The sequence below is a fragment of the Desulfocicer niacini genome (genome assembly GCF_054657595.1).
This window is the reverse complement of sequence record NZ_BAAHYK010000014.1, coordinates 57,672-115,342: the sequence shown is the minus strand read 5'-3', so window position 1 is coordinate 115,342 and position 57,671 is coordinate 57,672. Positions and strand designations below refer to the sequence as shown.

The following is a 57,671-nucleotide window of genomic DNA, read 5'->3' as shown; positions in this document are numbered from 1 at the left end:
AATATGCCGCCGCCCCCCCCCCGACGGGCAATGGCCCCGGACCGGAACTGTAGACAGCTCGATTGTCCGGTTCCTATTGACCATCGGGGGGGCGGCTCTGCCGAGGTTGCCTTGAAGGCTGCCTTTTCATATAACGGTCATATCCTGGAGGACACAACGAAAATAGGGTCGTAGACGCGGAGCCAAATGGCATTATGCCGCCCCTCCCCCGACGGGCAATGGTCCCGGACTGGAACTGTAGACAGCTCGATTGTCCGGTTCCTATTGACCGTCGGGGGAGGGGCTCTGCTGAGGTTGCCTTGAAGGCTGCCTTTTCACATAAAAAATACATGGCTGTAACCACCAGCCACAACGAATAATGAAAAAGTAGTTGCGGTTAGAACCCAGTACCCAGTACCCGCTTTTTCATATATAAAACTTTTAAATAAAAGGAAAAAAACATGGAAGAAATTCAAACGATAAAACCTTCCCGCCTGAAGGGCATTCTGTCCGCATTTGGACCGGCATGGCTCATCAGTGCTGTGGCAGCCGGTCCCGGCACCACATTAAGCGTTGCAAAGGCCGGTGGAACATACGGCTACAGTTTTTTGTGGGTCATTATTCTAAGTGTTGTGCTGGCCTTTGTCTGTCAGTACATGGCCGCGAAAACCGCATTGATCGGGGGCAAAGGCATCGTCTCCATTGTTGAAGAAAAATGGGGAAAGGCTCTTGCCTGGTTCGTGGCCGTGGATGCCCTGGTCGTCATCTGGCTATGCAACGTGATTTTATTAAAAATTCTGGTGGCGGTGACGGAATTTGTCACCGGATTTACCACGCCTTTATGGGGACTTTTTTTTGTGGCTGTTTTCTATGGACTTGTGGCCATGGGCGGCTATAAACCCATAGAAAGGATCTGTAAGGTGGTTGTTTCCCTGCTGGTCATCTGTTTTATTGCCACCCTTTTCATTGCAAAACCGGATCTGGGGGCAATCATGGGTGGGCTCGTTCCGGATTTGACAAATTTCGGTGCAGCGGAGATCATGATGATGACAGCCATCATGGGCGGTTCCATCCATGTAACCATCCTTTCCATGCAGACCTATACGGTGCATGAAAGGGGATGGACAACTAGGGATTTGTCGCTTGCCCTCACCGACACGGCGGTGTCCCTTCTGGGGGCCTTTGGTCTTTATTGCACAGCCATTTATCTCACCGGAGCAAGTGTGCTCAACCCTGCCGGAATTCAGGTATCAAACCTTTTTGAAATGGCTGATGCCATCAAGCCCGTTCTGGGTAACTATGCCCATGGATTTTTCTGTCTGGGTATCTGGTGTGCCGTTTTTTCAACCATCATGCCCACTTTTATCGCGGCATCCTATGTGGTTGGAGACAAGATGAAATGGGAGTTTAAGCCGGGCGAAACAAAATACAAAGGAATTATTCTTGCCGGATGCCTCATTGCGTTGCCAGGGGCTTTTCTGCCGGGAAAACCGGTCAATCTTTTGATGCTCATGCTGGCCCTATCATTTGTGGGCACCCCGCTCTTTGTGGGCATATTCATGAAACTGCTCAACGACAAAGGCTGGGCCCAAGAGCATAAAAACGGGTGGTTGCTAAACATCGGAGGTGCCACGGCACTGCTGGTCACCCTGTTTCTTGGCGTGAAATGGGTAACCAAGATCCTTTAGGAATTGCTCTGAAATAACATGCCTGCTTCAAATGAAGGGCGGTGCCTCTCTATTTTTAATAGATAGAAATCCATTCGGACACATTCATTTAACAGAACGGGGTCAGGCCTGGCCAATGGGTGTAATTTATTCGGATCCATGCAACAACAGCATTTTTCCAGAAATAATACCCATAAACCAAGCCTGACCCCACTGATTCCACAATTATGATGGCCGCCTGTCGTGTAACATACCGTGGAATGGACGGCGTATATTAGAAGAGGAGATTGGGCAGCCACATAACCACACCGGGATACAGCAGAATAAAAACAACCACAGCCAATTGTATGAGCACAAAAGGCAAAATAGAGCGATAAATGTCTGCCATTGATACCTCAGGCGGTGCAACCCCTTTCATGTAAAACAGGGTAAATCCAAAGGGCGGCGTCAGATAATCCATCTGCACCTGAGTCATGAAGAGCACACCAAACCACACCGGATCATACCCGAGCTCCACAATAATGGGAAGAAATACCGGAACCGTGATCATCACCTGGGTGATTTCGTCCAGAAAAAAACCAAGAACTATCAATACCACAAGGATAAAGCCGAAAATCAGGGCCGGGTTCTCAAAACCCAGCAAAAGGTCGGAGATCAGATCCTGCCCACCTGTGCGGAAAAAGATACTGGTGAAACAGGCAGCTCCGAAAAGTATCCACATGACCATGCCGGTGATTCCCATGGACCTGACAGCGGCCTCACTGAGCATTTCCCAATTAAGCCGGCGGTTTATCAAAGCACTTATGATAGCACCGGCAACACCCACAGCTGCAGCCTCGGTGGGCGAGGCAACCCCGGCAAAAATGGTACCAAGAACCGCAGCAACCACGCCAATGGGAAGAATCAGCCCCTTGGCAAGGATAATCAGTTCCTTAAGGGACACTCGTTGATCCTTGGGCAGGGCCGGTGCATACTCGGGTTGCAGATAACTTCGTATGGCAATGTAAGCCAGAAATGAAGCCACAAGGATCAAACCGGGGACAACACCACCGGCAAAGAGTTTACCAATGGATACCCTTGCCACCATTCCGTAAACAATCAGCGAAATACTTGGCGGAATTAAAAGCCCCAGTGCTCCGCCAGCCAGTATGGGGCCAATGGCAATGCTCTTGTGATATCCCTGCTTAAGCATAATGGGCAGGGCGATGATACCCATGGTGACCACTGCAGTGGTACTTACTCCGGACATGGCCGCAATAATGGCACAAATCAGTACGGTACCCATGGATAATCCGCCACGAACCGGTCCCAGGGCCTGGTACATAAATGCGTAGAGGTCTTCAGCAACACCGGATTTTTCCAGTAAACATGCCATCAAAATAAAAAGGGGCATGGCAATGAGAACCATGCTGGACATCATGCCAAAAACATTGGTGGCGACAAAGGGAAGCGTCTGGGCTCCAAAAAAGAAAAAAGCCGTGATAATAGCACTGCTGGACAAGGTAAATGCCATGGGAAATCCGGTGATCAGACCAAACAACAGACCGCCCACAAGGGTCAGCACAGGTAGTAATTCCGTCATGATAGTTCCTTCCCTGTAAACGCCATGTTAAGAGTTCTGATGTATTTGGCCAGGCCCTGGAGAAGCATCAAGAAAGCGGCCAGGGGGACGCATAGTTTCACCGGCCACAAGGGAGATGCCCAGGGTGAAGGAGAAACTGTCTGCTTCAACTCAAAGGCGCGCACACCGATGTGTAAACCATGCCAGAACAGCAGACCGATGAACATAAAGAAAAGAGGATAGGTAAAGCTGTCGATAATAGCCCGACCTCTTGGTGAAAAAAGGTTATAAACAATATCTATTTTCACATGTTCATCGTGCAGAAGTACATAAGCTCCGGCTATTACGGCATAGGCACCGAAAAGATGGAGTGCCAGTTCGTGGCACCAGATGGTAGGCGCGTTAAACGCAAACCTCATAATGACATCATACAGCAGAAAAAAGGCAAGCAAGAAGACAAAAACACTTATCAATCTTCCGCTCCATTCGCTGATAGAATCTATTATGCTCAAAATTCGTCTCATTGTATTTTCCCTTTTACTTTTTTTCCTTTAATTAAGGCATGAAAGACACGCCACCTCCCCATGGAGGCGGCGTTTTTTCCAGAAGAATTATTTTTTTTCCCAATATCCTTTTTCGATGGCCCATTTTTGCGTAATATCAAAAATTTCTTTAAAGGCTGGGTCTTTCAAATATTTTTCAGGGACAACTTCACTGGCGGTCTCTGACAGTATCCGGGCATCTTCTTCTGACCATTCAATAATTTCGATACCTTTGGCCTTAACTACTTTCCATGCTGCTTCAATTTTTAATTCAGCCTGGAACTTGTTTCTTGCAGATCCGATTTCGCAGGCAGCTTCCAAAATGGCTTTAAGATCATCAGGCAAAGAATTCCAGGTATCAAGATTGACGATAAAGGCATCCGTGGCAGGACCTACAGCTGTGGGATTTTTTACCCAGTATTTTGTAACTTCATGGAAACCCATGTCCACCATGTCTGCTGCATGGGAAAAAGTGATGGCATCAACGCCGCCGGTGGAGAGCATGGTATAAATTTCGTCTGCAGGAGTCCAGATGGTTCCTGCGCCCAGTTTTGCCAGCTGAAGTGCGATCAACTCAGAAGATCTGAACTTCAAACCTTTGATATCTTTGACACCCATAATGGGTTTTTTGGAAATCATCAGGTTGTCCAGGGTCCAGTATACGTTCCCCACGAGATGCACACCATGTTTGGCGTATTCTTCACGCAAAATCTTCATGATACGCCCGCCTTCGTACTCCTCATATAAGTAGCGCATTTCGGCGATGGTCTTGGGTGCGGCCATGCAATCGCCATGGGTAAAGGCGATGGGAAGCTGTCCGGGGAAATATCCCGGCCAGATAAAGGTCGCCTGCATAACGCCCATACCAACAGCATCCAATTGTTCAGCCACAGGAACGATGGCCCCTGGCGCGCTGGGTTTCATGAGAATACGGCCGTTGGACATCCGTTTTACATAATCGGACATGTATGCGATGGTATCCCAGCTGATGCCGGAAGGCAGCCAGGACGAGGGTTGCCATCTGTAGGTCTTGGAAAATGCCGGCATGGAGGAAGCCATTATCAAAAAAGCGCCAATGAACGCGACCATTATACCACGGGTGAATTTACCTTGAACTTTCATTTAATTCTCCTTGCAGAAAAACGTTTAAATTTAAATATCCGTAATTGCAATTATACCTGTAACCTGCCTTCACCTCCTTTTTTTGAAATTGACCACAACATCAAGTTATACACAAACGAAAAGGAACAATATCGCCATTAACTCAATAACATTTTCTACATAAATCCCTTAAAGGGCGAACGTACCATGGTGGTGTGTACATAGTTTATCATCGTAAAAAAATCAAACACAGGAAGTCCCACCGCAGCCTGAACCGCATGTGCATAGGGAGGCAAATCACTGCATTCCAGCAGGATACTGCCGATATCGGGATTTTTACTTATCAGGTCCCGAGCAACACCAACTACTTCTTCCTGGATTTTATCGGAATCAAGGGTCCCTTTTTCCTTTAAAACGGCATTTTTGAATTCCGGCTGATTTTCCATACCGGCGATAGCAAGAGGAAGGTCCTTGGGAACACCTGTGGATGTAAAATGTTTGGTTTGAAGGCAAGTGGCATCAGCTGTGATCAGCCCTATTTTTTTGCCGGTTATCTGATACATGAAGGGAAGTTGTAAAAGCGTGGATAAAAAAACTGGTATTTCAAGATCTTGGGCTACTTCCTTCTGAAAAAGTGCCATAAAGCCACATGCGCCGGTAATGGCATGCACCCCGCTGTTATACAACCTTTTGGCGGCATCAATAAATGGCGTAACCAGCTCCGGGTCCCGTTGATTGAGCAGTCGGTCAATGGAAGCCCCCTCTACTTTCTCATAGCGGACAGGAAATGGAAACGTACTGGCATTACCTACATTCCCGGGAACACAGGGATAGGATGCGTCCAGTATTAAAATACCAATGGATTCTCCATACCATGCCTGCTCAGGCCTGGAAACAGAAAATATCGTCATAAGACCTCCTTAAATTGCATGAATCCTATTCATGTTTACCAAAAGAATACTTATAATAGAATGTAATGTCAACACTAATATACGTACAGAAATATTAGTGTTGACATTTCCATATAAACGCTACAGTTACAAGCATGGCAGTGCTTGATAATGACATGGGTCAACCATCATTAATGCTGAAACAGGGGGGGTGGGCGTATGTTATTGAAAAATAAGCCCCTGCAATTGAGGAATGGGTTTGGCAGGTGTAAACTACTTTTAGCGAATGGTTATTTCAGGCTTGGTCACAGCTTTCAGCATCTGTCACTCTTGACAGGGTGCAAGCCTGTTGCCCACCCATTATGATGTCTGGCAGATGGTGTAATCAAAGCCCCTTGTCGGCTTTGGTTACTCCATCGGGCACCTTTGGGTGGAATCAGACTTGCGTTATTGGGGCCTGGTTAGAACGTGGCCCACTTTTGTTTATCTTCTGCCATGAAATCAGCCATTTTCAATTTTTCATTTATTTGTTATATCATATTTTAAAATCCCACATGGCGTAATCACCGGGAAAAAAGCGACTACCCAAAAAATCATTAATCGTGGGACAAAGATTGGAATCATAACGGAGACAGGTAAAAATATGAAACGAATTTCCGTTTTAATTTATTTTCTTATTAGTTCTATTCTCTTGTCCAGTCCCGTTTTTTGTAAACAAATCAAGTTGTCCGTTGGATTAACGGTTGCTCCTTATGTGATTAAAGCTCAAAAGCCAGAAGAAAAAATATCGGGCTTTGAAGTGGATATTGTGCGAGAAGCCTTCGCATTGAAAGGATATGAAGTTAAATTCATCCTGCAGCCCCTCAAAAGAACAAAATTATCCTTTAACGAAAAAAAAGTCGATGGCGTTCTCACCATTAAAGGACATTATCCCCAGGTCAAAGGGGCATTTCTGTCCGAGGATTACATTACCTACCATAATTTTGCTGTAACACTTGCCGGAGAAAACATAAAAATTAATTCCATCCATGATCTGGCTGACAAAAAAATCATTGCCTTTCAACAGGCCCAATTTGCATTGGGCAAAGAATTCAAAACCATGGCACATCAGAATCCCGATTATAGAGAAATGGCAAGTCAGGAAAATCAGATCGGAATGTTTTTCTACAAACGAACACAGGTGATCATTATAGATGATCGCATCTTTACTTATTATAAAATCAAACGCAAACATTTCTCCGCACATCAGGCCATCATATTCCATAATATTTTTGAACCGAGTTCATACAAAATTGCTTTCCGGAAACAGGACATGAGAGACGCATTTAATCAAGGCTTAAAGACAATCAGGTCATCGGGGCGATACGACGGCATCATTAAATCCTACATTGAAGATCCACCGCCTGTTGAAAACAGAAATGATTCTGTTGATGGAAATTAAAACCATGACCATTAAAAAACCTGCAGGCATCACCTTGCTGGTGGTATCCATGTGCTTTAGTGTCTTTTTTTTGTCTTACAGTCAATACATAAAGCAGTGGACTGTCCAGGAGATGGCCAAACATGCTGAAATTATAAAAGAAGATGTTTGGGAAACCAATTATGAGGGGGCAAGGCCATATCTTACCCTGGTTGCAAACCGGGAGAACTATTCAAAAATAGAACTCAGGCATGCAGATGCAACGCTGCTGACCATTGAGGGCCCCCGCTTAAACGCCATTGATTCAATCTTAAATCAGCTCGGACTTTTTCCTGAAACAAAACTTATCAATGATATCCAATACGATGGTCAAAACATCGGAACCTTGACAGGGTATCACCGAAATATGTCTTTTTATGTTCATTTTTTCGCATTCACACTTTTCCTGCTCATATATATTATCATCAGAATGGTTTTGGATATCACCAGGCGGAAAATCACGGAGGTTGAGCTCAAAAAACGTGATGTCAAATATAATAAAATGCTTGCCAATATTGCAGATGTGCTCTTAATCATTGATCGGAATGGCATTACTCAATATGAAAGTGAAAATATAACCAGACATTTTGGATGGAAACCGGAAGAACGTGTGGGCACCAGCATATGGGACACGATTCATCCCGATGATTTAAAATTCTCACAGAACACCTTTGAACGGCTGCTCAATACACCCAACGAACCTATTACGGCGGCGCTGCGCGTCAAATGCAGGAACGGCCAATTCAAATGGATTCAATTTACAGGGATAAATTTATTCCATGATCCTGATATCAAGGGAATTTTAGGAAATTACCATGATATCTCTGAAAAAAGAGACACAGAAAATGAAATCAGACTTAAAAATAGAATACAAAGCGCTCAACTCAGATTAATCAATGGGGCTCACGGACTTTCAACAACGGCACTTTTACAGAAATTTCTTGACGAAGCAGAGATACTCACGCAAAGCACAATTGGATTTTATCATTTCTTGAACGAAGACGAAAAATTTATCTCCCTTCAAGCATGGTCCACAAACACCATGAAGACTGACTGCATTGCTAAACTCCCCCAGCACTACCCTGTTGATCAAGCCGGTATCTGGTGTGAGTGCGTTCAAAAAAGAAAAACGGTAATTCACAATGACTACAATAATCTCAAAGACAAAAAGGGGCTTCCTGATGGCCATGTGCCTGTGATTCGTGAACTTGTGGTGCCCATTTTCAGGGACAATCAAATTGTGGCGGTTCTTGGGGTGGGCAACAAACCGGTTGATTATACCCGGGTGGACGCACAGACCATTGAAATCCTAGCAGAACTGGCATGGGAAACGGTTGTTAGAAAGAAAACCGAGGACAAAATCAATACAAGTGAGGAGAAATTTCGCCTGGCGTTTTTAACGAGTCCGGATTCAATTACCTTGAGCAGAGTCGAGGATGGTATATTTCTGGAAATCAATGAAGGATTTTTACAAATGCTGGGTTACTCAAGGGAGGACGTGATCGGTAAATCCTCTTTGGAACTTAATATATGGAAAAACAAGGAAGACAGGGACCGTTTGACGTCCATGTTGAAAAAAGACGGTATTGTTGAAAATCTTGAAGTTGAATTTCTAAGCAAATCAGGAACGGTGATATTGGGGCTGATCTCAGCAAGGGTGCTTAGAATTGAAAATGAAAATTGTCTGCTTTCCATAACCCGGGATATCACCGAACAAAGAAAACTTGAACTCCAATACCGGCAAGCCCGGAAAATGGAAAGTATCGGTACCCTGGCCGGTGGCATTGCCCATGATTTTAACAACATCCTTTTTCCCATCCTTGGGCATTCAGAAATGCTTTTAAAAGATTTACCTGCGGATGATTCCAATCGAAAAAGCATAGATGCCATACACACAAGTGCCCTGAGGGCCAGGGACCTCGTAGGTCAAATACTTACCTTTTCCCGGCAGCAGAACGATGAAATAAAATTGATGCTGATTCAGCCGGTTTTAAAAGAATCATTGAAAATGCTCAGGGCCACCATACCAGCCACCATAGAAATCAAACAGCATATCGCAACCGATTGTGGCCCTGTCAAGGCGGATCCCACTCAAATTCACCAGATGATAATCAATCTTGCAACCAATGCATTTCATGCCATGGAAGAAAAAGGAGGCATTCTTACCGTTGAATTAATTCCCCTGCTCCTTGATAAAAAGGACCTGATAATCCCTTTGACTAAGCCGGGTCAATATGTCCTTTTATCTGTAAAGGATACGGGAGACGGCATCCCGGACAATATCGCAGAAAAAATATTTGAGCCGTTTTATACAACGAAAGTAAAAGGGAAGGGAACCGGGCTGGGGCTGTCCGTGGTTCACGGCATTGTAAAAAAATTTGGCGGTGCCATTGAGTTACACACTCAACCGGGTTCGGGTTCTGAATTCAAAATATATCTGCCCATGGAATCAATGAATTATTATTCCCCCCCCGGCATCATCGGAACCCATACCAAAGGGCACTGAGCGCATTTTACTTGTGGATGATGATGAAAGCGTCGTTAAAATAGAAAGCCACATGCTTGAACGTCTGGGATACAAGGTGACCAGCACAACAGACAGCATTGAAGCCCTTGAATTTTTTAAAAAGGGTTATGATGATTTTGACCTGGTGATTTCAGATCTGGACATGCCCAAAATGGCCGGAGATAAACTGGCCCGTAAATTATTATCAATCAAACCGGATACCCCCATCCTGTTATGTACGGGATTCAGCAATACATTGACACCCCAAACCTTATTGGAAATCGAAATAAAAGGATTACTCAACAAACCTATTATTCTGAAAGATCTTGCCCAAAAAATACGCGAAATTCTGGACTAATTGATGAAAAAACAAAAGCCTGCAATTATGATGGCTGATTGATGCTGCCATGACATGGAAACATCGACCAGCATCACTTTCTCGTCAACAGGGTAATAAACTTGTGATTGGCCTTGGGAAAGGGATAAGCATCAATTTCACCCGGGGTGATCCAGCGATGGTCCACCGGCCCGGTGAGAGACACCTGTCCTGACACATACCGGCACAGGTACACATCCATTTCAATTTTAAAATGGGTATAGGCATGCTTTACACGGGTAAGATGGGAAATCACCGCCACCTCCAGTCCGGTTTCTTCCTTAATTTCCCGGATACAGGCCGCCGGTGCCGTTTCGTTGTTTTCCACCTTGCCGCCGGGAAATTCCCACAACCCTCCCAGTAAGCCTTCGGATTGTCTCCGGGTGATCAGCAGCCTGTCATCTTTTTCCACAACCCCCACAGCAATGTGATGGGTGGGCACCGGCTTGGTTTTATTGCGTCGGGGATAATTCACGACGGCATCCTTTTTCAGAGCAAGACAGTAAGGGTTCAGGGGACAGGCAAGGCATCCGGGCATTCCCGGGGTGCACACCAATGCCCCGAGTTCCATCATGGCCTGGTTGAACATAGCTGGCTGGGTTTGTTCCAGCAGCCTGTCCGCCACTGCCTGAAACGCTTTATGGGACGGCCCGTGGTTCACCGGGGTCTTCAGGGTGTAAAGCCGTGACAGAACCCGCTTAACATTACCATCCACAACGGCCAGGGGCACACCAAAGGCAATGCTCAGCACCGCCGCTGCAATGTAGTCCCCCACCCCGGGCAGGGATTTGAAATTTTTTTTATCCCCGGGGATCTTCCCATCAAACTGATCCACCACAACCCCGGCTGCTTTATGAAGGTTCCGGGCCCGGGCATAATATCCCAGCCCCTCCCACAGTTTGAGCACCTGTTCCTGGTCTGAGCTGGCCAGAGATGCCAATGTGGGAAACCGCGTCATAAATCGGTGATAATAGGGAATCACCGTGGTCACCTGGGTCTGCTGCAGCATCACCTCGGACACCCAGATGGCATAGGGATCATTGGTTTTCCGCCAGGGAAGCCGTCGCTGGTTATCCTGGTACCAGATCATCAGATTCTTCTGAATTTCAATCCGTGTACGTTCATGCACTTTCACCGCAAAGATTCCGGTGAGATCATCATAAGTCATAGCGATTCAGGGGTATCCCATGGGTTAAATTTATGGGATCTTCAATGTCTGTATTCATTCAGCAATTCTCTCCAAAAACGTAAATATTCGTGTTGGTAATGTAAATATTCGGACAGTGCCCCACATTCGCCTGTTTGGGACTGCGTAGCATACGAATTGAATGCTATGTGAGAACTCCAAAACAGGTGAGATGGAGTGCTGGCCGAATATTTACCCAGAAACAGTTTGTGTGGGACTTAATAAATTTTACCTTAAAAAACAAGTTCTTGACAAAAGTGTGGGGCATGTTTTAATACTCCAGGCATTTCCAGCATAGATCCGCTTTTCGGATCCTGACGGGGGAAGGCATGCCTGCACTGCATAGATATTAAATGAAGCATATTCTTTTTCAACATAAAAAACAAGGAGGCTTGGTCACAGGATCGGCCATAAAAATATGTCAACCTACATTAAATTAATACTCACCGCCATTTTCTGGGGAGGCACCTTTATTGCGGGCCGATCCATTGCCCCGGATGTCAACCCGGTAAACGCCGCTTTTCTGCGCTTCAGCATTGCCTCCATTTTTCTGGTGATTTTCACAAAAAATATTGAGGGGGCCCTGCCCCGGATTTCAAAAAAACAGGTGTTGCCCATTTTCCTGCTGGGTGCTACCGGGGTTTTCGCCTATAATATTCTTTTTTTTGAAGGGCTGCATCACATCCATGCCGGACGCGCCGCGCTGATTATTGCCATGAACCCCATTGTGATCAGCGTGTTATCTGCGCTGATTTTCAGGGAAAGGCTTAATTTAATAAGAGGCATTGGAATTCTTCTGTCGGTGACCGGAGCCCTTGTGGTCATTTCTAACGGGCAGCTCACCCATGTCATGGGCTATGATATCGGCAGAGGAGAATTATTTATCTGCGGATGCGTGGCCAGCTGGGTGGCCTATTCCCTCATCGGAAAAACGGTGATGGGGGCTTTATCCCCTCTTGTTTCCGTTTGTTATTCGTCCATGGCAGGAACCCTCCTTCTGGCCGTTCCATTTGTATTCAACGGTCAGTTCCATGAAATCATGGCCTATAGCCTGCCGGACTGGGGCAGCCTGTTTTATCTGGGATTTTTTGGAACAGTGCTGGGCTTTTTCTGGTACTATGAAGGCATAAACACCATCGGCCCCATGAAAGCCAGCGTGTTCATCAATCTGGTACCGGTCAGTGCCATTACCCTTTCTTATTTTATTCTGGATGAACCCATTACCCCCTCTCTGTTTGCAGGGGGAATACTGGTTATTTCAGGGGTATATGCCACCAACGCATCCGACATGATCAAAAACAGCCTGACACGACTTTCCCACTGTCTGAAATAATTTCCGGGCTTGGTCACAACCTCGGCCATTTTGGGCTTGGTTTATTGGCATTATCGTTGCATTTGGCACTTGCACAGGCTGTGAAATGATTACGCCAATAACACAAGCCTGACCCCGTTGATCCATTGACGTTCAGCCCAAAGAAACCGATGATGGGTTAAAGGCCATGGGTGCCATCTTACCCCATAATTTCTTTGTCACATTGACGTGAATCCATGGAACGTGCTATGAGAAACAGCATAAGCACCAAATGTGGTCATACTCACTGACAACGGTGGATATTATGATAGTACCCTATCATGGGCCTGATGGTGACGTCACCCGCCATCCAAATGGATGAAAGCCGTTAAAATCGGGTCTGATTCATGACAGTTCCGCATACAAAAAGGGTTGATTCGAAAAATGGACAACAAGACGATCCTCATCGCCGACACCCATCCATCAAATCTTCAATTTCTCAAAACCTGTTTTGATTCTGCAGAGTACCAGGTACTACAGGCATCAAATGGAAGCCAGGCCCTTGAAAAGGCAATACACGTGCCGGATGTAATACTTCTTAACCCCATGCTGCCGGAAATCAATGGCGTTGAGGTATGTCAGCGCTTGAAATGCCTTGACAGCACAATGGATATTCCGATTATTGTTATGCCCGACTCCCCGGAGGATGCGGTCCTTATCCAATGTTTTGAAGCAGGGGCAGTTGATTATATTTTAAAGCCCTTCCAGAAACAGACCCTCCTGCAACGGGTGCGCATTCGTCTGGGTTTAACAACAGCGAATGACCGTTACAGGCGGATTGTGGAAAAGGCATCCGATGTCATTTACTGTACTGATGCGGCAGGCCGCATCAACTATGTCAATCCCTTTACAGAGCAACTGCTTGGCTTTTCCAAAGACGAAATCATCGGCAGGAAATACCTTGAATTCATTCGTCCTGATTTTACAGTAAAAGTAAAAACATTCCACCAGCATCAAATAAAAGAGAAGGTGGAAAAACTGTACACCGAAATTCCAGTGATGAGCAAACGCCGAAAGCATATATGGCTGGCACAGCAATCGCAGTTGTTAATGCGCGGGGATGAGGTCATCGGATTCCAGGCCATTTCAAGGGATATAACCCAGACAAGACAGCTGGAAAAAAATCTCAAAAGCCTTGCCAATGAGCTGGAAGTAACCAACCGGCAATTGATCCAGGCAAATGATCAGGCAAGTGAGATGGCGGCAAAGGCCCAATTTGCCAATATTGAAGAAAATGAACGACTGGACACCCTGCGTCAAGAGATGAAGGCATCCGTTGCAAATCTAGAGGAGCTGATGTCGCAACTGGCAGACACTCCCCTTTCAGATCCCCAGCGCCAATACATCCAAAGCATTCGTTCCGCTTGTGATCATCTGACAGACGTAATTCATGATAAAATGGGAGAACTCCTGGAATGACAACAACTGAAATAAATCCTGTTTTTGAATTTTATTATGTTGCCCGACAACCGGTTTTCAATAATTCAGGGGAGATCTGGGGACATGAACTGCTGTATCACAGTGGTTCAAATGACCAGGTGAATCACATTACCAACGAAAACATTGCATCCCTGTGCGTGGCAACCTCCGGTTTCAGCATGTCTCAATTCTACCAGGAAGCATCACGAAAAATCTGCATGCATTTCACAGAATCACTTCTTCTTGATGGGTCCCCCCAAGGGCTTCCTGCCCCCATTACAGTGATTGAAATACCGGGGGAGATCATGCCTTCCCCCCGGCTGATTAAAATGCTGGCCTCCTTTAAAGAGGAGGGATACACCCTTGCCATGGACGCGTACTCGGGGACAGCCCCTCAAAAACAACTGCTGGACGCTGTTGATATCGTTAAAATTGACATATCCACCAGATCCATGCAGGAAATTGAACATATTTTCTCAGTGCTCAAGGAAAAGAAGATCTTAAAACTGGCAAACAAGGTTGAAAACAGAAGTGATTTAAAACAATTGAGATCACTGGGATGTGATCTGTATCAAGGTCCATTTTTTGCTAAGCCGGTAAAGTTACGTGGACGCAAATTAAAACCAACGGAAATCTCAAAATTTCGTATTCTGCAGGCATTTGAGAATCCCAACCTTGAACTTGAGACCATACAGGAAATAATCAAAGCAGATCCCAGTATCACTTACCAGCTGCTGAAACTTTTAAATTCTGTGGTATATGGCTTTTCCGTCAGAATTGAGTCGGTGAAGCGTGCCGTTAACCTCATCGGGCTGAAACAGCTGACATACTGGTTACGCATGGTGGTGATGTCAGACCTGTCTGTAAAAAGCCAGACGCCGGAGCTTTATACCCTGGGGCTTACCCGAGGCCGATTTCTGGAAGAACTGGCCATGAAAGGGGAAATTAAATCAACCAATCCGGAGACCCTGTTCCTGTTTGGCATGTTGTCTTTGATAGAACCCATGCTGGAGATGCCCATGAAAATGGTGCTGGAGGAACTGCCCCTTTCCGATGAAATCAAAAATGGGTATGTGGACAACCGCTCCATCTACTCAAAATACCTGAAGCTTTCCATTGCCATTGAAAATTTTGATCTCCAGGGCATTGATAAGATATGTCTTGAGCTGGGAATGAATAAAAAAGCGGTTGCCACGGCATCAAGCAGGTCCATTGCCTGGGCCAATAAAATGGCCCAGGCAATGGAATAACAACCGTTCCGATTCAAAAAGGCGCATTCCCATTCAAATAAGAGCCGCTGTTTTTTGTATCAGCAGCGCATAATCAGCCTTTATGTCCTGGGGACGTTTTTCCTTTGCCGCTTCTTCAAGATGCTGGCTTAAAGAGGCAAAATCATCCAGCCCCATGTTCAAAAAATTGCCTTTCAAGGTGTGGGCTGCAGATGCAATGTCATCAAAACGGTTGTCTTGAAGATACGTGTACAGATGGTCCAGCCCTTCCTGCACCGAGGTTTTTGCAGACTCAAAAAGATCTTCCACATCCTCCGCGGACAAACCATATTCATCGATAAGGTGCTGTTTAACCGAATCTTGAAGGAACATGCTTTTTTCTCCTGTTTGTTGTGTACCGGAAGAGGTAATAGGCATTAAGAGGCTCCCCCATACGCGCAGAGAACCTTTTTTATCGTCTCAATCTTAAAGGGTTTTGACAGGCAATCGTTCATACCTGCATCAAAACATATTTGCCGATCCTGTTCAATGGCATGGGCTGTCAAAGCCACGATCGGGGTCTTTATACCCAGTTTCCGGATATGGTGTGTTGCTTCTATGCCATCCATTTCCGGCATCTGCAGGTCCATAAAGATCATATCCCAATCCTGTTTTCTTGTCTGTAACTTTAAAATTACATCTTTTCCGTTTCCTGCAATGGCTATGGTTTCTATGCCAAGTGTTGTCAAAGTTTTCTTGAGCAACTGCTGATTGAAAAGATTATCTTCAACAATAAAAACAGACAAATTGGAAAAATCCATCACAGGTTCATTGGACGATTCCTGTTGCTGGAAAGAGATAGTTTTTGGCGAATGTGCGACAATCTCAAAGGATAAGGTAAACGAAAAGGCACTGCCATGGTCCGGGGTGTTGGAAACCTCAATATCTTTGCCCCCCATCAATTGCACCAGGCGACTGGAAATGGACAATCCCAGACCGGTTTCGCTGAATCGTCGGGCATAAAAAAAGTCCGATCAACATTGCTTTTCTGTTTATTGAAATTTCCATGGGCCTCCGATAGGTTGAATCTATGGGGTTTGGTTACCTATTCAAGCAAGCACTCTTTATATTGATCTGCCACCGCTTGAAAGTCTTCTTGCCTGCGTTCAAAACAGTCCACAAGAAGGGGATCAAAATGTTTCCCTTTTTCCGACAGTATAATATCACAGGCTTTTTCATGGGAAAGTGCTGTTTTATAACAGCGCTGGCTGTTCAGGGCATCATAAACATCTGCAAGGCCCACAATCCGGGCACTGAGGGGAATATTTTCACCCGACAGTCCCTGGGGATAGCCAGCGCCATCATATCGTTCATGGTGGTAAAGAACAATATCCCTTGCCACCCGTAATTGCTCTGCACCGGTGTTCTGATAAATGTCATCCAGTAATTGTCCACCAATGCGGGTGTGATTCTTCATTATGGAGAATTCTTCGTCCGTCAGCTGGCCGGGTTTATTTAAAACGGCATCGGGTATGGCCACTTTGCCGATATCATGCAGGCTGGAAAGGGTCTGAAGAAGTGAAATATATTGTGGATTGATTTCACCATGGTGTTCCATGTACTCCACGGCTAAAATCTTGGTAAAATATTGAACCCGCTCCAGATGAAACCCGGTCTCTTTACTGCGATAATCGGCAAGCTTTGCCATGGAGAGAATCAACAAATCCTGACTTTGCAACCTCAGGATTCGCTGGGCTGCCTGAATCCGGGTCTTAAGTTCCTCGGGATGAAACGGTTTGGTTAAATAATCGTCTGCACCAGCTGCCAGGGCTTGAACAATACTTTTTTTATCATTGGAACTGCTCAAAACAATAATATAGGTATAGCAAAGATCCAGCCTTCTGGCGGCTTTAATAAATTCCAGTCCATCCATGATGGGCATTTGCAGATCCGTGATGACAAGGTCCGGTGAATGGGATTCCAATATTTTTAAACCGGCCATACCGTTATCTGCGCTGTGAACACGATAGTTCCATGCAGAAACTTTCTTGGCCAGAAGTTGTCGATCAAAATCAGCATCATCAATAATCAAAATGGAATTGAGTTCAGATAACTCCATACGCTGCAACCTTATAAGCAATCATCAAATTTTCAAACGTTGTATTGACAAGAATGGGATCAGACCTGGGTTATTGAAGATTTCGTTTTTATAAGCCTCCAATAGCATAAGCCGGGCCCATTGCCCATCGGGGGGCGGCATGATAGCATTTTCAATATTCGTTGTGTCCGACAGAAAATGCCCGTTTATATGAAAAAACAGATTCATGGAATCATGCTTCAATGCCTTGTATAAGAGAAGCAGAGCAGGAAACCCCCAGAATCCGCATCTGACGGTGGATGGTTTCCGGATGGAACGGCTTAATGATATACTCATCACATCCGGAAAGAAGACTCTGAGAAAAGGTTTCTCTATCTCCCATGGCAGTGACCATCACAATTTTCATGGGTGAGGGTCCATCCCCCAGGGTATCCTCCTGTTCCATTTCACGGATCCGGGCAAGCACCTGCATCCCGGACATCTTTGGCATGTCCACGTCCAATGTCATGAGCGCGTACAAAAACCCCTTTGATTTTGCCTGGAAGATTTTGTCCATGGCCTGAATACCATCTTCTGCTTCATCACACTGGCCATAACGACTCATGATTTTTTTCATTTTGGCACGACTGACCAGCTCATCATCAACAATCAGAATTCTCAATATGCCCCTCTCTTTGGTAAAGGTATAATTTTAAACACCGGGCTTCTTTGCACAGGCATTGAAAGGCCAGTTTAGATTTACTGTGATTTTTTTCAGCACTGCTATTTTCAAGTGCTCCGGCAGCCGCTGCCAAAGGAATAGCCCTCAGATTGCCAGCCCCCCCTTTTATGGCATGGGCTTGGCAACAAATAATACCAAAGTTTTTATGGTCCATTGCCCCTTCAATCTTGTCAATCTGCCGCTCCAGCTGATCCATGAACTGTTGAATCACCGTATCCAGAAGTCCCCGGTCTCCATCAAATTCCTCAAGGACCTGCTCCAGGCATATGGGGGTCGACACAGCATCACTGATTGTATCAAAAGGGGATACCGGAATATTTTCTTCCGCCAATGGCTCCTGCTCCGGTAATGATAAGAGAGCATCGCTGGGATGCTTGAGCCATTTATCAACGATTTTCAATAGCGTCATTCTGTTAACCGGCTTGGTTATTAAATCCACCATACCGGTATTACGACACTTTTCCAGGGTATGATTATCTGCACTGGCCGTCAGGGCAATCACCGGTACCCGGCTGTTTCTTCCTTTGTGATCTTTTAAAATCTTAGTTGTCTGATACCCGTCCATCCCAGCCATGTTGATATCCATGAGAATCAAATCAAAGGTCTGATTATCACAGCACTCTATGGCTTTTATACCTGTATCCACTGTCACAACCCCATGCCCTGCAGATTCCAATTGACGACGGGCCAGGGCAAGATTTGATACGTAATCATCCACCACCAGAATGGAACCCTTGGGTTGCAGAGCCAGCATGTTTTTTAAACTTGAGGGCGTGTCAGGCAAATCTTCGGCCATGGGCACACGGCTCTTTTTAAATGGGATGTCAAACCAGAATCGACATCCCATGTCTTCATTGTTTTCAACCTGAATCCGCCCCCCCATGAGGATCACCAGTTGCCTTGCAATGGTGATTCCAAGGCCTGTACCGCCAAAAACACGTGAGGTCCCGTTGTCTGCCTGGACAAAGGGTGAAAAAATGACATCCAACTTTTCCGGGGGAATGCCGATGCCACTGTCCTTGACGGAAAACGAGACCCACACAGTATCTTGTTTTCCCGGTTTACAGGTCACATCAAGGTAGATGCAACCCTTTGGAGTGAATTTGAGTGCATTATTCATTAAGTTAAGCAGGATCTGGCGTAAATGAAAGGGGTCGCCATCCACCCACCGGGGCAAGCTTTCGTCCACGGTATAAATCAGTTCAAGGCTTTTTTTGCGTGCTGTTACTATTTCACTTTTCACCAGTCCATCCAGAAATTCCATGAGATCAAAGGGGCGCGCCATCATTTTTACCTGCCCGGAGCTAATCCGGGTATGATCCAGCAGCTGATCCACAAGCTTTGATAGGTGTTCACCGGATTGGTGAATAAAACCGGCATATTTGACGGATTCCTCCGGAGCGGAATTGTTCTGAATCAATTCTGCAAACCCCAGAATGCTGTTAAGCGGAGTGCGAATTTCATGGGAAATATTGGCCATGAAAACACTTTTCAAACGATCGGAGGTCTCTGCCCGGCACTTTTGTTTTTCCAGTTCCGCTGTTCTGGTGGCCACAAGGGCCTCAAGGTGCTCCTGGTGATGTGCCAGTTTTTTATTGGTCCGGCTCAAACGACGGTTGAAATGAAGGTAGGTCAAGGAAAAAGGCAGGCTCAGTAATAAAAAATATCCGCTGTGGAGAAACATCCGAAGATAAACCTTCCCAACAAGGGCATTGACAAAACTGATGTCCATGTCGGCGCATGCCAGATAGGTTCTTCCCCCCGGCGTTTTCTGGGGAAGAGCCACAGATCGAAAGGCCCCCCATTGGTCATCATAACTGACATAGGCCGACGTCAAGGTGTCAAATGCACCCACAAACTCTTCAGGAATATCGGAATAGGGATAATAATACCAGTTCTGTCTTTCTTTATATTCTGCTTTGGTGACCGTTGGTGCAGCAAAAAAAAACAAATCCCCTTGGCGAATAACCGTATACAGATAAGTAAATCCGGAATCCTGAGCATAACTTGATATAATTTGCTGGTTGTGAAGTATCTCGTCCAGGGCAATGGCATCAGCTGAGGTTGCCCGGTCATGGAAGTCGGGAGACAGCATATATTTAAGTCCTCGGGCCGCCAGCAGGAGCTGGCGATCAATATCGGCAATGAGGGTCTTTTTTTCTTCATTACCGGTGTACAGGGCAAATACGGCAACCCCCATCAGGTAAATCAGCAGACAGACGGTAAAAACAGCCGTTCTTTTAATATGAAACCACATTTTTAAGAGTCTCCCACACACTTGGCAGTTTGTTGTGGACTGCCGAGGCCTGACCTCCCGGCACAGGACGACATTGGGACCGGGGCGAAAGGCGCATATAAATGGCGGTACCTGTGTCATTGTGATGCATCTCACATGCACTGCGTCTGATCATAAAAATCCCGCGACCCGATTCCGAAGTACGTGCACTTTTATCACAGGGAGGCGGAAGCCTTGACACATCAAAGCCAACGCCCTGATCTTCAATGGTGAGATGAAAATCATTGCCCCATCGATAATGAATCTCAATGCCTTTATCCGGATCTTTTTTATTGCCGTGTTTCCAGGCGTTGACGATGGCCTCTTCCACACAGATCCGCAGACGCATGGAATTGGTAAAATCCCTGCGCCGCCAGTGTTTTAACTGCAAATCAAGGAATTGATCTATCTTGTCCTGAAGATCTTCCAAATCCCGGGGATACCATTTCTCCACTGTAATTTCCCCTTGATCTTCAATCTCCAGACCGATGACGGTGATATCATCGGGGTTCTGTTTCTTTTCTTCCCCTTTGATGTCAAGGCCGGAAAGTGCGGATGCCACGGCAATCATTTCTTCCACAATGTGTTCCACCGGGTCAGACAAATCAAGCCCTTTTTCCGTCTGGGCCCGGGACAAAATCCCAAGGGGAGTCAGTGTAGCGATTGCCTCTTCGCGGCCCTCTTCTCCAATGCCCATTTCCGTCAGACCATCTGTGAAAACAATCAGTTTGTCTGATGCCTGCAAATTGATCTCACCACAGCCAAAAGTCCGACCAGGTGCAAAACCCAGGGGCATGTTCATTCCCCGGCGATCCGGGACCTCGGGCACATCCATGGCCTGTCCATTTCGTATCAAAAGAAATCTGGGATGCCCACACAGAGTATATTGCAACGACAGTGATTCATGGTCCAGACAAAGGGCCGCTGCCGTGCAGAAACTGTCCGGATCTATGAATCCACATTGCCCCAGCTGTTCATTGAGTCGACCCATGGCCTTTCCCACATCAACGAACTTTGCATCACACAAAATAGCCTGATGCAGCAGATCGGTTATAATAGAACGAAGGATGCAGCCCACCTGATGGCCCGATTGATCCTTAAGGGTGATCAAGGTTTTAAACGAAGCCTTATCCTGATGTGTTTTCATGGTTCGAATGAAAAAATGATCTCCCCCTTCGGCCTGACAGGGAAGGTAGAAGGCTGTGGAAAAAAGATTCAGGCCTTTTTTTAATGATGTGTACCGGGGAAAGGGTCCGTTAATTGCCGATAATAACCCCTTGGAGGTTTTAATATCAAGCTGCTGTTCATCCAGCAGGCGTTTTAAATCCCGAATATCCGTGAAACATTCCAGAAACAGTTCTTTTCCCTTGTGCTGTATTCGGGAAACACTTTTCAGTATGGGAATAGAACTGCCTTCACTGGTCAGCAAAAACCGTTCCGAATTATCCATTTCCTGTCCAAGGTTAATGAGCGGACACTCCCCTTCGGCCTGGGGACATATGAATTCATGGCAGATTTTCCCAATAATTTGATCCTGATCCAGACCAACCAATTTTGCCGCATAGGGATTCACATCCAGAATCCGACAATCCTCCGGATCAATTATAACCAGCCCGGCTTTAAGGGAGTCCATCACATCTGTTAAAAAGCGTTCACTTTGTTGAAGTCTCTGTTGTGCATGGTAAAGAGCTGTAATCTCTTCAACAATAAACTGAACCCCGGTAATCTTCAAATCTGCTTTTCTCAGGGCCGTCATATGGGTTCTAAAATAAAAGGTCTTCCCCCGGGACACGGTGTAAGAGCGCATCTTTGGTACAATTTCTTTCCCCTCCAGACAGGCAGCAAGATCTTTGGCCAAGCCGCTTTTGATAAACGCTTTCCGTGTTAACATGTTGATGGGTCTGGATAGATCAAAGCCCAGGCGGACAATTATTCTCTCCATTTTGGGATTAAACTGGCTCAGATAACCGGATGTATTAACGGTGAAAATACCAAGGGGGGCTTTGTCCACTAGCTGACGATATTTTTCTTCGGTTTTGTGCTTATCCTGCTCTGCCTGTATCCGCGCCATGGTGGAGGCGAAATATTCGGCACTTCTCCGCAGAAGCTTTATATCACCATCCTGCCACCGTTTATCAGGGGTGACAGATTCCATGCCCAAACATCCAAGGGTATCCCGAACTTTAATTATAGGAACAATCACGGCTGATGAGCTGCAGGGATGATGAAAGCCCCCCCCGTCACCCTGCTTCTGTGTTTTGGGGATGTCGGAATTAAAAAAAAACAGTTTTTGGGATGACAGCGAACGGGCCATGTCAAGCGGCATATCAACGGGATGCTCCACATCTGGTGCCCATGCGTGGGCCTCCCATTGATAATGCCATTGTGATAACAGATAATACTGCAAATCCTTTCCCTGCTGCAGAACAAAACAGCGATCGGCCTGACAGAAGGTTCCCAAAAGCCTCAGCACAGTGTTAAACTGATGGTGATAATTTTCACTGTCAGCCTGAAGCAAATGGGTGGAAACCTTGGACAGCATCATCTGGGTTGCTAGGTGGCCGGAAAGGGCCTTTGCCTGATCTCGATTATTTGCCTTTTTCAATGGAAAAGATCTCATCTAATTTCATATCCATCAACAGACTGTATATATCCGGGGCAACATTGATAAACCGAATACATGCATCATCAAGCACAAGATTCTTGTAAAGCAGTAAAAATTTACCCACACCCGCAGAACCGATATAGGAGACCTTTGCAAAATCTATGATCACCTCCTGTATCTGTTCAAGGTTCAATGCATTTAAATATTTTTTAATTCTTCGGCACCCGTCTGGTTTATGCTGCCTGTAATTTCAATGTGGATTTTTTTCTCATCTCTGCGACTCTGTACTTTCATTGTTGTTTCCTCACATGTATTTCTTCCCCCAGACGCATGGTTTTTTTTATGGTGTGGGCCGGGGCGGCTATTTCATCAAATTGATCATAATCATCCACAGTGTGTTGTTGTCTTATGGATCGTTGCTTCAATTCTTTTTTTTGACCATGCACCAATTGAGCCAGGGTTTTCACCATGGCCAGCATAATTTCGGCCTGACTGGCCAGCTCCTCTGATGCGGCAGCCGTCTCTTCGGAATTGGCAGCCACCGCCTGGGTGGCCTGGTCAACATTCAAGGTGGCCTGACTGATCTGATCAATGCCCTGGGACTGCTGTCTGCTGGCTTCGGTGATGGCAGATGTCTGCTCGCCCATGACGGTGGCCGATTCCACTATCCCTTCAAAATCCACGCTCATACTTCGAAGGGATTCAGCACCGGTGACAATCTGTGCCCGCATGCCCTCCAGCAGTTCCTGGGTTCCATTGGCCGCCTCCGAGGCCCGCAGTGCAAGATTGCGTACTTCTTCGGCAACCACGGCAAAACCGGCCCCGGCTTCTCCGGCCCGGGCCGCTTCCACCGCGGCATTCAATGCAAGCAGGTTGGTCTGAAAAGCGATTTCATCAATGGTTTTGGTCACTGTTCCGATTTTAGAACTGTCATTCTCAATGGAGGCCATATTTCCAGACAATTTTTTCAAGGCCTTCAACGATTGGGCAGTCTTGGCTATGTTTTCATTCATCAGATTGGAGGCATCCCGGGTCAATTCGGTGGTTTCCTTGGCAGTGGCACTGATTTGTTCAATACTTGCTGAGGTTTCCTCCTGGGTGGCTGCTTGTTCACTGGATGTTTCAGCCAGGGATTGAGATGCACTGGCGATCTGATTGGCGGCGGAGGCCACCTCTTCTGCCCCGTTACGCAGGGATTCTGCCACCGTATTAATGGTCCGGGTAATGGAAAGCACAAAAACAAGTACAATGATGCAGGCAGCAATGGTGGCCATGCCGGTTGTCAGAATAATCCAGTTCCGGATCTGAATCACCGGTGCCAGGAATTCCTCTGTGTTCTGGGTGGCACCAATGGACCATCCGGTGAGGGGCACAGGGGCATAACCGCAGACCTTTTTTGTTCCCTTGAAAACATAATCTGTCACACCGGTTTTGCCGGCCAGCATGGCATCGGTGATGTTTTTCATGCCTTCAAGATCAGCCAGGTTCAGGGTTAACAGATTCTCCGGAACAGGATGGGCAATGAGCGAACCGCTTTCATTAACCATCCATCCATAACCGGTTTTACCCAGTCGGGTACCACTGATTTTTTCCACCAGAAAATCGGTTTTCATGATCATGGCCACCATGCCGATCATGGCTGCACTGGAGGATTTTACCTCGGCGGCAATTGAAGCCACCGGACCATTGGTTTTTTTGGACAGCACCACATCTCCCACGCTGCCCCCTTTTTGAGTCACTTCTTTAAAATACCGACGTTGTGACAAATCAATTCCCACGTACCCGCCACCGGTATTGTCCGCTACGACTTTTCCATGGTCGTCGGTGACAAGAATCGCCTCATATTCATCGGTCCACATCTTATTCATTCGATTAAAATTGGCCATTACTTCGGACAATTCCTTGGTGGCCTGCTCTTTTTCACCCTTGCTCAAGGTTTCCAATGCGGCAATCAACCGACCATCTGCGGTTAGACTACGTACCAGTTTAACCTCCTCTTCCATGACCGCCTGAGTCATATCCGCCAGACGCTGCGCAATATGAAGCGATTTATCAAAGGCTTCATTCTCAACGGCCGTTGTTGCACGTAAATAGGTCAGGGAGCCCAGAATCACCATGGGTACTAATACCAACAGTACCCCGCCAACCAGCATTTTCATCCTCAATGTAAAATTTTCCATCGCGTTCCTTTTCTGATCGTTTAACATAAGGCACTGATACAAACCGTTTTAATCTGATTTCCAATATTGGAAAAAATGACCATTAAAATTTCATCAAAACAAACCATGGACCTGGTCATACCCCTGGGCATTTAGACATTATCCCACCCAACCTGCCCATAATGGGCATCAGGCCTGGCTTATGGGCATTATATGTTCGACTTTATGCCTTTCTGCGGGGCAGCGCATGGTCAATCTTGGTTATGCGATCATACATCACAAGGCTACCGGCCACCGACACATTAAGGCTGAACTCCCCGGGCAGGCGCACCACCCCATGGCAGGCCGAAAGCAAGTCCGGAGGCAGGCCCACCTGCTCATTTCCCAGGAGGTACACCGCTCTTTTGGGATGATCATACAGGGATAAGGGTTGGGCATCTGGAGAAAGTTCCACCCCAACAAGACGGGTATCAAAGGGAAGATGCTCTTTAAGGACATCCACCGAAGTATAATTATAAAGAGGAATTTTCTGCCAGGTCAGGGTGACATCCCCTGCCTCCCGCCGGTATGGTTTACCCACGGTGAAGATAAAAGAAGCCCCCAGAATATAGGCAGAGCGCCAGAGGGTTCCCACATTGACCCCTTTAACGCAATTCACAAGGCCGATACCATAAAATCCCTGCTGTTCATATTGCTGTTGTAGTCTTGCCATCCAATTCCATTTCAGTTGAATCACTTCCGTTCATCCATCTTAATCACATTACCGATCACTGGGAATCACGGTCAGTGAGTGACCCAAGGCTTGGGATATTGGCCTTATCAAGGGTGTTTCTTATCTTCAGCGCCAGATCTTTTTTGGAAAAGGGTTTGGGTATAAAACAAACCCCCTGTTCAAGTACGCCCCGGTGGGCGATGACATTGGCAGTATACCCGGACATGAACAGAACTTCAAGATCAGGGTAAAGGGACCGCAGGTGCAAAGACAACTCATGGCCATTCATTTCAGGCATAACCACATCGGTAAAGAGAAGATCAATCCTGCCGGCATGTTCCCCTACAAGTTCAATAGCTTTAAGGGGGTTTTCAGCCATGAACACATGGTATCCAAGGCCATCAAGAATTCGATGGGTTAGCTTCAAGATGGCGGCATCATCCTCCACCACCAGAATGGTTTCTCCCCGGCCCCTGGGAATTTCATCCGGAACCCGTGCTTCTATCTGCTCAACCTTTCCCCCATGGCGCGGCAAGTAAATCCTGAAAATTGTTCCTTTCCCAGGTTCACTGTAAACGTTAATAAAGCCGTTGTTCTGCTTGACAATGCCGTACACAGTGGCCATGCCAAGACCGGTGCCCTGCCCCACCTCTTTGGTGGTAAAAAACGGTTCAAAAAGATTATCCAGAATTTTTTTATCCATCCCCTTACCCGTATCACTGATAACCAGCAGTACAAATTCCCCGGGAGCAAACTCCGGATGATCCGCGCAATAAACGGCATCAAAAGTCACCTGATCTGTTTCCATGCGGACCTTACCCACCCCGCCGATGGCATCCCGGGCGTTGATGCACAGGTTCACCATGATCTGATCCAGCTGGGAGGGGTCCATGTTCACAGTCCACAGGGGGGTCCGGGGATGCCAGACAAGATCAATGTCCTCGCCGATGAGCTGGCGCAGCATTTTAAGCATCCCTTCCACACTTTTATTCAGATCAAGCACCCGTGGTGAAATGGTCTGTTTACGGGCAAATGCCAATAATTGCCGGGTGATGTCCGTGGAACGCCTGGTGGCAATGAGAATTTCTTCGAGGAAGGGATGCACCGGATCATGAAGATCCACTTTGTCCAGGGCCAGTTCTGCATACCCCAGAATAACGCTCAGAATATTGTTATAATCATGGGCCACACCACCGGCCAACCGCCCCACAGACTCCATTTTCCGGGACTGAACCAGCTGAGCCTCCAGTTTCTCCCTTTCTGCTTCGGCCTTCTTGCGCTCGGTGATGTCTCGCCCGACCCCCAGTACCCCGGCCAGTTGTCCATTGGCTTTGAACATAGGGTTTTTAACGGTTTCAAGGACTTCACAATGCCCATCATCTGCAAAGGTAATTTCCTCTTCGTTTCTCTGGGGCATTCCCTTAACCATGGCTATTTTATCATGTCTTCGAAAAGAATCCGCCATCCCAGCATCAACAAAATCGTAATCTGTTTTCCCGATAATGTCCGTTTCTTTGGCACCGAAAAAAGCCTCAAACCGGGGATTGCAGGCAAGATATACGCCATTCTTATCCTTCAACCATACCAGATCCGGAATGGCCTGGATCAATGCCCTGAACTTTGCTTCATTCTCCTGAAGCAGCAGTTCAGCTTTTTTTCTTCTTGAAAGAAATACAGATATGAGCAATCCGCCGAGAACACATGCAATGACAAAGGAAGACCGAAGGAAGATGGAATGCCTTGGCACCCGAAAAATCAAGAATTCAAGAAACGTTTCAGGACCTTCCAACAGCAAAAAGGTTAAATTGTCATGGAAAAAAACAAACTCATAATATGCATCGATAATCCAGAAACAAAATCCCACGGCAAGGCTGATGCCAAGCACCCGCATATACACCCTTTTTATTCGATTCATAGCAAACGCACCACTCCATTAAGGGCTTTCTATTTTATGAAATACAACTTCGGTAATTTTCATCAAATTTTTTGGAGGCGTATAACCGATAATCCGGGCTGTTTCCAGATTCACCGATAAGCTGATGTCCTCCTTTAATACTTGATTCAAACCCCTGGGTTTTACACCATTGAATATTTTTGACAGGTGCCTGGCATAAAAGATACCGAAAAATTTAAAATTTTTTCGTCCAACGCTTAACAGCACGCCGTGTCTGACATGGATAAGCCCCCAGTTGGACCAGGTACGAACCTTGTACTTGAGTAGAGGGGCCAGTGCATTCACCTTATGAAAGTGTAAAGCGCGAATAAAGGATGTCTATATTTTTCTTCAAAAACAAGTATAGAAAAACACACGCTACAACGGATACTAACCTGATTGAACGAGAAAATCAAATCACAGAGTCAGATGAATTGAGAATTTTCCCCATTACCATATTCGGTCTTGGCCATACATCTGACATTTAGGGAGGTGGGGTGGGCAGGAACGAGCTTGGTCACAATATGGGCCATTTTGGGAAGGGGCAGGCTTGGGTAATTGGCATTATAGTTGGTTTTGGTATTTCCACAGGCTATGGTAGATAACGCCAATAATACAAACCTGACCCAGTTGAGCCCACAAATATGACGAGTTGCCTATTTTATGACCAAGCCTTTCATATCATTAGACAACCATTACAATAAATGAGCCAGCAGGGTTAGAGTTGAAGGGGATCAGCAGTTTTTAATATACTGTTTTCCCGGGGCAGTATCCATATAGAGCCATGATTATAAATGGGCAATCAATAAGATCTGGCTCCCTAAGCATGCAATATAGACCCAGTGCTGTAATAGTTCTGGTATCTGGCTGGATATATATTTATGCAAAAAACAAACTACTGCACAGTCAAGGCTAAGATTTAGGATGCTGCATCTCCCTGAGCACTGCAGTACTGATATGTTTAAATTCACTCATCTTAAAATCAAGATTTGACATTGCAGCACTGCAATGTCAAATCTTAATTCTAGGATTTTCAGTTTTCAAAGATGCCGTGCTGTATCACTATGCGGTATGCACAATCCTAAATTTTAGCCTTGAATATGCACTGCGTCCCAATTATTTCAATTTCATACCATGTAAAATAATTTCAAAGGCAATCGTCAAGGTTGACTTTACAAAGTCCTTCTGCTCATCAAACAAATGCTTGGAATTAACCCAAAGTACGACTCCGGCATAGGATCCCCAGAAAATATCGGCCAGAGCAACCGGATATTCATTAATAAAGACATCTGCGTCAATGCCTTCTTTAATTGTCTTAACAACGGCACCATAGGCCAGGGCAGATTTTTCTTTCAACTGCTGCAGAAGTTTATCTGAAAGATAGTGCAAGGTTTCCCCGGATTGAAGGTGAAAAAGATCAATCAGGAGATTGGGATCTGATACATAGACATCTATAAAAAGACTACAATAGCGATTCATTTTTTCTTCAACCGAAAGATCATAGCCCCTAATCTTTTTAATTTCAATTTCAAAATGTTCTAAAATATTAATAGATAAAGAGGTGCGCAGCTCTTCTTTATTTTTAAAGTAACGATAAAGGGAACCCGGACTCAAGTTTGCTTCCCAAGTAATTTCTGCAACTGTAGCGCCTTTAAATCCCTTGGCAGAGAACACCTTTCGTGCAGCTGCAATTATTTCTTTTTTCCTTTTATTTTCTTTCGGTTCATATTCACAGACGACCATGGACCACCCCTTTAAATTTTGATTTTGGCTCATGCTGCCTTCCAGGCCTTTACCAAAGCCGCCTTAACGGGATTTTATTCAAAATTATCTTTATCTCCGAATTATTATCAAAAAAATAAAAACGCTTGCCCGCCCCCATTGCTACGCTCATTTTCGGGCTAAATATGTTCAATTCCAGGAAAGCCCACATGGCTAAAAAAAATATACTTATTGCTGCATATCCTGCAAACGCTGTTCAACTAGCTTGAATTTCTGGACTTTGCCACTGGCGGTTGTGGGATACTCTTTGATAAACACAAAACTTGACGGAATCTTATGAAAGGAAATTTTATTTTTACAATACTCCTTCAGCTCTTTTTCCGTGATGAATTTATGGGAGGGCAGTTTCACAAACGCATGCACCTGCTCTCCATATTTTTCATCAGGAACACCAACTACCTGGACCTCCATGATATCCGGGTGTGTGAGAAGAAAAGTTTCAATTTCAAGCGGATATATATTTTCGCCTCCCCTTATGATAACATCCTTAATTCTTCCGGTGATTGTGCAATAGCCCTCTTCATCCATGGTTCCCAGATCTCCGGTGTGGAGCCATCCTGACTCGTTAATGGCTGCCCGGGTAGCTTCATGTTTTTTGTAATATCCCTTCATGACATTATACCCCCGCACACACAACTCTCCCTGGGCACCTGGTGATACTTTCTCATCCGTAAGACTGATCACCTTAACTTCCACACCGGGCAGAGGACGTCCCACGGTTTCAAAACGTTTTTTAATTGAATCTTTCCGGTTTGTCGCACTAATGGCCGGCGAACTCTCGGTCTGCCCATAGGCAATGCTAAGCTCCGGAATACCCATTACCTCTGAAATCTGCTGCATTAATTTAGGGGTAACCGTGGCACCCGCAATAATGCCGGTTCTAAGGCTGCTTGTATCATATTTTTTTATTGCCATTTCCTCCATTTCTGCAAGAAACATGGTGGCAACACCGTGGATGGCAGTGCATTGCATGCTTTCAACTGTTTCCAGAACTTCCCGGGGAGAAAACAAAGGAATCGGACCCAGAGTTGCCCCGGATATCAGACAAGATAAAATGCCAGCCACGCAACCAAAACAATGAAAAAACGGAACCGGCACGCAAACCCTGTCATGCCTGGACAAGTCCATGTTAACGGCAAGGCTGTGGGCATTGCCAATGATGTTGCTGTGCGATAACATAACTCCCTTGGGGGAACCTGTGGTGCCTGAGGTATAAAGAATATTTACGATATCATCAGAACCAACTGAATCCTGACGATTTTTTAATGTCTCATCGGTTATCCCAGTCCCCAGTTTAATCATATCCTTCCATGTAAACATTCCGGGATAACTTTTATTTCCCAAGAAAACAATATTTTTTAATCTGGGGAAAAGGCGACAATTTAAGCTACCGGGCAAACTTGTCTTCAACTCCGGACAAAGTGTATCAAGAATCCTCACATATTCATCACAATCCCTCACCCCCCCCACCATAACAAGTGTAGTTGCATCGGATTGTTTCATGAGGTATTCCATTTCAAAGCACCGAAGGCTTGTATTGACAGTCACAACGACCCCTCCGGCCTTGGCAATGGCAAACTTTGCATATATCCATTCAGGAATATTGTTGGCCCACAAGGCAATATGATCGCCTTTCTTTATTCCCAGGGCCATGAATCCCTTGGCAGCATCATTGGATATTTTTCGAATTTGCCTGTAGCTCTGATTCACATGTGTTTTATGATAGTGCAAAAACGGGTGATTACCGAGTTCATCTGCTTTAATATCAAGCAGTTGTCCAATATTAACGCTGTCTTTCTCATACCGGGGTAACTGCATGGAGAGATATCCTTTTGCATGAATATTTTTTGTTGAGGTCAACTTTCAAAGTTGGCAGACCATCAAGGATTCAGCTTATTGGAGATTTTGTTGATTTCTGCCTTTATTACGACGCAACTTTCAGGGAAAAGAGCATATTAATTTGGCGTGGTTGACACTTTTTCAAAGCACCGACTAAGCTTCTGAAAAATTTTTTAAAAAAGTGCCAACTACTTTTGAAGCAATATATAATGAATGGCGAAGCTCGACATCTTGCGCCATTGGGTAATAATCTTAAACAGACCCTAAAGACTAAAGCCCACCAAAAGAATTTTCAGAAATCTGTATGGCGGCATCATCACTTAAAAGAATAACATCCATCTTTCCACGGGACACAGGAAGGATGGAATTAATAAAAAACTGGGCGCTGCGTATTTGTCCGGTATAAAAATCGGTATCTTTTCTTTTTGTACCCTTTTCCAGTCTTTCAACGGCAATGGTTGCTCGCCATAACAGCATCCAGGCCATCACCACATCACCTGTAACATCCAGAAGTGAATAGGCATGGGAAAAGGCTGTCAACGTTGTATCCGATTTAACCATTTTACCAATGTGCTCACTGGTTTTTTCCAGTTTAAGGATGGTATTGTCGGCTTCTTCAGCCAGATCATTAAGCACTTTCTGCCCCTTGGCGATTTCAACGATTTCCTTTATTTTACTGACAAGACCCTTAAAAGCCTCTCCCTTGTTCAGGGTTAATTTCCTTCCAAGAAGATCCATGGCCTGAATGCCGTTTGTCCCTTCATATATCTGGGTAATTTTGGAGTCCCTGAGAAGCTGTTCCTGGAGATACTCTTTTGTATACCCGTATCCGCCGTATATCTGTACCCCATGGGCACATATATCAAAGGCTCTATCCGTCCCATACCCCTTGGCAACGGGGATGAGAAGATCAATAAGGCCCTGATACATTGCTTTTTCACCAGCATCATCGCTGACATGAATACAGTCTTCACAAAAAGCGATGAAGTATAAAAGACTTCGCATCCCTTCCGTATAAGATTTCATGGTCAGCAGCATTCGTCTGACATCAGGATGTTGAATAATGGGGACAGACGGGGCATCCTTAGATGTGGCAAGAAGATGTTTGCCCTGAATGCGTTCCCTTGCATAGGATAATGCATTCATAAACGAGGTGGAAGCGCAGCCCAGCCCCTGTAATCCCACATCCAGACGCGCCTCATTCATCATCACGAACATGGCACGCATTCCCTTGTTTTCCTGACCCAGCAAGACCCCTCTACACATGCCTTTACTTCCAAGGGCCATGGAACAGGTGGGACTTCCATGAAGCCCCATCTTTTCTTCAAGACCCGTGCATACGATGTCATTGGGTTCCCCAAGACTTCCGTCCTCATTGACCCATATTTTGGGGACAATGAACAAGGATATACCGGCGGTGCCTTCCGGTGCGCCTTCAATGCGGGCAAGTACCGGATGAATAATGTTTTCCGTCAGATCGCTGTCACCACTTGAGATAAAAATCTTGTTTCCGGTGATGGAATAGGTTCCATCGTCATTTTTAACGGCTTTGGTAGTAAGTGCTCCCACATCCGACCCTGCTTCAGATTCAGTCAGAAGCATGGACCCTCCCCATTGGCCGCTGTACATCTTTTTCAGGAAAAGATTTTTCTGGACGTCCGTTCCGTAATGTTCAATGAGTTTGGCTGCACCATGGACAAGGATAATGGCCATCATAAAGGGAAAATTGGCCCCATAAAAATAGCTGTTCACCGCAAGTGCCAGTGTCATGGGCATGCCCTGCCCCCCCCACTTGGGATCATCATACATGGCGATCCACTCGCCTTCCGTGAAAAGCTTATACACTTTATGATAACATTCCGGAACCTTGACTTCACCCTTCTCAAGGCGACAGCCCTCTTCATCGCTGATTTTTAAAGTGGGCAGCATTTCTTTAATGGCCAGATTGCGTGCCTCGGACAGGATCAGGTTAATTGTTTTTTTATCAAATTCCTCGAATTCCGGATGTTTGGTTAAATAATCCAGCTGCAATTGTTCATGAAGAACAAATTCAACATCCCTTCGGTCTGCTATTAATTGTGCCATGAAATATTCCTTTTTTAGATGTCCCAGGAAGTGATATTGTCTGAGTTAAATTTTTCAGGAACCTTGAAATCCCCTGAAGCAACGGCAATGTTAACAAGACGTTTTGTCTCTTCCATTCCCAGTTCGTTCATCAGGGTAAAGGGACCTTTAGGCCAGGCAAGGGAAGTACGAATTCCCAGTTCAAAATCCTTTACGGAAACCACACCTTTTTCAACAAGATGCGTAGAAATGGCAAAGATACCGCCCAGCAGACGATCCTGTACCAGTTTTCTTTTTTCCGGATCCTCCAGAACAGGACCATCTTCCAAATTCCAGGGTTGTTTGCTGTTGAACTGTTCGGCCAAGGATGCAGGCAAGGCAGGATAACCGGTATCAGAATCACCAAGATATTCAACCATGGAGCTTGCGGCATGGTAGCAGGTGCCCAGCCCGGAGCCGTTTTGAACCCACATGATTCCGAATCGTAGCCCAAGGGCTTTTTGAGAAATATCTTCCAGGGTTGCGCAATTGTATTGATCTCCCTGGAAGGCATCAAGAATCATGTAACTTGATATGAATACCGGATTGATGGCAAAACCGGGGAAATCCTTCACCGTGATGGCCACCTTTCGATTTTTTTTCGCAAACCCCATGAGGGCATTATAAGTATCGTCACTGGTTGCCTTCTGTCTGATAACCTCCACAAGCTTGTTAATATTGGCCGGGAAAAAATAATGCAGGCCTGCGGTTCTGCCGGGATTGGAAATGCCTTCCATTAATTTTTCAATTAAAAAGGTGGATGTGTTGCTCACCAAAATGGTGTCTTTCCGACATGCCGCATCCAGATCTTTAAAAATCTGTTTTTTAAGGTCCATACGTTCCACTGCAGCTTCAATGATAAGATCACATGCTGCAAGATCGTTATAATTACTTGTGCCTGAGATATTTTGGGTAATTGCATCCATATCGTCCTGGGTCATTTTACCCTTGGCAACCCTTTTATTTAAGGACTTAAGAACCCATTGATCGTACATGGATTTTACCAGTTCATCGTTGAGTTCCTTATAAATTACCTTATAGCCTGAAGAGGCTGCATTAAGACCTATGGCTGCGCCCATTACGCCGAACCCGACAACACCTACTGTTTTAATTTCCGTCATTTTAATTTCTCCTTAAAAAACATTGAGTTATTTTTGCACAACACATTGCCAATACAAGCTCTCATGGCCGGAATGTATTATTATTTTACTTGATAAAGTCGGGCTTTCTTTTTTGCAAAAAGGCATTAACTCCTTCTTTGGAGGCGTCAATGCATGACATATCCCCGGACCCCTGGTAGTTAATTTCCAGTGCAGCTTCCAGCGTGTCACAAGCCGATGCCTCATTAATAACCCTGGCCACAATCCCAAGGGCTTGTTTGCTTAAAGGCAGTTTGCCGGCCATGGGTTTTTCCGAAACGATGAATTCCGGGATGGAAACAGGAGCATCACTTATACGGGGAATTGCTCCCTTAAGACGATTTACCTCGGCAATGGCTGCTGCTATCATTTCCGGGTACCCATTGGTGATCTGCTGTACCATGCCTATTTCTTTTGCTTCATTAACGCTTAATCTGCGGGCCTCACCGATCATGGCATTGAATGTTCCAGCGGCATGGGGCCATTTTCTGTATGGAATAACAGCTCCGCCCATACCCGGTAAAATCCCCAGGGTAATTTCAGGCAATTGAAAAAAGGCTTTTTTGTCCGCCACCAGGCTGTGACAGCGAATGGCAAGTTCCACACCTCCCCCCATGGCAAGCCCGTTTATGGCCGCCACCACCGGTTTATCCATTTTATCCATAAAATGGAGTACCTCGGAATTGCCCCTTGCAAGGGCCACCCCCGCCTCTTTGTTGTCAAAGGTGGCAATGAAACCGCCAATGTCGGCACCGGCACAAAAGGCTTTGTTTCCATAACCGGTGATGATGAATCCTTTTACAGAAGGATCATCCGCGCCCTTTTCAAGCTCTTTTAAAATTTCAGCGCATGTGCCGATTCCCAGGGCATTGACCGCCTGGGGCCTCCTGATGGTGATAATTCTTACGCCATCTTTGTCATCCACCAGGATATCACGATGAAAATCAAGGTATTGAGCTATGTCGGTTTTTGGCCTGGGAAATCCAGGACGTTCCTTTTCAAAGGTATCGGCAATGCGCATCACCTCTTTTTCACCCATATCCGCCATGATATCAAAAACCCCTCTTTTAAAACCAAGGGCCATGAGACTGCCAAGATTTAAGTCCGATTTTGTTCCGATATTTCTGTCGGCGATGTCAAAGCACTGGGAAAAAACAATGCCCATCATCCGGTCACGAATCCATGATTTAAGATCCGAAGGTACCTCTGTTTTTGTGCCGGGTTTTGCCGTATTCCACTGTCCCACAGAACAAAGGAGGGGGGATGGCGCATAGGCGGCACGTTCTGCCATTCTTCGCACCTGGGATTCATGGGTCAGGGGATTGCCCCCTGTCATGTTCAATACAAAAAAAGGACCGGCACCCACAAATTCCTCGGTCACTGAATCCACCTGAAATGTCGTGGCACGATCCAGAAGATAAGTGGCTTCACTGGTCCAGTTTTCAAATATCCGGTTCAGCATAAAGGAAAAAACATTATCGGTCACAACGGGGACTTTTCCAGTGCCGGCAAAAAACCAGAGCAGGTGATCAAGAACCTCACGGTCCGCCCCCTCCCAGTTAATGACTTCCACGGCCATGCTTCGCCATGCCGGAGAAAAAAAATGGGTGACGGTGCTTCGTTCCGGATGCTGCAGGGACGTGAATATCTGGTCAGCCGGTATGGAGCTTGTATTGGAGGTTAAAACAGCCTTGGGGGAAACAATTTTCTCAAGGGTTGCAAAAATCTTTTTCTTAAGATCAAGGTTTTCCGTGGCGGCTTCTATAACCAGTTCGCAATTGGAAAGCTTTTCATAATCATTTGTATAAACGATGTTACCAAGAACCAGATCTGCTTTTTCCCTGGTCATCAGCCTTCGATCAATACCTTTTTGAGCATAATTTTGAAATCGTTTTTCAGCTTTTTTAAGCTGCTCTTCGGCCACATCCACCAGAAACAGTTTTGCATGGGGCAAAGCGGTTCTAAGATAATAGGCAATATCCGGTCCAATGTTTCCAGCTCCGATAACCGCCATTTCTTCTGGCATGGATCTGCTGGATTCAATGAGAAAAGGGTTGTGATATGAATCGTAAAGCTTTTTGGTTTCAGACATGAATTTCCCCCTCACAATAGAGCCCCTCGGACACACGGGAACATTCAACATATTTCCTTCCACAGGACTTCAAGGGCCATATTTAGATAAAATATCTGTAAGATTTGAAATATCTGTAAGATCTCAATAAGCATGGGCAATAAAACATGATTGGCATTTTAACCACCCGCCATCATCAAAAGCCCATTTTAAAACCATATTTTCCACCCACACTTATTGAGAACTTACTGATGCCTTCCTGAATTATCGGGGATTGCTAAACATTTATCCTGATAATCCAGGAAGTACTGTCATTGGATCATGACAGGTGAACAACGAACTATTTTCAGTCCACCTTAACAATCAGTGCTGCACCGGTGTCCCCTGCCGCACATCCGGCAAGCAGACCGTATCCGCCACCAAGGATGACCAGTTCCTCTATAAGCTCCACCAGAAGACGCATGGTGGTGGACCCCTGGGGATGACCGAAAATCATGGAACTGCCGTAATTATTAAAGATCTTGTCATCAACGCCAAGCAGTTTGGCCATTGCCAGATCGTTGACACTGAAAGGATTATGGGTTTTCACCGCCGCAAGATCCGTCACCTTGATACCCGCATTGTCCATTGCCATTATGGCCGCTGGGGTGGGAGCTGCTGGCATATGGGCTTTCTTGGTACGGGCGTATCCATAGGAAAGAATCTGGATTTCCACAGCATTATCCGCTGAGAAATCCCGTGCCCTTTCCCTGGAGGTCACAACCATTCCAGCATTACCATCAGCCGGATGGGTCTGGGCACCAAAGGTAAGGATACAATTGGGTTGGGTTTTAAGGCGGGCAAGACCCTCCGTGGTGCTTGGCATAATGCCCTCATCGCCTTCAACCAGGATGGTCTTCTTTTTTGAAATTTTGATTTCCACAGGAATCATATATCTTTTCTGGAACGCCCGATCATCGGCAAGGGCATCAAGATATTTATTATAACGGTTAACCGCCAGTGCATCCGACTGTTCACGGGTAAATCCATGTTCCTTGGCCACATTTTCGGCAGTCTGCACCGGGCTGGTATCGGCACAGGGATCCCAGGCAAAACTGTCAAGCATCCAGCTCTCAAAATATGGTCGTCCTCCGGGACCTTGGGGATTGGGCCATATCAGATTGGCGCAATTGGATGTGCGGTCCGTGGTGGCCACCAGAAGATTCTTATGACTGCCAAGCTCAATGCAGCCTGCTGCATAGTTCATGGAAACGGTGGAAGTTGCGCAGGCCTGGGCAATTCTCGGGCCACTTATATCTGGGTTTCCGATCTGGGTTGCAAAGTTGGGGGCATCATAAAACCATTCCCGCTGGGGAATGGTGGAGCCAAAAACAATTCCATCAAACTGTTCAGGCTTATAGCCCCTTAATTCAAAAAACTTTTTTGCCGTGGCCGCTGCCAGGTCCACAGCATTTTCATTTTGAAAAGATCCCTGCCATTTTGAAAATGGTGAACTCCAGTATCCTTTGTATGGTACAAAAACATTTTTAAACATGATGTGCTCCTTTTTTCAGATTAAGCTGAATTTTGTTTTTTTAGTTACGATTTATGCGCCTGAAAAAATTGAACCGCCAAGTTCTTCAATCAAAGTAGGTTCAGGACACGCTTGGTGCCTTCCATCTTTCCCTGTTTATCCTCAAACGAAGGTACACCTCATTTTTTTGAAGTAACCCAGTTATAATGGCATCGTAATTTTGATCAATGGATTATCAGAATATATAAATTGACAACTCTCATCACAGCATTCATTGGATCAATCTAACTTGCCTTATCTTGTGGCTTTAAAGGCAAGCATCATGGGAGGCAGCAGCGGGATTTTCTTCCCTACAAATTAAATAAAAAATAAATTCAGCGAATCAACTTTGTCAAATTTACAAAAACATAAAACATTTGATATCGGCAAAATGCGCCTTAAATTAAAAATGGCAAATCGATCAGTGATGATAAATAAAGGACGATTTAATATCGTTTCAATGGACTTGCATCTCTGGTTTTTTACATCAGTGGCGATAGATGCGAACCCAAGGCATGGAAAATCCCCATGGCCGACGTCACAACGAGCTAGGACAGCAAAAACACGGAAAGCATTATTGCGAATTGTGGCCCTGGCTTCCCTGAACCGGCAAATTTGTTCAGTCGCTCATGCCGACCCAGGAATTCGCTCAGTCAATGATGTTCTTTCCTTTCAGAGAATTGATCTCTTCATCACTATACCCCAGCAATTCCTTCATGATCGTTGGCGTATCCTGTCCCAGGCGGGGTGCCCCGCGCCATGCCTTTCCCGGGGTGTCCGAAAATTTGGGAACGAATCCAAAAGCTTCAACTTCTCGATCCAGGGTTTGATCATGGTATTTAACAAAATTCTTTCTATCATGCCAATGAGGATCCTCGTAAATTTCCTTTATATTTTTGACAATCCCCACTGGAATTTTATATTTATTCATATGCTCCTGGGCCTCCTGGGCCGGACGAGCCGCAAACCATTTGTTTGTTTCCTCGTATAACTCCTTACCCTTATCGGACCAGACCGCTTCAAAGGAATTTCCGGCCTCTTCCCACTTAAAATACTCAGGATCCAATCCAAGACCTTCTATAGCGCGATAGTAAACCGATTTTCCAAAAGCACCGATAAAACACCAGCGGCCGTCGCCGGCTTTATGTAAGGATGCTGGTTGGAATATAGGCACCCGGTTTCCAGCCCGTTTTTTTAAGACTCCGGCTTCAATGTAACTAATCCATTGATCGTCCAGCACCCTTGCAAAGGCTTCAACCTGAGCCATATCCACTTCTTGTCCCATGCCGCCGTTCAACACATTGACATATGCCGCGCAAATACCTCCAAACAGGAATGTTGCTGTCAGATAATCATTAACAAAGGAAGCGGCATAGCGCGGTGGCTCGGGTTCCGGATCCCCGTTAATGGACATAAAACCACTTTCGGCCTGCCCGATGGGATCGTAGGAAGGACGATCACAGGTATCTTCATTCCCACCGAACTGCGGCCTGCCAAATCCGCTTGAATGACCTATAATAAGCTTGGGATTGACCTCCCAGAGATCTTTCAGTTCAATTCCCAATTTTTTCAACCACACCATATTCTCCAGCCAGACGTCGACCTGTTTGATCAGGCAGAAAAATATTTCTTTGGCTTCCGGGATACTCATATTGGTATTTAATGTGAAACTCATACGGTTTCTGGCACCCTGAGCCCAAGCCGCACTGGTTTGAGCCTCGCCGTCTTCCCTGAAAAGTTGCGGAGATTGATACCGATAGGCATCCCCGATTTTTGGAAATTCGACCTGGATCAATTCGGCGCCAAAATCAGCAAGCAATTGGGCTGCAAAGGGTGCTGCCACAACCGTTCCGCTCAAAAGGACTCTCATTCCTGTAAGAGGACCAAATTTTGGTGCAAAATGTGGTGCGGGTATTCGGGATAATTTTTCCCATCGTTTCATTTTCTTTCTCCTTTCACTGAGTTATTCATGGTCCGCCTCGCAGACGACTACAACAACAAACTCTTATCCATATTCATTGGTTGTGAAGTAATTGGCAAAGATTTCTCCCAGGTACCTGCGCATGCATTCCGACGGAGAAACATCCACACCACTACAACGGGCACGACAGCGTTCAATATATAAAATCAGCCTTTTACAGCTGGAACAAACAGTGGCATAACTTCCCTTGCAAACACAGTGTTATTACACACTGCCCCCACAATATAGATGGCCAGAAATCCTGAGATTATGGCGAGATAGCCCACGCAATGGTGCCAGAATTTATCGACATCCGATATCAATTGCAAATCAAGACCGGCGATTATCCACAAACAGGTCGTAAGCAGAACAATCATTAATGTAAGGGGCCTTGGTGCTGCCTTCACGTACGATGGAATAATAATCGTTATGAATGATGCACCAGCAACCCAGCAATATCCCTCAATAACTTTGTATGTCGTAAAGTCAAAAAGCGCAGCGGATACCATGCCGTTTTTTATGGCAAGAATCATTGCGAATTTTGCAAGGACGCTCAGGGAAGCACTAAACATAAAAAATGCTGAAAAAAACAGAAAAACATTACCCGCCGTGATATTTTTATTCTTTAATTCAATAATCGCAGTAATGACCTGCACAATTCCGCCTCCAACCAACCAGGCTGCCAACAGCGGATAACCGGCCAAAGTCACTTTTTCTAAGTAAACAGCACCAAAAGCGAAACATGCCACCGACAGTGAACCTAATCCGGCAGGAATCGGATTTGCAAAACTTGATTGAGATTCTGACATAATTTACCTTTCATTTTTTCAATTTAAAAGTTAAATACGAAGCCTTCGTAACCCACATCAGGATACAAAAGCATTAATTCGCACAGCATCGCTTATATGTCTTTACACCTTACCCAAAACACATCGTTGCCCAGTTTATAATTATTAGGATATTAAATGAAATGCTGGATCATCCTAGAGTTCATTTCACAGAATTAATTCAGTGAATACATTCATACTTTATGAAAATTCAGTTGTCAAGGGGAAAATCCGTCTAAATTTAAAAAAATTCAAGGCATGATTAAGAACTGATTAAAGGACCGTCGCAAGGGGAGGACAAGAAACATATCGTGGCAAAAAATTTTTAAGAGGGCTTGATTATAATGTCGTCCATCTTGTAATATAACCGCCACGGATGGAGCAAAAACGCTACTCTGGCCCACCCACAACAAAAACAAAAACGCCTATAGTTCAAGATAGTTGTATAAAATCTCAGTAAGCTCTCAATAGATCCAGGTCTTCAGAAATTCCTTTTAAATACCACCGAGTATTTAACGGGTAGCTGGTTTTATCCCCCCTGATTATTGAGCACTTACGAGTTTCAAACAAAAAAATATGGCATCCTTCATTTGAAGGATGCCGAGATTTTTTATTTCTTTTGCATCGAATTTTGTGCTAAGCAGGGCTTGAATCAATAAAAAGGATTTCAAACTTGATCCCCAGCATCACCCAATGCTGAACATCAACGGTGTAGGGCACGCACCCCGTTTTATAGCAAGCATATCTAAAATACGATTCTCAAGTGTCGCAACGTGCTGAATTATTCTATACAATTCAAAATCTGCATCGAATCACCGACTCTTGTCGTAGAGTTGGATTAACCGTATTATCACTGGGATCTCCACTTTGCATGGATAGAGGCCGATAACGAAAAAACACCAATGTCGTCCATTTTACCAAAAAAAATTGAAACAAAAAAACTGAAACAAAAAGCACAAGATAAATCTATTCAAAACCCCAACATGGAGAACGACGAATGAAAATAATGAATCCAAAAAAAAATTGCTTTGAAATGCCACCCAAAATTTTTAAAGAGATGCAGGCGGTCCCCATTGAATATCAAGAAAACCACAAAATAAAAATTTTATTTCCCATCATGGAAAAATATGAAAACCCGGCAAGACAAATGTTTGGAGGAATGATTGCGGCAGCCTTTGACAATACATTTGGTTATTTTTCTTATAAAATGCTGCAAAAGGTCTGCACAACATTGGAACTCAACACCTCTTTTATCAGACCAACTAGCGTAACAGACAAAGAATTAATTGTGGAAGCCTGTTTGATTGCAAAAAACAGGAGCCTACTGGTGTTGGAAGGAAAGGCTCATAATCCTAAGGGACAGCTTATTGCTGTGTGCAAAACAAGAATGATGATTTTAGACGATTGATTACACAACACCAGATTATTTTTTTTTTGGGGGGGGGAGGACTGGCTTTGATTATCACTGCTTCTGGTTCTAAAGTGTGACAATGGGGAAGTCTGCCCCATGGGCATTATGTACAAAAAATTTCTTTCTTGCTCTTTCTTGCATGGATCGGGATGGATAAGACTCAGAAGCCACGCCTGATCCCATTATGGAGGAGGGGTCAAGCGTGCTTGATGTAACAGTTTTTCCATTTTCAAAGGGTGATAGACTTTAGCAAACGCGACATATATCCATGCATGTCTTTCACCAAATCTGATTTCCCGTTATCAAAACACCAGTTAAGCCCGACACCTCTGGCGCATGTAAAGAGAAACTTGGTGGTCTCTTCAGCAGAAAATTCTGGATCAAATTCGCCCTGTTCAATGCCCAAAGCAACAATATTTTGCAGCATGACAAAACGAATCGAAGTTGTACAAAGGAAAAGTTTAGTTTGGGTTTTGTATAGCGCCTTGACAACGTCTATGCCATAAAAAATATAAAGCCTGGCCAGATATTCAAAAAAAGATAGAATCTTGACACTTGGTGTAGTCCCCTGAAGTTTATCAATGGATTTACCTTCCATAAATTCATCGGCATTTTCAAACAACTTATATAGAATATCTTCCTTGGATTTAAAATAATGATAAAAAGCACCCACGGATACCCCGGCTTTCTTGCTGATTTCATCAATGGTGATATTGTCAAACCCTTTCAACTCCATTAATTCCACACCGGTTTCATAAATTCTATTCTTGGTTTCAATTGCCTGAAGTTTACGTTTGGTTAATTTTACCATTTATTCACCTTACTATGCATTAGTTCCGGCATATTTCACATGGTCGCAGGGGATCAATGATGGGCATCGACAATATAAATATCCGGCATTACTTATAAAAAAACAAGTTGCCCGTCTTGAAAATCAGGGCAGAATCAGAATCCCAACCCGGGTTGTAAATGATGGGCTTGGTCAAAACATAGGGCACTCGAAAAATGGGTCAGACTTGCCTTATTAACGCTTTAGTTGAACATTTTTTTATGCCCAGTCAGTTGTTAACAATAAGGGCAGCCCCCCCAACCTCCAACAATACAAGCCAAGCCCAGTTCTCCCAAAATCGGCCATCAAAAACTCAAATATCGAGTGTATAATTTTATCAAGGAGGGTACCCAGAACATGACAATTTCTCTTGAAACGACGTTGAAAGCCTGGATATGGTGCACTTGACCGCAATGGGGAATCAATGCAAATTTTGAATCCCGCCTCACATTTTTTGCTATGGAAAACATTTATTCCGGAAGGCCGCACTGATCATCTTTCCCTTGAAGCACCAAAACAGGACACTTGATGTTGCAAGATATGATCCATTATGTTCCATAAAAAGAATTGTATCTGCAAGCCATATTTTTCTCCAGCGCTTGAAGACTCCATCAATATTATTGCCATGGTAACGTTCCAGTCTTTTTTTCAAATCAGTTTTTTCCCAAGCATCAACCATAGTTTCAATCCCTTACATGGTCAATAGATCCAGATAGACATGGGCGGCTTCGGAGATTAAACCCGACACCCGATCCCGGAAAGCGTGTGCAAGCAAAATGTCCATGCTTCCCCCATCGCTGTGTCCCCCCAGCAAAACCTTCGGCACATCACACCTATCCATAACTCCAGGAAGCAGTTTCCAGGCTTCATGGAACATCACCAATACGAGGCGAGGTGCTAATTTTGTTCCATTTTCCTTAACAATATGACGAATTTGTTTCACAAACAATGTCAGTCCACATTAATATCAAAAGATTTTATTTTAAGCAAATGCTCAGGCATAAATATTCATTGTTCCTTCCTGGATATCTTCTTTCAGATCCTACCACCCTTACCGCCCCGGGTGTCAAGAGTGCCGATATTTAGATCAAGCCTGTTCTTTGACCGCATCAGCTTTCAACAAATTTTGTGATTGATGCCAGATCTTCAAAGACCTTCTGTTTTGTGACATCTTCCCAGTCATTGTCCTTTAAGCGGGCAAGCTCCCTTAAAAAATTTCCCAGGGCCTTGGTATATTTGGCACTGTTGCCAAGCCCTGTCGTTGCCTTTCCCTTTAATTCTCCGCTTTCCCGGCGTTGTGCCTGGACCTCCTGGTAGGCCTGATTAATGGATTTTTCCCCGGAGGTGACACTTTTCTTAATTTCTTCGGTACCGTGTTCAAGCAATTTTCTGGCCTTTTCCGCCTTTGCAACACTGGTACCAAGCTCCTTTGCCCGAAGGACGTCCATCTCCTTCTTGCGGGATACGGCAGGATGTTCCTGCTCCGTATTTTTTTTTCCGGGCGAAGGGGCGATATTGTCCAGCACCTCCAGACATCTTAAAATATCCTCATCTGCAAGGTTCCGGCGGTTACGCTGGATGTGAAAGCAATAAAGAATAGCATCATCTTCATTTTCAAAGGTTTTAAAAATAACCGGTATCCTGTCAAGTGACAGTGCTCGGGCCGCAGCAAATCGAGTATGTCCGTCCACCACGATATTTTTTTCTTTCCAGACTATGACGGGAAAGGTCTCATCAAATCCCCTTGCTTCCATGTCCGTTCGTATGGAGTCCAGGGTATCGTTGCCAATGGGAAAAAGAGATGAAAAAGGGGGTTCCACCTTAAGTTCTGAAATAGTGATCAATTCTGTGTGCAATGTCTTCTTACCTGCTTTTTTCTATTTATAGTGTTTAATAATTCATATAACCCACATGTCCTATCGGACACAACGAAACATGAAAATGGCATTATGCCGCCTTTTCATATAAATATACATGACTGTAACCACAAGGGTTGTCCTCTAACAGCATCCGCCAATACCGCAGGACGCATTTTCTTTACCTTTTATCCAGACCTGGATAATATAAGCTGCTCAGCCCACCCCGGGGGTCACGGAAATGGCCCCGACAGGGCAATTGTTTACACAGGCCCCGCATTCCATGCATCCATTAAGATCGGCAATTCGTGCAGTGCTCCCATCACGCTCAAACACACCATGTGGACAAACTTCCATGCATAGACCGCAACCCACACACTCTTTCCGGGAGAGCTGGAGGCTTGCCACATCATCTAAATATCTTAAATCCTTCATATCTTTTACTGCCTTAAAATGCCGAATAAATCCACAGGACAGTCGCCACCAGCATCATAACGATCTGCACCGGTATGAAACGCTTCATCTCTTTTTCCACGCCGGACGGAGAAGTAAAGGGAGTGGCACCGGTAAAGCTCATGGCCAGATAAGAACTGACGGCAACGGAAAACAAAAAAAGAGCCACCGAACCAGCTGCACCCCCCGGAAAAGGGAACATAAAATAAAGACAAAGGGAAGCCACCGCACTTCCGGCAACAATGCCCTTGGCACTAAATTGCCGAAAAGGAAGCCAGGGCAGCAAGACCGGTGTAAGTACCGCACCGGCAAACACCCCGGACAAAAGCATTACAAACCCGGCACTGCCCCTTACCCATGCCTGACCCATGGAAAAAACATTAGGGCCGATACCCGACATCGCCAATAATGTCAGTGCAATCAATAAAACAGGTCGGGCAACAATGCGCACCTCCACCGGGGTCAGAACAAAGCGTTCCCCCACAGAGAAGGTCACCTGCCGCATGGCAGAGGATGCCTGCTGGTGGTTATATAAAAATTCCGGGATATCCCGGGATCTAATGGGCCCATACACCACCCGAAAACCGGACCTGTTTTTCACCGCCCGGGCAGATATCCCCGTGGCACCGAGCTGGGGAACAATCACTGTTTTATGAGTGACCACCTGTCCAAGGGCACAGGTGTCAATGCGATGCACCAGCTCATCGGTTGAAAAAGTGCCTTTGCCTGCGGCACACCAGACATTAACTCCCAGAGTATTTAGCACCAGCACCCAGACATTGAGCCCTTTAAGATTACATCTTAAATGGTCAAAGCTGAGCTTGAAGTTAGCCGTGATCAGCACCTCGGATGAACTGTCCGGATCTCCCACAGCATACAATCCCGGTGCCACCCGGTAATCTTGTCGACCAATACCGCACCGGACAAGCAGTGTGGACAAAATGTCATCCAGACCCAGTGCCACTTTAATTTTTGGCACCCTGCCTGCCGGGGTGACAAAGAAATCCTCAACATAGGAACACAAGTGATACCCCGGGATTTCATGAATTTCCAGTCCATGGGGAGTTAAAAGTAAGGTGTTATCTGTAAAGTCCGGCAGGCAAGGCTGAATCTGCACATTTCGGGTGGACAAAGTTAAAGCGCCCAATTTCCCTGCTTGGCTTGCAGAATCCGAAACTGTGCCCATCAAATTATTCATAAAAACCCTCATTATTTTAACCCAATTGTGCTATCTTAAATTTTTATCTCTGATTTTCGGTTTATTTTGACAGGAAAATCAGAAAACCTTTTTGGTTCTGGCTTATCCAGATTAAGGACAATACCTGCTCGCAAAACCTGCCTCCCCTCGGAGGTTAATACAAACAAACTTGCACATGAAGCTTCAAGCATTTTTCAGGCCATTGCATATTTGCGGATGAAAAAAGGCTTGCTCACAACATAATTTATTGTGCCTTTTTTAGCCTTCAAGGTCAAGGATAACGATAAGTCCATGGATGCTTGACATTTACCCTCTAATCATATTTACTTTCATTTTATGATCCAAATTTTTCATGCTGCCTTTGAGAAAAAACGCTAATTAGCTCTGATCACCCCGGAAAGGAAAAACAAATGTTTCAAATAAAAGCATGGTACTGGCTGGTATTCGCCATGATTCTCATCATGTCAGAGTTGATCATTCCAAGTTTCACTATTATCTGGTTCGGCCTGGGTGCCATTATTGTGGCGGGCCTTTTGTGGATGGTTCCGGATCTTGCCCCCAGTTTTCAACTTTTCTTCTGGGCCATGGCCTCCATCATATTCACCATATTATGGTTCAAGGTATTCAAAGCCAAAATGGGGGATCGCACAAAAGCCGGAATTTCCCTTGAAGCCGTGCTAGGGGAGTCGGGACTTGTCGTAAAACCTGCAGAAACCGGAAAAAGAGGCATGGTACAATTCACCACACCCGTGCTGGGATCAGAGCAATGGTCGTTTATCTGTCAAGAAGAAACCCACACCGGAGACCGGGTACGGGTGGTTGATATATCCGGTAATACACTAATTGTTAAACCCATTAAGGAGATTTGACCATGACTGAAGGATTTATTGTTGCCTTGTTTTTCTTGATACTGGTAATTGTCACCATCAGCCTGGGGGTACGCATCGTTCCCCAAGGAAACAAACATGTGGTTCAGCGTCTGGGGAAATACAGAAAAACCCTGGGACCGGGCCTTAACATCATTATTCCCTACATGGACAAGGTGGCCTACAAGGTGATAACCAAGGACATTGTGCTGGACATCCCAAGCCAGGAGGTGATCACCAAAGACAATGCCGTTATAATCACCAATGCCGTGGCCTACATCAACATCCTTTTCCCGGACAAGGCCGTCTATGGAGTGGATGATTACGAGGCGGCCATCAAAACACTGGTCCAGACATCCCTTCGATCCATCGTGGGGGAGATGGATCTTGATGAAGCCCTTTCCAACAGGAATCTCATCAGAACCCGTCTCAAGGAAGCCATTTCAGATGATATATCCGACTGGGGCATTGCCCTAAAAACCGTGGAAATCCAGGACATCAATCCGTCGCCCACCATGCAGGCTGCCATGGAGGAGCAGGCTGCAGCGGAACGGAAACGAAGAGCCACCGTAACCCGGGCCGAAGGGGACAAGTCCGCTGCCATTCTCCAGGCTGAAGGGCGCGTAGAGGCTTCCCGACGGGATGGTGAGGCACAAATCGTCCTTGCCAAGGCAAGCCAGCTGGCCATAGAAAAGGTCACTGCCGCCATCCAGGACAAGGAACTGCCAATGCTGTACCTGCTGGGAGAAAAATACATTGATGCATTAAAAAAAGTGTCCGAATCCCAGAACGCAAAGGTGGTCATACTGCCTGCGGACCTACCGGCTGCCGTTAAGGGTATCATAGGGGCACTGAAATAGCACCTTCTGAAAAACAAAGGAAGCACAGCAGATCAATGACCAGCCACCTCCCGAATGAACCTGCAATGGCTTCAGACATAAAACCAAAAATTATCTCCGGCATCATGCTGCTGGCAGGGCTTTTCTGGATTAGCCGGTACCATTACCTTCTTTTCCACAGCTTGGCGGAACTGTTTTCCATCGCTGTTGCCTGATCGGTATTTCTTGCGGTCTGGAACGTCCAACGGCGTATCAGGACTGATGGATTTTTTATTCTTGGGATCGGTTTTCTTTTGAAAGCCAGCCGGGAACCGGCGCCACCTTTAAGATCTATCTGCCCTGCCAGGCAGAGGAAACAGTTTGTGAAACGTCCCTAAAATGTGAGCAGTTCATGGGGGGCAGTGAAGGATTTCTGCTGGTGGATGATGAAGCAAACATTGTTTCCATGATGACGGACATGCTGGAAAGGCTGGGGTATCGGATCACCTGCCGGATCTCAAGTCTGGAGGCCCTTGAACTGTTCAAGATTCAGCAGGACACGTTTGACCTTGTCATCACAGATCTCACCATGCCCAACATAACCGGTGAACGGCTGGCAAAAAAAATAAAACAGATACGCCCGGATATCCCGATAATTATCTACACCGGCTTCAGCTACAGGATAGATACAAACAGTCCAGAAGCGCAGTATATTGACGCATATATCCACAAACCCGTTATCCGGCGGGATTTAGATGCAGCCATCCGAACGGTTTTAAAAAACGCCCGGAACAATTCGTGATCTGAAGGTATATAAAATGAAACGGCGTTCTCCATGTCACTGGCATTTTCTTTACAGTTGCGCCTTGCAAAATCCACCACCGTGGGGTGATCACTGTCGATATAATATGTGGGTAATAAATATTTTTCCATTTAATCCAGCACCTGGCGTATTTTTTGGGCAAGGTCCACCATGATAATCGGTTTTAATAAAAAGCCTTTAATACCAAGGGAGGTGGCCTTTGCTTCGGTTAGGGTTTCACTGAATCCCGTGCAGAGCATGATGGGGATGTCAGGACGTATTTTTATCAATTCAGCCGCAAGGGTGTCGCCGGACATCTTTGGCATTGCCATGTCCGTTATGACCAGATCAAATTCATCGACATGGTCTCTGAACATTTCAAGGGCTTTACTGCTGTCTGTCAGCGAGGTTATTGTATATCCGAGACGTTCCAGCATCAGTTTTTCCATTGTAACGATATCTTTTTCATCATCCACAAGCAGTATCCGCTCTGTTCCGGTCTGCAGGAACTCCAGATCATGGATAAACGTATCTGCCTGGTCAAGGGCTTTTTCCACTTGAAAATAAACGTTGAATTGCGTTCCCTTGCCCGGTTCACTGTATACCTGAATATACCCATTCATGCCCATGACAATCCCATGCACGGCTGAAAGTCCCATGCCGGTTCCCTTGCCTTTTTCCTTGGTTGTAAAAAACGGATTGAAGATTTTATCCTGCAGTTTTTTATCCATTCCAATGCCGGTGTCCGACACGGAAAGGCAGACGTATGAGCCAGGCACCATATCTGAAGTACCCACATCATATTTTCCAAATTCAACGGGTTTGAGCCCCACACTCAATTCTCCCCCGGTGTTTTCCATGGCATGGTAGGCATTGGTCGCCAGATTCATCACTACCTGATGAATCTGGGTGGCATCGGCTTTCACCGGACCGCAATCAGGCCGTATATCCTGTTTGATATCAATGGCCGTGGATATGGTGGATCTGAGAAGTGTCATGGCTTCTTCTATAACCGGCTGAATCTTCATTAATTTCATTTCATTTTTTTCATGACGGGAAAAGGCAAGAATCTTTTTTACCAGATCCCTTGCCCTCAATGCGCCGGAATAGATACCGTTGATCTTCTTTCTCAAAGGATTCTCTTCGGGGATGTCGTCAAGTAACATTTCTGCATACCCCAAAATAGGGAAAAGAATGTTGTTAAAATCATGGGCAATACCGCCGGCAAGAGTACCGATGGACTCCAGTTTTTGACGCTGGAGTATGCGGTCCTCAAGCTTGAGTTGTTTTGTAATATCCCTTCCGAAACTTACAAGCCCCACAATTTGACCATTTTTTAATATGGGGGCAGTGGTCACGGAAATGGTGAGAATCTCCCCGGCATCGGTTTTAAATCTTAATTCATATTGAACAGATCTTCCATTGATGGTTTTATTAAAAACATCGTTGATCATGGAGCGATCCTCCTCCAATATGAGGGGGGCAAATGGCTTTCCGACCCAGTCTCTGAGCTTCAATCCGGTGACCCATTCCGTCCGTTCGTTGAAAAAGACAAAATGACCTGATGTGTCCAAGGTCCAGATCATGTCATGGGAATGTTCAACCATGGTACGATATTTTTCTTCCGAATGCCTCAATACATTTTCTGTGTTTTTACGTTGAGTGATGTTGGTGGAACTGCTTATAATTCCCTCAACGGTTCCGTCCTTATCCATCACTGGGTCCATCCGCACATCAAAATACAGCGCCTTTTTAGCGGGTATATCATAGTGAAGTTCAATTCGGTCAGGCGTGTGCGTCTGCACAACCCCCTTAACAGCATCCATGACCATGGCATGCTGATCCGGAGGAACAAAATCCAGAATGGATTTTCCAATAATTTTTTCAGGCCGCAGTTTGCCAATTGCGCGGTTTACAAAACGGATATCATGGTTGATGCTGGAAAGTATAATGGTGTCAGGGGTGTTTTCTGTAAGTGAGCGCCATTTTGCCTCACTCTCCTTGAGCGCTTTTTCACTCTGGGCAAGATCATTCAGGCGGGCCTGCAGTTCAATTGTTCTGTTTTGAACCTGTCTTTTGAGAATTCGGTTATGAAACAGGGCCACGCATAGCAGCAGCAGGATAAAAACAATGGAAACAGCCGATAACAGGGCATGATTATTTAAAATTTCTTGTTGAGACTGTTCGTTCATATGGAGAATTTGATTTTGAATGTTCTCCTTAAGTTTATCGGATAAAAAGGCAATAGTTGTTACAAGCCCTGTGAGACGGTTGACGGTGAGCAGCACCTCGATGGAATTGCCTTTGTTCATATACATTTCCAACTGACTGAGGATGGTTTGAAATTCATCGGTTTTTTTCAACATCCCCCGGGCCAGCCCCTTGCTGTTTTGTGGAAGCGATTGTCCACTTATCCACATTAAATTGGAACGTGCCTGTTGGAAATGTGCCTGGATACGGGCAGGGGAAGGTTCATAGGCGTTGACATATCGAAAAAGTTCTGTACGTGCCTGAGAAATATCAAGGGGGATTTCAGAAACATGGTTCAAAATAGCCGTGTAGGTGCTGTTCAGTTCTCCAAATGCATTTTGAACGGAAATCCAGCTTTGGACAGAAGAGATAATAACCCCGGAAAGCATTATAGCAATACAGGTAATGCCCGCAGCGTAAATTTTCTTTGGACTCATCGGAAATACTTTCTGTTGATTTTGTTTGCTGGCATTGTCGGCAATCCGGACAGGGCATGATACCTGCCCCTATTTTTCCATACCCACATGGGCCTGTTCCCAGACATCGTTGGTGTAGACCTCATGTAGAATCACTGGCGGAACAATAACCTTGTACTGAATCAAACGATCGACAACAAACCCAACCTGTTCGGGATCATGGTATCCCAGGGGCCTGCTACCATACTTTATCAGTTGACTGATAACCCCCATTTGTCTGAGCTGAAGCGCCTTTTTCAAGGTTTGGGTCTTATCGTATTTCATTACAATATTAACGGCCTCTTCCTGATGATTCATAGCCCAGTTCCACCCCCGAAGTGAGGCCCTGACCATCTTTTCACATAAATCGGGCTTTTCTTTCAAAATAGAGTCTTTGGTAAATCAAAATAGAGTCTTTGGTAAAAATGACCTGTCCGGGAAAATTCAACCCATATTCCGAGAAATCAATTATAGAGAGGTCTTCTTTTTTATAGCCTGCATCAATTATCCGAAAATACTCATTATAGGCCATGGCGGTTATAACATCAAACCGGCCGTTAAGGAAAGGTTTTATGCTCCATTTCAGGGCATCAATATTGAGTTGATCAAGGGGAATATCAAATTTACTCATCAACGCAAAAAACTGGGTTTCATTTCCAAAAAACCATATCCCCAACTGTTTGCCCATAAAATCCCGGGGGTTTTTAATACCGGATGACGCCTTTGCAATCATTATCAATCCATTACTTTGTAAAATCTGAGCAATGGATATCAATCCTGGGTTATTTCCCCTGGAAGCCAGAAAATCCGCCAGCCATTTGGTTCCAAAATCTGCCAGATCCGAAGATACCATGTGAATGGGATTAATATCGGTTGCACCCGGTATGATGGTAAGATCAATACCCTCTTCTGTGTAAAACCCCTTATCCAGCGCCACATAATAACCGCCAAACTGACATTGGGTGAGCCATTGGATGGACAGTGATACTTTTTCCCCGGGGGTATCCTTGCCCATGACATTGGGTATTAACAGTAATAGACACCCACAGCCGCAGACAAAAGCGCACATCAAACAGCTGAAAATGCTTTTTCGCATCATCCATCTCCTTTCTGTCCCGCCATAGAATCTCATCTCGTTTCTCCTTGCAGGGGGCATTACAAAAATCGAACTGCACATACAATAGCATGCATACCCACCGGAAAACCATAAAAAACCAAGAGATCCTTCACATATTCCCAAAGAACATACACATCTCGCAACATACATACCAGTACCAACTGGCATAACCCAAAAAGCGGATCGCCTTTTGCTCCCATGGTGCCGTATCGGATGGCCGTTGGGGCTTTGTTGTCGCTACTTTGAGGCAGCGTTTTCATATAACCCGCATGTCCTGGCGGACACAACGAAGATAGAGTCGTAGACGCGGAGCCAAATGGCATTATTCCGCTGGACTGCTCCTTGGATGCTTCGGCTATCTCTGAAACGATATTTCCGACCTTGACGGAGCTTTCCGTCACCTGGTTAAAAGCCTCGTTGGTGGTTGACACAAGTATAGATCCATCATTGACCTTCTTTACGGTCCCTTCAATGAGTTGGGCTGTATTTTTTGCAGCTTCAGACGCTCTCATGGCAAGGTTTCTGACCTCATCTGCCACAACGGCAAAACCGGCGCCTGCCTCCCCTGCCCTGGCAGCCTCAACCGCAGCATTCAATGCCAGTAGATTGGTTTGAAAGGCTATCTCATCAATACAGGTCAAAACAAAAAAATATTACAATTTACATGGATCTCAAATCAAACTGTTGCATCAATCGGTAAAGTTGACTTCTTGAAAGACCGGATCGACTGCAACATTCCGGAATATTACTCTTGTTTATCTCCAATAAGCCCTTCAGATAGGCGTATTTCATTTTTTCAACATACGCTTTATACGTTAATGAGTGGATATTTTTTTGCCCAGACGATGTTGAAAAAGCCTGAGGCATTTCAATATGAGGGGATTTGTTCATTTTTTTCTAATAACAGCGGCACGAATATGCCCGGGCAGATGATGGGGAAAAAGTATACTGCCGGGACTGACTTCACTGCAGATGAGATCAAAGGTATTGAGCAATTCCCTGACATTTCCCGGCCATTGGTATACGTTAATATCCTCCATAAATTCCTCGGACAGCGTATAGAGTTCCTTTATGGGCCAGCGTCAACAGCCCTGTTTTATCTGAAACAGCACCGGTGAATGCCCCTTTTACATGACCAAAGAGCATCCCTTCAACAAGGTTCTCCGCCAAGGCCGCACAATCAATCACAATAAATTCGGCAGATGCCCTGCTGCTCTTCTTATGAATGGTCTGGGCGAACAACTCTTTTACCGGTGCCGGTTTCGCCGGTAATAAGAACGGGAAAATCGTGATTTGAAGCCCTGGCTACGTCATCAAGGCACCTCTTTATCAACGGGCTTTCACCAACAATCGTTCCCCTGTTCATTTTAATTGCCGGGGAATGGGCACGTTTTTTCTCACGATAGGTCAATGCCCTGTTCAACGCGAACTTAAATTTTACATAGGACTCTTTTTTTGAAATGTAATTCCATACACCGGATCGCATGGCAACCTCTGCCCTGTCCACATTTTCCTCGCCGGTAAAAATAATGATTTCAGGAGGATCATAGTGGTGTTTTATGATTTCTATGGCATCAAGACCATTACCATCCGGCAGTCCCACATCGAGAAAAACAACGTCCATGGGAAAGGAATCTATTTGAGCCACCCCCTCTTTCAATGTCTGTTGACACGATATTACATGCCCCATTCCATTGAAAATTGATAACAGGGTTTCACATATCATTGCATCATCATCGATGATAAGAACTTGTGCCATAAGATTTTTTTATACCTGGAAAGCGATGATTATTTTTTCTGTAAAAAAAAACGTCCGGCACCGATGGTCAGGCCGGACGTTCAAATAAAAAAACAAGAGATGAAAATTTAATTTAATCTCAAACAGCACATGCAGTATGCAGGACGTCAGATCTTGTTCATTTACCATTTATCAGGCCCGGCTTGCGGCATCCTCGAAAGAACGGTAAATTTAAAATGGCTGAGCCCCTAATTATAGTCGTAAAATCCCTTACCCACCTTGCGTCCAAGCCAGCCGGCTTCCACATATTTTCTCAAAAGCGGACAGGGTCTGTACTTGGAGTCCTTGAACCCGTCGTACAGGGTCTCCATGATGGCAAGACAGGTATCAAGCCCGATGAGGTCAGCCAGGGCCAGGGGGCCCATGGGATGATTCATGCCAAGCTTCATGACCGTATCAATGTCCTCTGCCTTTCCAACGCTCTGGTAAAGGCAGAAAACCGCCTCATTGATCATGGGCATGAGAATCCGATTGGCGATAAAGCCGGGGAAATCGTTGGCTTCAGCCGGGGTTTTTCCAAATTTTTTACTCAGCTCCCAGGTGATGTTAAAGGTCTCTTCCGAGGTGGGAAGGCCCTTGATCACTTCCACAAGCTTCATCACCGGCACCGGATTCATGAAATGCATGCCGATGACCTTTTCCGGCCGTTTGGTCCTGGCGGCAATACGGCCGATGGGAATGGAAGAGGTGTTGGTGGAAAGAATAACATGGGGGGGACAGATGGCATCCAGATCTTCAAAAATCTTGAATTTCAGATCTTCTCGTTCCACGGCAGCTTCCACCACAAAGTCAACGGAAGCCATATCTTTTAAATCCACAGTGGTTTTAATGCGGCCCAGGATGGCATCCATCTCCGCCTGTTCCAGTTTACCTTTTTTAACACTTCTCTCCAGATTTTTAGTGATATTTGCCACCCCGTTTGCGGTGAACTCTTCCTTAATATCACTCATCAACACGTCAAGTCCGCTGGCAGCAGCCACCTGGGCAATACCGTTGCCCATCTGGCCGGAACCGATAACACCGAATTTTTTAACTTCCATGATCTCTCCTGAATATTTTTTAATATGAAGCGTTCATAACGGTTGTGCCGTCATGCGGCTTCCTTTTCACGTTGTGGCAGTCACTTTCTGCCGTAACTTTTTTTACGCCGGGCGATTCACAATAAGCGCCACAGCTTCTCCGCCGCCAAGGCACAGGGATGCCAGGCCTTTTTTAAGATTGCGCTTTTCCATTTCATATAACAAGGTGGTCAATACCCTGGCACCACTGGCACCAATGGGGTGACCCAGGGCCACACTGCCGCCATTGACATTTACCTTGTCTGGATCAAGTTTCAGAACCTCATTAATGCCCTGGGAACTGCCGCTGAAAGCTTCATTGATCTCAAACAGCTCAATGTCCTCCAGGGCACACCCTTCTTTTTTCAACACCTTGGGAATGGCATAGATGGGGGCCATGAGCACATATTTCATGTCAATACCATAGGAGGCCTGGGCACCGATTTCTGCCATGATGGTACAGCCAAGGGCCTTGGCCTTTTCTTTTTCCATGATGATGAGGGCCGATGCCCCGTCACTGATGATGGAGGCATTGCCGGCGGTGCCCACCCCGTCTTTTTTAAAGGCACCCTTCATTTTGGAAAGTTTTTCAAAGCTGGTTTCCATGGGACATTCATCGGTGTCAAAAACAATGGGATCTCCCTTTCTCTGGGGAATCTCAACGGGCACAATTTCATCCTTGAACCGGCCGGATTTGATGGCTGCGCAAGCCCGCTGGTAAGACTGGGCCGCAAACCGGTCCTGGGCTTCCCGGGAGACATCCCATTTTTCACAGCACAGCTCGTTGGACATGCCCATGTGAAAATCATTGATCACATCCCACAGGCCGTCATGGACCATGTGGTCTTCAATTTTCCCTGGTCCCATGCGATGGCCCCACCGGGCCTTCTCCATGTAATAGGGAGCCATACTCATGGTCTCCATGCCACCTGCCACCACCACATCGGCATCACCGCACTGGATGGCCTGGGCCGCAAGCATCACCGCCTTCAGGGAAGAACCACACACTTTATTGACGGTAATGGATTCCACTTCCCAGGGCAGTCCGGCCTTTACTGCGGCCAGTTTTCCCGGATTCTGACCATAACCACAGGGAAGCACCATGCCCATGACGCATTCCTGAATTTGATCTTTATCTATACCGGCGCGATGGACGGCCTCTTTTATCACATGCGCACCCAGATCCGTGGCCCCAATCTTACTCAATGAACCGCCAAAACTGCCCAGGGGCGTCCTGACTGCACTGACGATAACTGCCTGTCTCATATATGACCTCATTTTTTTTAAGTTTCGAGCTTGATCACAAGATCGGCTACCAGTCACCATTGGTTGACCCCACTCCAGAGCAGCCGACCTTGTGATTAAGCCCTAAGTTCCGGTTTGCCGACTTCTTGACATCGTGTCCATGGCAAACCCGTTTGCCGCAGCAACCTGTGAATTTATTGGATCAGTTCAATTTAATCAGTTCACAAGTTGTCGGGTATTTTTTTCTTACAACAACCAAATACATTTGTTTTTCATTTAGCGATACCTTCACTTTAAAACCACAAAAATCATCTAAATACAATAGATTTCACCTTTTTTAATGTGCAGGTTCTGCGGCTTGATTCCATATTGGAGCGTCATCATAAGGTGAAGCGTTTTCATTAAAAACAAATACCTGTATTTATTCTATATTTAATTCAACACAAATCCCTTCAACATCACCCCCCCATGATAATCACCGCTAAAAACAATAA

At 45.5% G+C, this 57,671-nt stretch carries 48 protein-coding genes and 2 pseudogenes; 12 read left to right on the top strand and 38 right to left on the bottom strand.

All coding sequences use genetic code 11. From position 1 onward, the window contains the following. Window positions 1–440 precede the first annotated feature (440 nt). Entirely contained in the window at window positions 441–1,667 is a 1,227-nt protein-coding gene (locus ACYQ2M_RS09615) for an Nramp family divalent metal transporter (protein ID WP_459916118.1), read from the top strand. Between the two features lie 253 nt (window positions 1,668–1,920). Here the strand turns inward: ACYQ2M_RS09615 and ACYQ2M_RS09610 are convergent, their stop codons facing one another. From ACYQ2M_RS09610 to ACYQ2M_RS09595, 4 genes are all read right to left on the bottom strand, one after another. Further along, window positions 1,921–3,228 carry a TRAP transporter large permease gene (locus ACYQ2M_RS09610; protein ID WP_459916117.1) on the bottom strand — a complete coding sequence of 436 codons (1,308 nt, stop codon included), beginning with the start codon at window positions 3,226–3,228 and terminating at the stop codon, window positions 1,921–1,923. Next, a complete protein-coding gene (locus ACYQ2M_RS09605) occupies window positions 3,225–3,731 on the bottom strand; it encodes a TRAP transporter small permease subunit (RefSeq protein WP_459916116.1) in 507 nt (168 codons plus the stop codon). Before ACYQ2M_RS09605 ends, ACYQ2M_RS09610 begins: the two co-directional genes overlap by 4 nt. Window positions 3,732–3,818: 87 nt before the next feature. Beyond that, window positions 3,819–4,871 carry a TRAP transporter substrate-binding protein gene (locus tag ACYQ2M_RS09600; RefSeq protein ID WP_459916115.1) on the bottom strand — a complete coding sequence of 351 codons (1,053 nt, stop codon included), beginning with the start codon at window positions 4,869–4,871 and terminating at the stop codon, window positions 3,819–3,821. Between the two features lie 155 nt (window positions 4,872–5,026). Then, window positions 5,027–5,761: an aspartate/glutamate racemase family protein gene (locus ACYQ2M_RS09595; RefSeq protein ID WP_459916114.1), complete on the bottom strand. Its 735-nt coding sequence runs from the start codon at window positions 5,759–5,761 to the stop codon at window positions 5,027–5,029. A gap of 622 nt (window positions 5,762–6,383) precedes the next feature. On the opposite strand from ACYQ2M_RS09595, the gene ACYQ2M_RS09590 reads away from it, so the two are divergent. From ACYQ2M_RS09590 to ACYQ2M_RS09580, 3 genes are read left to right on the top strand one after another with little or no spacing between them, the layout of a single operon-like run. Continuing rightward, on the top strand, window positions 6,384–7,181 hold the full coding sequence (locus tag ACYQ2M_RS09590; protein WP_459916113.1) for a substrate-binding periplasmic protein: 798 nt from the start codon (window positions 6,384–6,386) through the stop codon (window positions 7,179–7,181). A 4-nt stretch (window positions 7,182–7,185) separates the two neighbouring features. Next, window positions 7,186–9,705, top strand: coding sequence for a PAS domain S-box protein (locus tag ACYQ2M_RS09585; protein ID WP_459916112.1), 2,520 nt, complete (start codon window positions 7,186–7,188; stop codon window positions 9,703–9,705). Between the two features lie 13 nt (window positions 9,706–9,718). Then, complete coding sequence (locus ACYQ2M_RS09580) at window positions 9,719–10,063, top strand: response regulator (RefSeq protein WP_459916111.1); 345 nt, start codon at window positions 9,719–9,721, stop codon at window positions 10,061–10,063. 73 nt (window positions 10,064–10,136) lie between these two features. Here ACYQ2M_RS09580 and mutY read toward each other — a convergent pair whose 3' ends face one another. Beyond that, window positions 10,137–11,249: an A/G-specific adenine glycosylase gene (gene mutY / locus ACYQ2M_RS09575; RefSeq protein ID WP_459916110.1), complete on the bottom strand. Its 1,113-nt coding sequence runs from the start codon at window positions 11,247–11,249 to the stop codon at window positions 10,137–10,139. A gap of 436 nt (window positions 11,250–11,685) precedes the next feature. Here mutY and ACYQ2M_RS09570 point away from each other — a divergent pair, with 436 nt between their 5' ends. From ACYQ2M_RS09570 to ACYQ2M_RS09560, 3 genes are all read left to right on the top strand, one after another. Beyond that, window positions 11,686–12,600 carry a DMT family transporter gene (locus tag ACYQ2M_RS09570; protein WP_459916109.1) on the top strand — a complete coding sequence of 305 codons (915 nt, stop codon included), beginning with the start codon at window positions 11,686–11,688 and terminating at the stop codon, window positions 12,598–12,600. A gap of 402 nt (window positions 12,601–13,002) precedes the next feature. Further along, window positions 13,003–14,037 (top strand): response regulator, encoded by a 1,035-nt coding sequence (locus ACYQ2M_RS09565; RefSeq protein ID WP_459916108.1) that lies wholly within the window; start codon window positions 13,003–13,005, stop codon window positions 14,035–14,037. Then, window positions 14,034–15,287, top strand: coding sequence for an EAL and HDOD domain-containing protein (locus ACYQ2M_RS09560; protein WP_459916107.1), 1,254 nt, complete (start codon window positions 14,034–14,036; stop codon window positions 15,285–15,287). Before ACYQ2M_RS09565 ends, ACYQ2M_RS09560 begins: the two co-directional genes overlap by 4 nt. 33 nt (window positions 15,288–15,320) lie before the next feature. On the opposite strand, the gene ACYQ2M_RS09555 is transcribed toward ACYQ2M_RS09560, so the two are convergent. The 19 genes and pseudogenes from ACYQ2M_RS09555 to ACYQ2M_RS09465 all read right to left on the bottom strand — a co-directional run bounded on the left by ACYQ2M_RS09555 (window position 15,321) and on the right by ACYQ2M_RS09465 (window position 41,003). Continuing rightward, window positions 15,321–15,638 (bottom strand): Hpt domain-containing protein, encoded by a 318-nt coding sequence (locus ACYQ2M_RS09555; RefSeq protein ID WP_459916106.1) that lies wholly within the window; start codon window positions 15,636–15,638, stop codon window positions 15,321–15,323. A gap of 44 nt (window positions 15,639–15,682) precedes the next feature. Beyond that, complete coding sequence (locus tag ACYQ2M_RS09550; protein ID WP_459916126.1) at window positions 15,683–16,105, bottom strand: response regulator; 423 nt, start codon at window positions 16,103–16,105, stop codon at window positions 15,683–15,685. Window positions 16,106–16,141: 36 nt separating this feature from the next. Further along, window positions 16,142–16,252: pseudogene (locus tag ACYQ2M_RS09545) on the bottom strand (ATP-binding protein); the annotation flags it as partial. 98 nt (window positions 16,253–16,350) lie between these two features. Further along, the gene (locus ACYQ2M_RS09540; RefSeq protein ID WP_459916105.1) at window positions 16,351–17,364 is read right to left on the bottom strand and encodes an HD domain-containing phosphohydrolase; all 1,014 of its coding nucleotides are present in this window, start codon (window positions 17,362–17,364) and stop codon (window positions 16,351–16,353) included. Between the two features lie 211 nt (window positions 17,365–17,575). After that, on the bottom strand, window positions 17,576–18,004 hold the full coding sequence (locus ACYQ2M_RS09535) for a response regulator (protein WP_459916104.1): 429 nt from the start codon (window positions 18,002–18,004) through the stop codon (window positions 17,576–17,578). Then, window positions 17,985–20,321, bottom strand: a complete 2,337-nt coding sequence (locus tag ACYQ2M_RS09530; protein WP_459916103.1) for an ATP-binding protein — start codon at window positions 20,319–20,321, stop codon at window positions 17,985–17,987. The genes ACYQ2M_RS09535 and ACYQ2M_RS09530 overlap by 20 nt, the downstream gene beginning before the upstream one ends. Next, entirely contained in the window at window positions 20,305–22,959 is a 2,655-nt protein-coding gene (locus tag ACYQ2M_RS09525) for a PAS domain S-box protein (protein ID WP_459916102.1), read from the bottom strand. Before ACYQ2M_RS09525 ends, ACYQ2M_RS09530 begins: the two co-directional genes overlap by 17 nt. Further along, window positions 22,928–23,113 (bottom strand): STAS domain-containing protein, encoded by a 186-nt coding sequence (locus ACYQ2M_RS09520; protein ID WP_459916101.1) that lies wholly within the window; start codon window positions 23,111–23,113, stop codon window positions 22,928–22,930. The genes ACYQ2M_RS09525 and ACYQ2M_RS09520 overlap by 32 nt, the downstream gene beginning before the upstream one ends. A gap of 121 nt (window positions 23,114–23,234) precedes the next feature. Continuing rightward, window positions 23,235–25,124: a methyl-accepting chemotaxis protein gene (locus ACYQ2M_RS09515; protein ID WP_459916100.1), complete on the bottom strand. Its 1,890-nt coding sequence runs from the start codon at window positions 25,122–25,124 to the stop codon at window positions 23,235–23,237. Between the two features lie 202 nt (window positions 25,125–25,326). Then, window positions 25,327–25,815 carry an RNA methyltransferase gene (locus tag ACYQ2M_RS09510; protein ID WP_459916099.1) on the bottom strand — a complete coding sequence of 163 codons (489 nt, stop codon included), beginning with the start codon at window positions 25,813–25,815 and terminating at the stop codon, window positions 25,327–25,329. Window positions 25,816–25,870: 55 nt separating this feature from the next. Next, window positions 25,871–27,730, bottom strand: coding sequence for a hybrid sensor histidine kinase/response regulator (locus tag ACYQ2M_RS09505; RefSeq protein WP_459916098.1), 1,860 nt, complete (start codon window positions 27,728–27,730; stop codon window positions 25,871–25,873). Between the two features lie 1,134 nt (window positions 27,731–28,864). After that, on the bottom strand, window positions 28,865–29,524 hold the full coding sequence (locus ACYQ2M_RS09500; RefSeq protein WP_459916097.1) for a TetR/AcrR family transcriptional regulator: 660 nt from the start codon (window positions 29,522–29,524) through the stop codon (window positions 28,865–28,867). Window positions 29,525–29,698: 174 nt separating this feature from the next. Further along, complete coding sequence (locus ACYQ2M_RS09495) at window positions 29,699–31,348, bottom strand: AMP-binding protein (RefSeq protein WP_459916096.1); 1,650 nt, start codon at window positions 31,346–31,348, stop codon at window positions 29,699–29,701. A 291-nt stretch (window positions 31,349–31,639) separates the two neighbouring features. Beyond that, window positions 31,640–33,454 (bottom strand): acyl-CoA dehydrogenase, encoded by a 1,815-nt coding sequence (locus ACYQ2M_RS09490; protein ID WP_459916095.1) that lies wholly within the window; start codon window positions 33,452–33,454, stop codon window positions 31,640–31,642. A gap of 14 nt (window positions 33,455–33,468) precedes the next feature. After that, entirely contained in the window at window positions 33,469–34,593 is a 1,125-nt protein-coding gene (locus tag ACYQ2M_RS09485; RefSeq protein WP_459916094.1) for a 3-hydroxyacyl-CoA dehydrogenase, read from the bottom strand. 85 nt (window positions 34,594–34,678) lie between these two features. Next, window positions 34,679–36,703 (bottom strand): 3-hydroxyacyl-CoA dehydrogenase/enoyl-CoA hydratase family protein, encoded by a 2,025-nt coding sequence (locus ACYQ2M_RS09480; RefSeq protein ID WP_459916093.1) that lies wholly within the window; start codon window positions 36,701–36,703, stop codon window positions 34,679–34,681. A gap of 325 nt (window positions 36,704–37,028) precedes the next feature. Then, complete coding sequence (locus ACYQ2M_RS09475; protein ID WP_459916092.1) at window positions 37,029–38,216, bottom strand: thiolase family protein; 1,188 nt, start codon at window positions 38,214–38,216, stop codon at window positions 37,029–37,031. 667 nt (window positions 38,217–38,883) lie between these two features. Beyond that, window positions 38,884–40,176 carry a CaiB/BaiF CoA transferase family protein gene (locus ACYQ2M_RS09470; protein ID WP_459916091.1) on the bottom strand — a complete coding sequence of 431 codons (1,293 nt, stop codon included), beginning with the start codon at window positions 40,174–40,176 and terminating at the stop codon, window positions 38,884–38,886. 185 nt (window positions 40,177–40,361) lie between these two features. Next, window positions 40,362–41,003: a GPR1/FUN34/YaaH family transporter gene (locus ACYQ2M_RS09465; protein ID WP_459916090.1), complete on the bottom strand. Its 642-nt coding sequence runs from the start codon at window positions 41,001–41,003 to the stop codon at window positions 40,362–40,364. Window positions 41,004–42,018: 1,015 nt separating this feature from the next. On the opposite strand from ACYQ2M_RS09465, the gene ACYQ2M_RS09460 reads away from it, so the two are divergent. Beyond that, complete coding sequence (locus ACYQ2M_RS09460; protein WP_459916089.1) at window positions 42,019–42,429, top strand: PaaI family thioesterase; 411 nt, start codon at window positions 42,019–42,021, stop codon at window positions 42,427–42,429. 232 nt (window positions 42,430–42,661) lie between these two features. On the opposite strand, the gene ACYQ2M_RS09455 is transcribed toward ACYQ2M_RS09460, so the two are convergent. The 5 genes from ACYQ2M_RS09455 to hgcA all read right to left on the bottom strand — a co-directional run bounded on the left by ACYQ2M_RS09455 (window position 42,662) and on the right by hgcA (window position 46,768). After that, the gene (locus ACYQ2M_RS09455) at window positions 42,662–43,243 is read right to left on the bottom strand and encodes a TetR/AcrR family transcriptional regulator (protein ID WP_459916088.1); all 582 of its coding nucleotides are present in this window, start codon (window positions 43,241–43,243) and stop codon (window positions 42,662–42,664) included. 709 nt (window positions 43,244–43,952) lie between these two features. Continuing rightward, window positions 43,953–44,204 carry an alpha/beta fold hydrolase family protein gene (locus tag ACYQ2M_RS09450; RefSeq protein WP_459916087.1) on the bottom strand — a complete coding sequence of 84 codons (252 nt, stop codon included), beginning with the start codon at window positions 44,202–44,204 and terminating at the stop codon, window positions 43,953–43,955. 166 nt (window positions 44,205–44,370) lie between these two features. Next, entirely contained in the window at window positions 44,371–45,117 is a 747-nt protein-coding gene (locus tag ACYQ2M_RS09445; protein WP_459916086.1) for a chromosome partitioning protein ParB, read from the bottom strand. A 144-nt stretch (window positions 45,118–45,261) separates the two neighbouring features. Then, window positions 45,262–45,552, bottom strand: a complete 291-nt coding sequence (hgcB, locus tag ACYQ2M_RS09440; RefSeq protein WP_459916085.1) for a mercury methylation ferredoxin HgcB — start codon at window positions 45,550–45,552, stop codon at window positions 45,262–45,264. A gap of 13 nt (window positions 45,553–45,565) precedes the next feature. After that, window positions 45,566–46,768 carry a mercury methylation corrinoid protein HgcA gene (hgcA, locus tag ACYQ2M_RS09435; RefSeq protein WP_459916084.1) on the bottom strand — a complete coding sequence of 401 codons (1,203 nt, stop codon included), beginning with the start codon at window positions 46,766–46,768 and terminating at the stop codon, window positions 45,566–45,568. 410 nt (window positions 46,769–47,178) lie between these two features. On the opposite strand from hgcA, the gene ACYQ2M_RS09430 reads away from it, so the two are divergent. From ACYQ2M_RS09430 to ACYQ2M_RS09415, 4 genes are all read left to right on the top strand, one after another. After that, window positions 47,179–47,637 carry an NfeD family protein gene (locus ACYQ2M_RS09430; RefSeq protein ID WP_459916083.1) on the top strand — a complete coding sequence of 153 codons (459 nt, stop codon included), beginning with the start codon at window positions 47,179–47,181 and terminating at the stop codon, window positions 47,635–47,637. A 2-nt stretch (window positions 47,638–47,639) separates the two neighbouring features. Then, window positions 47,640–48,494: an SPFH domain-containing protein gene (locus ACYQ2M_RS09425; RefSeq protein ID WP_459916082.1), complete on the top strand. Its 855-nt coding sequence runs from the start codon at window positions 47,640–47,642 to the stop codon at window positions 48,492–48,494. Between the two features lie 65 nt (window positions 48,495–48,559). Further along, on the top strand, window positions 48,560–48,688 hold the full coding sequence (locus ACYQ2M_RS09420) for a hypothetical protein (protein WP_459916081.1): 129 nt from the start codon (window positions 48,560–48,562) through the stop codon (window positions 48,686–48,688). 176 nt (window positions 48,689–48,864) lie between these two features. Beyond that, a complete protein-coding gene (locus tag ACYQ2M_RS09415) occupies window positions 48,865–49,254 on the top strand; it encodes a response regulator (protein WP_459916080.1) in 390 nt (129 codons plus the stop codon). A 131-nt stretch (window positions 49,255–49,385) separates the two neighbouring features. Here ACYQ2M_RS09415 and ACYQ2M_RS09410 read toward each other — a convergent pair whose 3' ends face one another. From ACYQ2M_RS09410 to ACYQ2M_RS09370, 9 genes and pseudogenes are all read right to left on the bottom strand, one after another. Beyond that, window positions 49,386–51,941 carry a PAS domain-containing hybrid sensor histidine kinase/response regulator gene (locus tag ACYQ2M_RS09410; protein WP_459916079.1) on the bottom strand — a complete coding sequence of 852 codons (2,556 nt, stop codon included), beginning with the start codon at window positions 51,939–51,941 and terminating at the stop codon, window positions 49,386–49,388. 69 nt (window positions 51,942–52,010) lie between these two features. Continuing rightward, on the bottom strand, window positions 52,011–52,277 hold the full coding sequence (locus ACYQ2M_RS09405; protein ID WP_459916127.1) for a hypothetical protein: 267 nt from the start codon (window positions 52,275–52,277) through the stop codon (window positions 52,011–52,013). A gap of 40 nt (window positions 52,278–52,317) precedes the next feature. After that, the gene (locus ACYQ2M_RS09400) at window positions 52,318–53,058 is read right to left on the bottom strand and encodes an ABC transporter substrate-binding protein (RefSeq protein ID WP_459916078.1); all 741 of its coding nucleotides are present in this window, start codon (window positions 53,056–53,058) and stop codon (window positions 52,318–52,320) included. A gap of 340 nt (window positions 53,059–53,398) precedes the next feature. Then, window positions 53,399–53,720: pseudogene (locus tag ACYQ2M_RS09395) on the bottom strand (methyl-accepting chemotaxis protein); the annotation flags it as partial. Between the two features lie 243 nt (window positions 53,721–53,963). Then, on the bottom strand, window positions 53,964–54,116 hold the full coding sequence (locus tag ACYQ2M_RS09390) for an AAA-type ATPase lid domain-containing protein (protein WP_459916077.1): 153 nt from the start codon (window positions 54,114–54,116) through the stop codon (window positions 53,964–53,966). Next, window positions 54,103–54,264, bottom strand: coding sequence for a sigma 54-interacting transcriptional regulator (locus ACYQ2M_RS09385; protein WP_459916125.1), 162 nt, complete (start codon window positions 54,262–54,264; stop codon window positions 54,103–54,105). Before ACYQ2M_RS09385 ends, ACYQ2M_RS09390 begins: the two co-directional genes overlap by 14 nt. 31 nt (window positions 54,265–54,295) lie before the next feature. Further along, on the bottom strand, window positions 54,296–54,835 hold the full coding sequence (locus tag ACYQ2M_RS09380; protein ID WP_459916076.1) for a response regulator: 540 nt from the start codon (window positions 54,833–54,835) through the stop codon (window positions 54,296–54,298). Between the two features lie 227 nt (window positions 54,836–55,062). Further along, window positions 55,063–55,914: a 3-hydroxybutyryl-CoA dehydrogenase gene (locus ACYQ2M_RS09375; protein ID WP_459916075.1), complete on the bottom strand. Its 852-nt coding sequence runs from the start codon at window positions 55,912–55,914 to the stop codon at window positions 55,063–55,065. Between the two features lie 102 nt (window positions 55,915–56,016). Continuing rightward, a complete protein-coding gene (locus tag ACYQ2M_RS09370; protein ID WP_459916074.1) occupies window positions 56,017–57,198 on the bottom strand; it encodes an acetyl-CoA C-acetyltransferase in 1,182 nt (393 codons plus the stop codon). Window positions 57,199–57,671 lie beyond the last annotated feature (473 nt).

Bases quoted from the DNA above. Each gene is read 5' to 3' on its own strand.
- ACYQ2M_RS09375 (WP_459916075.1), bottom strand. From the start codon at position 55,914: ATGGAAGTTAAAAAATTCGGTGTTATCGGTTCCGGCCAGATGGGCAAC.
- ACYQ2M_RS09525 (WP_459916102.1), bottom strand. From the start codon at position 22,959: ATGAGATCTTTTCCATTGAAAAAGGCAAATAATCGAGATCAGGCAAAG.
- ACYQ2M_RS09460 (WP_459916089.1), top strand. From the start codon at position 42,019: ATGAAAATAATGAATCCAAAAAAAAATTGCTTTGAAATGCCACCCAAA.
- ACYQ2M_RS09390 (WP_459916077.1), bottom strand. From the start codon at position 54,116: ATGGAGGATATTAACGTATACCAATGGCCGGGAAATGTCAGGGAATTG.
- ACYQ2M_RS09465 (WP_459916090.1), bottom strand. From the start codon at position 41,003: ATGTCAGAATCTCAATCAAGTTTTGCAAATCCGATTCCTGCCGGATTA.
- ACYQ2M_RS09605 (WP_459916116.1), bottom strand. From the start codon at position 3,731: ATGAGACGAATTTTGAGCATAATAGATTCTATCAGCGAATGGAGCGGA.
- ACYQ2M_RS09415 (WP_459916080.1), top strand. From the start codon at position 48,865: ATGGGGGGCAGTGAAGGATTTCTGCTGGTGGATGATGAAGCAAACATT.
- ACYQ2M_RS09530 (WP_459916103.1), bottom strand. From the start codon at position 20,321: ATGTGGTTTCATATTAAAAGAACGGCTGTTTTTACCGTCTGTCTGCTG.
- ACYQ2M_RS09470 (WP_459916091.1), bottom strand. From the start codon at position 40,176: ATGAAACGATGGGAAAAATTATCCCGAATACCCGCACCACATTTTGCA.
- ACYQ2M_RS09590 (WP_459916113.1), top strand. From the start codon at position 6,384: ATGAAACGAATTTCCGTTTTAATTTATTTTCTTATTAGTTCTATTCTC.
- ACYQ2M_RS09505 (WP_459916098.1), bottom strand. From the start codon at position 27,730: ATGAATCGAATAAAAAGGGTGTATATGCGGGTGCTTGGCATCAGCCTT.
- ACYQ2M_RS09515 (WP_459916100.1), bottom strand. From the start codon at position 25,124: ATGGAAAATTTTACATTGAGGATGAAAATGCTGGTTGGCGGGGTACTG.
- ACYQ2M_RS09475 (WP_459916092.1), bottom strand. From the start codon at position 38,216: ATGTTTAAAAATGTTTTTGTACCATACAAAGGATACTGGAGTTCACCA.
- ACYQ2M_RS09615 (WP_459916118.1), top strand. From the start codon at position 441: ATGGAAGAAATTCAAACGATAAAACCTTCCCGCCTGAAGGGCATTCTG.
- hgcA (WP_459916084.1), bottom strand. From the start codon at position 46,768: ATGAATAATTTGATGGGCACAGTTTCGGATTCTGCAAGCCAAGCAGGG.
- ACYQ2M_RS09425 (WP_459916082.1), top strand. From the start codon at position 47,640: ATGACTGAAGGATTTATTGTTGCCTTGTTTTTCTTGATACTGGTAATT.
- ACYQ2M_RS09540 (WP_459916105.1), bottom strand. From the start codon at position 17,364: ATGGAGTTATCTGAACTCAATTCCATTTTGATTATTGATGATGCTGAT.
- ACYQ2M_RS09430 (WP_459916083.1), top strand. From the start codon at position 47,179: ATGTTTCAAATAAAAGCATGGTACTGGCTGGTATTCGCCATGATTCTC.
- ACYQ2M_RS09610 (WP_459916117.1), bottom strand. From the start codon at position 3,228: ATGACGGAATTACTACCTGTGCTGACCCTTGTGGGCGGTCTGTTGTTT.
- ACYQ2M_RS09555 (WP_459916106.1), bottom strand. From the start codon at position 15,638: ATGTTCCTTCAAGATTCGGTTAAACAGCACCTTATCGATGAATATGGT.
- ACYQ2M_RS09585 (WP_459916112.1), top strand. From the start codon at position 7,186: ATGACCATTAAAAAACCTGCAGGCATCACCTTGCTGGTGGTATCCATG.
- ACYQ2M_RS09410 (WP_459916079.1), bottom strand. From the start codon at position 51,941: ATGAGTCCAAAGAAAATTTACGCTGCGGGCATTACCTGTATTGCTATA.
- ACYQ2M_RS09600 (WP_459916115.1), bottom strand. From the start codon at position 4,871: ATGAAAGTTCAAGGTAAATTCACCCGTGGTATAATGGTCGCGTTCATT.
- ACYQ2M_RS09570 (WP_459916109.1), top strand. From the start codon at position 11,686: ATGTCAACCTACATTAAATTAATACTCACCGCCATTTTCTGGGGAGGC.
- ACYQ2M_RS09560 (WP_459916107.1), top strand. From the start codon at position 14,034: ATGACAACAACTGAAATAAATCCTGTTTTTGAATTTTATTATGTTGCC.
- ACYQ2M_RS09370 (WP_459916074.1), bottom strand. From the start codon at position 57,198: ATGAGACAGGCAGTTATCGTCAGTGCAGTCAGGACGCCCCTGGGCAGT.
- ACYQ2M_RS09510 (WP_459916099.1), bottom strand. From the start codon at position 25,815: ATGGCAAGACTACAACAGCAATATGAACAGCAGGGATTTTATGGTATC.
- ACYQ2M_RS09595 (WP_459916114.1), bottom strand. From the start codon at position 5,761: ATGACGATATTTTCTGTTTCCAGGCCTGAGCAGGCATGGTATGGAGAA.
- ACYQ2M_RS09400 (WP_459916078.1), bottom strand. From the start codon at position 53,058: ATGATGCGAAAAAGCATTTTCAGCTGTTTGATGTGCGCTTTTGTCTGC.
- ACYQ2M_RS09565 (WP_459916108.1), top strand. From the start codon at position 13,003: ATGGACAACAAGACGATCCTCATCGCCGACACCCATCCATCAAATCTT.
- ACYQ2M_RS09500 (WP_459916097.1), bottom strand. From the start codon at position 29,524: ATGAGCCAAAATCAAAATTTAAAGGGGTGGTCCATGGTCGTCTGTGAA.
- ACYQ2M_RS09405 (WP_459916127.1), bottom strand. From the start codon at position 52,277: ATGAATCATCAGGAAGAGGCCGTTAATATTGTAATGAAATACGATAAG.
- ACYQ2M_RS09485 (WP_459916094.1), bottom strand. From the start codon at position 34,593: ATGACGGAAATTAAAACAGTAGGTGTTGTCGGGTTCGGCGTAATGGGC.
- ACYQ2M_RS09420 (WP_459916081.1), top strand. From the start codon at position 48,560: ATGGCTTCAGACATAAAACCAAAAATTATCTCCGGCATCATGCTGCTG.
- mutY (WP_459916110.1), bottom strand. From the start codon at position 11,249: ATGACTTATGATGATCTCACCGGAATCTTTGCGGTGAAAGTGCATGAA.
- ACYQ2M_RS09380 (WP_459916076.1), bottom strand. From the start codon at position 54,835: ATGGCACAAGTTCTTATCATCGATGATGATGCAATGATATGTGAAACC.
- ACYQ2M_RS09480 (WP_459916093.1), bottom strand. From the start codon at position 36,703: ATGTCTGAAACCAAAAAGCTTTACGATTCATATCACAACCCTTTTCTC.
- ACYQ2M_RS09490 (WP_459916095.1), bottom strand. From the start codon at position 33,454: ATGGCACAATTAATAGCAGACCGAAGGGATGTTGAATTTGTTCTTCAT.
- ACYQ2M_RS09495 (WP_459916096.1), bottom strand. From the start codon at position 31,348: ATGCAGTTACCCCGGTATGAGAAAGACAGCGTTAATATTGGACAACTG.
- ACYQ2M_RS09455 (WP_459916088.1), bottom strand. From the start codon at position 43,243: ATGGTAAAATTAACCAAACGTAAACTTCAGGCAATTGAAACCAAGAAT.